This is a genomic window from Nostoc sp. T09, from assembly GCF_002154695.1.
Taxonomy (GTDB): domain Bacteria; phylum Cyanobacteriota; class Cyanobacteriia; order Cyanobacteriales; family Nostocaceae; genus Aulosira.
Genome location: NZ_MTAV01000044.1, coordinates 57,672 through 111,305 on the forward strand (window position 1 = coordinate 57,672; position 53,634 = coordinate 111,305).

37 protein-coding genes (1 of these 37 cut by a window edge) are annotated in these 53,634 nt (G+C 40.6%); 19 read left to right on the forward strand and 18 right to left on the reverse strand.

Going from position 1 to position 53,634, the window contains the following annotated elements; all coding sequences use genetic code 11:
* The 5 genes from BV372_RS11210 to BV372_RS11230 all read right to left on the reverse strand — a co-directional run.
* Positions 1 to 47, reverse strand: partial view of an ADP-ribosylglycohydrolase family protein gene (locus BV372_RS11210; RefSeq protein ID WP_086686578.1) — the 5' end (the start) only. 1,204 nt of this gene lie to the left of the window's left edge; the window shows 47 of its 1,251 coding nt (coding positions 1–47); it begins with the start codon at positions 45 to 47; the stop codon falls past the left edge of the window.
* A gap of 10 nt (positions 48 to 57) precedes the next feature.
* Complete coding sequence (locus BV372_RS11215) at positions 58 to 531, reverse strand: DUF4870 domain-containing protein (RefSeq protein ID WP_086686579.1); 474 nt, start codon at positions 529 to 531, stop codon at positions 58 to 60.
* Positions 532 to 553: 22 nt separating this feature from the next.
* A complete protein-coding gene (locus BV372_RS11220; RefSeq protein WP_086686580.1) occupies positions 554 to 1,021 on the reverse strand; it encodes a DUF4870 domain-containing protein in 468 nt (155 codons plus the stop codon).
* A 73-nt stretch (positions 1,022 to 1,094) separates the two neighbouring features.
* Complete coding sequence (locus tag BV372_RS11225; RefSeq protein ID WP_086686581.1) at positions 1,095 to 2,258, reverse strand: DUF1822 family protein; 1,164 nt, start codon at positions 2,256 to 2,258, stop codon at positions 1,095 to 1,097.
* A 108-nt stretch (positions 2,259 to 2,366) separates the two neighbouring features.
* Positions 2,367 to 3,542, reverse strand: a complete 1,176-nt coding sequence (locus BV372_RS11230) for a sigma-70 family RNA polymerase sigma factor (RefSeq protein ID WP_086686582.1) — start codon at positions 3,540 to 3,542, stop codon at positions 2,367 to 2,369.
* Positions 3,543 to 3,623: 81 nt separating this feature from the next.
* Between BV372_RS11230 and BV372_RS11235 the strand changes: the two genes are divergently transcribed.
* The 3 genes from BV372_RS11235 to BV372_RS11245 all read left to right on the forward strand — a co-directional run bounded on the left by BV372_RS11235 (position 3,624) and on the right by BV372_RS11245 (position 5,562).
* Positions 3,624 to 4,415, forward strand: a complete 792-nt coding sequence (locus tag BV372_RS11235) for a hypothetical protein (RefSeq protein ID WP_086686583.1) — start codon at positions 3,624 to 3,626, stop codon at positions 4,413 to 4,415.
* 132 nt (positions 4,416 to 4,547) lie between these two features.
* Positions 4,548 to 5,024, forward strand: coding sequence for a hypothetical protein (locus tag BV372_RS11240; RefSeq protein WP_086686584.1), 477 nt, complete (start codon positions 4,548 to 4,550; stop codon positions 5,022 to 5,024).
* A 160-nt stretch (positions 5,025 to 5,184) separates the two neighbouring features.
* Positions 5,185 to 5,562 (forward strand): hypothetical protein, encoded by a 378-nt coding sequence (locus tag BV372_RS11245; protein WP_143845062.1) that lies wholly within the window; start codon positions 5,185 to 5,187, stop codon positions 5,560 to 5,562.
* Positions 5,563 to 5,674: 112 nt separating this feature from the next.
* Here the strand turns inward: BV372_RS11245 and BV372_RS11250 are convergent, their stop codons facing one another.
* The 5 genes from BV372_RS11250 to BV372_RS37535 all read right to left on the reverse strand — a co-directional run bounded on the left by BV372_RS11250 (position 5,675) and on the right by BV372_RS37535 (position 10,840).
* Positions 5,675 to 6,157 carry a beta-lactamase hydrolase domain-containing protein gene (locus BV372_RS11250; RefSeq protein ID WP_086686621.1) on the reverse strand — a complete coding sequence of 161 codons (483 nt, stop codon included), beginning with the start codon at positions 6,155 to 6,157 and terminating at the stop codon, positions 5,675 to 5,677.
* A gap of 937 nt (positions 6,158 to 7,094) precedes the next feature.
* Positions 7,095 to 7,352: a hypothetical protein gene (locus BV372_RS11255; RefSeq protein WP_086686586.1), complete on the reverse strand. Its 258-nt coding sequence runs from the start codon at positions 7,350 to 7,352 to the stop codon at positions 7,095 to 7,097.
* 396 nt (positions 7,353 to 7,748) lie between these two features.
* Positions 7,749 to 9,122 carry a GH1 family beta-glucosidase gene (locus BV372_RS11260; protein ID WP_086686587.1) on the reverse strand — a complete coding sequence of 458 codons (1,374 nt, stop codon included), beginning with the start codon at positions 9,120 to 9,122 and terminating at the stop codon, positions 7,749 to 7,751.
* Positions 9,123 to 9,672: 550 nt separating this feature from the next.
* The gene (locus tag BV372_RS11265) at positions 9,673 to 10,299 is read right to left on the reverse strand and encodes a 4Fe-4S single cluster domain-containing protein (protein ID WP_086686588.1); all 627 of its coding nucleotides are present in this window, start codon (positions 10,297 to 10,299) and stop codon (positions 9,673 to 9,675) included.
* A gap of 418 nt (positions 10,300 to 10,717) precedes the next feature.
* Positions 10,718 to 10,840 carry a hypothetical protein gene (locus BV372_RS37535; RefSeq protein ID WP_256973164.1) on the reverse strand — a complete coding sequence of 41 codons (123 nt, stop codon included), beginning with the start codon at positions 10,838 to 10,840 and terminating at the stop codon, positions 10,718 to 10,720.
* Between the two features lie 370 nt (positions 10,841 to 11,210).
* On the opposite strand from BV372_RS37535, the gene BV372_RS11275 reads away from it, so the two are divergent.
* Together BV372_RS11275 and BV372_RS11280 are read left to right on the forward strand one after the other, a co-directional pair.
* The gene (locus BV372_RS11275; RefSeq protein ID WP_086686589.1) at positions 11,211 to 18,131 is read left to right on the forward strand and encodes a PAS domain S-box protein; all 6,921 of its coding nucleotides are present in this window, start codon (positions 11,211 to 11,213) and stop codon (positions 18,129 to 18,131) included.
* Positions 18,132 to 18,355: 224 nt separating this feature from the next.
* A complete protein-coding gene (locus tag BV372_RS11280) occupies positions 18,356 to 18,952 on the forward strand; it encodes a hypothetical protein (RefSeq protein WP_179198051.1) in 597 nt (198 codons plus the stop codon).
* Between the two features lie 20 nt (positions 18,953 to 18,972).
* Here the strand turns inward: BV372_RS11280 and BV372_RS11285 are convergent, their stop codons facing one another.
* Positions 18,973 to 24,447 (reverse strand): translocation/assembly module TamB domain-containing protein, encoded by a 5,475-nt coding sequence (locus BV372_RS11285; protein WP_086686590.1) that lies wholly within the window; start codon positions 24,445 to 24,447, stop codon positions 18,973 to 18,975.
* Positions 24,448 to 25,215: 768 nt separating this feature from the next.
* Between BV372_RS11285 and BV372_RS11290 the strand changes: the two genes are divergently transcribed.
* From BV372_RS11290 to BV372_RS11320, 7 genes are all read left to right on the forward strand, one after another.
* The gene (locus BV372_RS11290) at positions 25,216 to 25,644 is read left to right on the forward strand and encodes a DUF3110 domain-containing protein (RefSeq protein WP_086686591.1); all 429 of its coding nucleotides are present in this window, start codon (positions 25,216 to 25,218) and stop codon (positions 25,642 to 25,644) included.
* A 196-nt stretch (positions 25,645 to 25,840) separates the two neighbouring features.
* The gene (murQ, locus tag BV372_RS11295; RefSeq protein WP_086686592.1) at positions 25,841 to 26,764 is read left to right on the forward strand and encodes an N-acetylmuramic acid 6-phosphate etherase; all 924 of its coding nucleotides are present in this window, start codon (positions 25,841 to 25,843) and stop codon (positions 26,762 to 26,764) included.
* A gap of 710 nt (positions 26,765 to 27,474) precedes the next feature.
* Entirely contained in the window at positions 27,475 to 28,674 is a 1,200-nt protein-coding gene (locus tag BV372_RS11300) for a response regulator (RefSeq protein WP_179198052.1), read from the forward strand.
* A gap of 294 nt (positions 28,675 to 28,968) precedes the next feature.
* Positions 28,969 to 29,334, forward strand: coding sequence for a response regulator transcription factor (locus tag BV372_RS11305; protein WP_086686593.1), 366 nt, complete (start codon positions 28,969 to 28,971; stop codon positions 29,332 to 29,334).
* A gap of 52 nt (positions 29,335 to 29,386) precedes the next feature.
* Positions 29,387 to 29,860 (forward strand): chemotaxis protein CheW, encoded by a 474-nt coding sequence (locus tag BV372_RS11310; RefSeq protein ID WP_086686594.1) that lies wholly within the window; start codon positions 29,387 to 29,389, stop codon positions 29,858 to 29,860.
* Positions 29,861 to 29,935: 75 nt separating this feature from the next.
* Positions 29,936 to 33,253: a GAF domain-containing protein gene (locus BV372_RS11315; RefSeq protein WP_086686595.1), complete on the forward strand. Its 3,318-nt coding sequence runs from the start codon at positions 29,936 to 29,938 to the stop codon at positions 33,251 to 33,253.
* 215 nt (positions 33,254 to 33,468) lie between these two features.
* The gene (locus BV372_RS11320) at positions 33,469 to 37,047 is read left to right on the forward strand and encodes a hybrid sensor histidine kinase/response regulator (protein WP_086686596.1); all 3,579 of its coding nucleotides are present in this window, start codon (positions 33,469 to 33,471) and stop codon (positions 37,045 to 37,047) included.
* A gap of 78 nt (positions 37,048 to 37,125) precedes the next feature.
* On the opposite strand, the gene BV372_RS11325 is transcribed toward BV372_RS11320, so the two are convergent.
* From BV372_RS11325 to BV372_RS11345, 5 genes are all read right to left on the reverse strand, one after another.
* Positions 37,126 to 37,587 carry a hypothetical protein gene (locus BV372_RS11325; protein WP_086686597.1) on the reverse strand — a complete coding sequence of 154 codons (462 nt, stop codon included), beginning with the start codon at positions 37,585 to 37,587 and terminating at the stop codon, positions 37,126 to 37,128.
* A gap of 74 nt (positions 37,588 to 37,661) precedes the next feature.
* A complete protein-coding gene (locus BV372_RS11330; RefSeq protein WP_086686598.1) occupies positions 37,662 to 38,579 on the reverse strand; it encodes an ABC transporter permease in 918 nt (305 codons plus the stop codon).
* Between the two features lie 41 nt (positions 38,580 to 38,620).
* Positions 38,621 to 39,709: a PotD/PotF family extracellular solute-binding protein gene (locus BV372_RS11335; protein ID WP_086686599.1), complete on the reverse strand. Its 1,089-nt coding sequence runs from the start codon at positions 39,707 to 39,709 to the stop codon at positions 38,621 to 38,623.
* Positions 39,710 to 39,722: 13 nt separating this feature from the next.
* Positions 39,723 to 40,115, reverse strand: a complete 393-nt coding sequence (locus BV372_RS11340) for a four helix bundle protein (RefSeq protein WP_086686600.1) — start codon at positions 40,113 to 40,115, stop codon at positions 39,723 to 39,725.
* Between the two features lie 108 nt (positions 40,116 to 40,223).
* Positions 40,224 to 41,351, reverse strand: coding sequence for an ABC transporter ATP-binding protein (locus BV372_RS11345; protein ID WP_086686601.1), 1,128 nt, complete (start codon positions 41,349 to 41,351; stop codon positions 40,224 to 40,226).
* Positions 41,352 to 41,564: 213 nt separating this feature from the next.
* Here BV372_RS11345 and mrdA (BV372_RS11350) point away from each other — a divergent pair, with 213 nt between their 5' ends.
* The 7 genes from mrdA (BV372_RS11350) (at position 41,565) to BV372_RS11380 (ending at position 50,015) form a co-directional block, all read left to right on the forward strand.
* Positions 41,565 to 43,409, forward strand: a complete 1,845-nt coding sequence (gene mrdA, locus BV372_RS11350) for a penicillin-binding protein 2 (protein ID WP_086686602.1) — start codon at positions 41,565 to 41,567, stop codon at positions 43,407 to 43,409.
* Between the two features lie 208 nt (positions 43,410 to 43,617).
* Positions 43,618 to 45,438 (forward strand): penicillin-binding protein 2, encoded by a 1,821-nt coding sequence (gene mrdA, locus BV372_RS11355; protein ID WP_086686603.1) that lies wholly within the window; start codon positions 43,618 to 43,620, stop codon positions 45,436 to 45,438.
* Positions 45,439 to 45,559: 121 nt separating this feature from the next.
* On the forward strand, positions 45,560 to 46,588 hold the full coding sequence (gene purM / locus BV372_RS11360) for a phosphoribosylformylglycinamidine cyclo-ligase (RefSeq protein ID WP_086686604.1): 1,029 nt from the start codon (positions 45,560 to 45,562) through the stop codon (positions 46,586 to 46,588).
* A 337-nt stretch (positions 46,589 to 46,925) separates the two neighbouring features.
* Positions 46,926 to 47,612: a PHP domain-containing protein gene (locus BV372_RS11365; protein WP_086686605.1), complete on the forward strand. Its 687-nt coding sequence runs from the start codon at positions 46,926 to 46,928 to the stop codon at positions 47,610 to 47,612.
* 581 nt (positions 47,613 to 48,193) lie between these two features.
* On the forward strand, positions 48,194 to 48,772 hold the full coding sequence (locus tag BV372_RS11370; RefSeq protein WP_086686606.1) for a hypothetical protein: 579 nt from the start codon (positions 48,194 to 48,196) through the stop codon (positions 48,770 to 48,772).
* Between the two features lie 185 nt (positions 48,773 to 48,957).
* Positions 48,958 to 49,161: a hypothetical protein gene (locus BV372_RS37540; protein WP_086686607.1), complete on the forward strand. Its 204-nt coding sequence runs from the start codon at positions 48,958 to 48,960 to the stop codon at positions 49,159 to 49,161.
* A gap of 410 nt (positions 49,162 to 49,571) precedes the next feature.
* Positions 49,572 to 50,015, forward strand: a complete 444-nt coding sequence (locus BV372_RS11380; RefSeq protein ID WP_086686608.1) for a pentapeptide repeat-containing protein — start codon at positions 49,572 to 49,574, stop codon at positions 50,013 to 50,015.
* 67 nt (positions 50,016 to 50,082) lie between these two features.
* On the opposite strand, the gene BV372_RS11385 is transcribed toward BV372_RS11380, so the two are convergent.
* Both BV372_RS11385 and BV372_RS11390 read right to left on the reverse strand, forming a co-directional pair.
* Positions 50,083 to 51,423 (reverse strand): TldD/PmbA family protein, encoded by a 1,341-nt coding sequence (locus tag BV372_RS11385; RefSeq protein ID WP_086686609.1) that lies wholly within the window; start codon positions 51,421 to 51,423, stop codon positions 50,083 to 50,085.
* Positions 51,424 to 51,681: 258 nt separating this feature from the next.
* Positions 51,682 to 53,154, reverse strand: coding sequence for a TldD/PmbA family protein (locus BV372_RS11390; RefSeq protein WP_086686610.1), 1,473 nt, complete (start codon positions 53,152 to 53,154; stop codon positions 51,682 to 51,684).
* Positions 53,155 to 53,634: the final 480 nt, after the last annotated feature.

Here is a 53,634-nt window from a genome sequence, read left to right on the forward strand (position 1 = left end):
AGAGAGCATTGCGCGCGGTGCAATCGAGCATCGTTGGTTTTGGTCATATTAGCTGATTTACTTCAAAAATTTTATTGTCAACGGATAGTGATATGACTTCCCTATATACGTCGTGATTGCAGCAGATATACTACAGACAAACTGCAATAATCCTAGTAAAATTGCCGGAAAACTAAACATTTGAAAATAATTATAAACCCGGCGATTCAATTCACTATTCTCCGCTAATATCTCACTTAAGGAACTACCACAGTCTGTTGCCATAAATAAAACAATAATCATCCAAATAATCATATATATTGTTGTGGATATTTGAAAGTTTATAGAATTTTTACCGTTAATATCAATTAATAAATGCTCTGCTTTTTTATTTTCCCAAATAATTAATGGCATAAAAATATTTAACAAAGGAATAAATAAATTTTTATTCAATAACAATGCTAATAAAAAGTTGATTGGTAGCCATAATGTAGACCCTAGATGACATAACATAACCCAAATTCTTATTTTTTGATCGGGATTTTTAGTCATTGAAGAATTGTTATCTAATTAATTATCTTAAAAATCTAATTGTCCAAGGATAACGATAATGTTCACCTTTGTAAGCTTTTAATGCAGCAAAATTAACTAAAAATAATTGCAAGACTATCATTGATAAAGTTAACAATAACCATACCAATAATAAACTATCTAAAAGTGTCTTAACTTCTTTTCCTGTACTATTAGTAGTTAGAGCAATACCACAGATAGTAAGCATCAGCAATAAGGATACGATTATAACAATCAAAATATAGAAAGTTAGAGATATTTGAAAATTTAAAGATTCTTTACCTTGGAAATCAATCCAAGGAGATTTGGCTTTCTTTAATCGCCAAACGATCAGCGGTCCTAAAATATTTAACGGTAAATACATAGGAATTCCGAGAAATACTAAAAAAAACAATAGCATCCAAGCTAATAAAGCCGAGAGATGGCAAGTCATCGCCCAGATACGCATTTGTTTTTTTGGTTTTTCTCTCATGGCTTTTTATTTATCCGTGGATTGAGGAAATAATCCCCCATCCTAGTATCTATAAAAAAAGCCAAACTAAAGTTTAAAATTTGAGTATTTCGCGGTCATAATTTTCTGGGAGGGGTTCTATTTCCCAAACTATACCTTCACCAGGTTCTAAAGCAACTTCTACGAAAAGTTGTTCTGTGGCAGTTGTGGCGATATCTTCATTATTAGGGAAAGGCTGTAAATCTTCGGTGAGTAGTCGCAGTTTAAAACCACCCGGTATGGCTGCACCTACTGTGGCGTTACGCAATTCAAACCGCCAGATAGGTGCATCGGGTTCGCCTTGTAGTATGACTAATAGTTCGTATGTTTGGCCAGCGATCGCAAGCCGGCGAGACAGAATAGAATCTGGTTGTGTTTCTTCTACACCTTTTCCACCGACAAAACTCAATTGCATATTCAAGCGTCCCCAACCAATAGTTTCTGCTGCTTGGGAAACGCCGCTTTCCAACCATTGCAGCACTGACCATTGTTCTGGTAAACCTAAACGTTGTTGATATAAGCTTTGTCGCCAACCTCCATGTTCAATTAACCCACCCCAAAGTTGAAAAGGGATAGCTAACCGAGGTGTCAGTACTTCCGACTTTCCCAGGCGAGCAATTAGGTTTTGGGCTTGTTGTTGTGGTAGGCTCGGCAGGGGTGAAATAGCGCTACGTGTAGTTGTTTGTGGGCAAAGTTCTTGAGTGACCGCCAATACACTAATATCATTAATAATTTCAGTAGCATCTAAAGAATAAGTGCGATCGCCTGCATCATAATTGCCATTATTCTTCAATTGTTCATGAGTACAGTAACCCCAAACCCTAACGTAGCCTTCATCTGGTTCTACTTGCACAGCCAAATAATAATCACCAGCCCAACTAGGCAAATCCACCCATTCTTGCGGAACTCGCAATTCACTTAAATCAATATTTTCACTAGGAACCAAAATAAATCGAGTGGCGTCTACTACGACTGCGGTTCCATTTACCAGTTCCCAAAAACTAGGTAAAGCAGTGGTAGTTGGCCAGACCTTTGCCTGTGGCGTCAAATCCTCTTGCAACCAAGGCAAGATAGCACTCAGGCAAAGTTCATTAATATAACCTTGATAGCGAGAAGTGGGGTTAGAAAAAGATGGACTCTGGAGATCCGCCTGATTTTGGGCTTTAACTGGGATTTCTAAAATTAAATCAGTGGGATTGGCAAAAGTGAATGCAGTCATGGCGGTTCCTCTGGGGTAGTCTTTGGCTAGGATTTGTCATTGGTCATTTCATTGGTCATTTGTCATTGGTCATTTGCTTCCTCATCCCCCTTATCCCCACTCCCCGCGTTATTCAGGAGATACACCGTAATAGCTTTGCAACCATTCCTCCATTACGGTACTCATACTTTTGAGTAGGTCTGGAGTGATGGAAATATGCAGCCTGTCTCGACTCCAATTAGCCAAAGATTTCAGCAAATTTTCCCTGGCTTTTGTTAGTCGGCGTGATACAGTATACTGCTTGATTTCTAGCTGTTTGGCGATTTTATCTTGATTTAGTCCTTGAGCGTAGTACAGTTGCACAATCTGTTGTGCTTCTGGTTCTAATTGGGCGATCGCAGTGACTAAAACCTGATTAATTTCCGTCTGTTGAGAAGTCCTAGTTTGTTCTTCTTCTTGGGCAATAATTTCTTGAATTAAGGATGGTTGTTGATTTCCTGGCAGATTATCAATTAATTCCCAGGAATTATCTCCGCCTTGGGTGATATTGAGAGATTCGGGAGTCGGATAAAGATATTTACGAGTAGCTTTCGCAGTAGTTAGCAACCACTTCTCAAGGGTTGAGATGCCGATCTGCTGGTTACTTTGAGAATTGTAAGCTTTGGCGATCGCTTCCCATATTTGGTTATCTGGTCGAGAAAGCTTGCGCGAAGTTCCGGCTGTGGTGGGAACATAAAAGGTTTTAAAACAGTTCCAAGCAAGGATATAAGCATGAATATCTTCTTGAGATAAACCTGCATTTTGCAAAGCTTCCTGCAATCGCTTTTGCGAGACTTTACGTAATAGTCCCCAATCTGTACAGATATCAACTTCGCGACGTTGGCGCAAAGTTTCACGGATTGCACTTGCAAAGATGGGGCCGGCGTAGTTTTTCAGGGTATAACCTTGACTGGGGTTGAAACCTTTAAGGACGCGATCAATTTGAGCGATCGCCACCTGAAAACAGTCTGATAATTGATACTGAGTAGTGGCGAAACCATTCACAGTTTTTTGGGACACCCAATAGCAGGATTCTTGCAAGTAAGCAGTCAGATGTTGCTTTGCTAGAGATTGAGATTCAAGAAGCTGCCAGAACTTATACCAATACAGCGCCCAAAAGTATTCTGAAGTTTCTTGCGGTGTGCGTTTTACACAACCTTGCATACTACTACGCAATCTTGATTCTGTCGCCCAATGACTGAAGCGATCGGCATCGAATTGCACAAAAGTTGAAAAAATTTCAATGATGCTTTGCCGAGGGTGCATAAAAAACTCGAAGCCTACCTAGAGAAGTAGTGAAGGCGTTTAAGAGTGCCTCCACAAACTTTACTACACCAAATGAGAATCATGTTGCGACTTTCAATGAAATCTTTAGCACTTGGTACTATGGTAGCCCTATCTACGGCGACTACTGCTTTTGCTCAAGTCCCTGTACTACAAAATCTACATCTAACTCAAGTACCAAGCTTTAGTTGTGCTCCTCATACTCAAACTTACATTGTTAAGCCTTTAGATAGCCGTCAAGGTCGAGGTATTCGCTGCGTCAAATTGAGTGAAGGTAGACCAGGAACCACGATTCCTAAATTAGCATGGTACGGCGAAGGTAATTGGGGTGGTGCTAGCTATCGCCACGTGGGACAAGCGATTTATCGAGGTTCTAATCTTGTTGGTTTTGCCTCCGATATTCACGGAAACGGTGAAGATATTCACAATAACTTTCCTGGAAATCTGAGGGTACAAATCCTCAATGCTTCAACTATTCGTGTTACTGGTGCATGGAATGAAGAATGGCAATTAGTCCAATCTACTAACTATAAGTCTTTACCCAGACCGAAAACTTGCGGTAGCTATTTTGATGAATACAAAGTTTCTGATTTAACAGGAAATCGCAACGGTGAAGGCTTGCGTTGCGTTCTTCGTGTTGGATCAAGCAATACAACTTGGTTTGGTAACGGTAATTGGGGAGGTTCTACTTATTCCCACATAGGCACTCGTTCATTTAATGGTTACGGTGCTGGTGATATTTGTGGGAATGGTTTCGGCCCAATTTGTAACACCTTTGGTTGGGGTTCTTTGAAGTTAAATCCTGTAACTGGTGGTTTTGATGTCACAGGTGCTTGGAGTGAAAAGTGGCGTTAGGAAATTGGAAATTTTAACCACCGATATATTTCTGAGATATTGCTGATAAATATCAAGGTTCTCTTGGTTAATTAGTTCAATTAAGAAACCGCAAAATCAAAACACAATTACTAATAATGGAGTACTAATAATATGTTGAAATCTTCTTTAATGGTTGCTGCTTCTACTGTAGCTTTAGCCGCTGCTTTAGTTAGTCCGGCATTGGCTGCACCTGCTGATTTCGTTGGTACTTGGGTCAATAAAGATACTAACACTCGTGGTGTAACTCGCTTAGTCGTTACCTCAGCAGGTGGAAATAAATTAAACATTCAAGTGTTTGGTAAATGTCATCCGACAGACTGCGATTGGGGAACTACACCAGTCACAACCTATGGTCTTAATGTCCAAGATACAAACCATACCTATGGAACAGCCAACTACAACAAAGGGTTTTCCAACACTTTATTAACCTTAGATCATGCTGGCTCTCAAATAATGTTGCAAGGCTTCACTCAATTTCTAGATAACAGTAGTCGGCAAAATTATTATTCTCGCGATTACTTTCAAAAATCTACTAAAGTGAGAGTTCCACTGGAGTTGCCAACATCTCCCACCACCCCAATTAGATAGTTCCTGATTGATGATTGCTAACCACAGATATTCATCGGTGTCCGTTGTTTATCTGTGGTTTTATTTGGAGAAATTTTATTTTCATGCATAAACTACCTCTGTCATACCTATGTAGTTAATGAAGGAAGAAAACCCAAAGACAATTAATGATGGAGTATTTATGTTTAAACCTTCTTTAACTTTGGCAGTACTTGGTACAGTTTTAACTGTAAATGCAGTTAGTCCTGCTTTTGCTGGAGGACCACAACCAATTGCGCCTAATGCAATTCAACTAAATAACATTTCTGGTGTTGCTAATTCCGATCCAGATGATTGGTGTGGAACGCGCGTTCCTGGTTTTCCACCCCGTCCACATTCTCACTCGGAGATTCTGGTACGAAACAGGGGTATTCTAGCTATCGGTCCTAAGCAAGACGATCCATCTGGTGCTTCTAAATTAAATTCTCAGTTAAATTCAACTGGCGTAGGTAATCCAGGAATTTTGAGCGCTTTAAATCCTCAGCCTTTACCACCAAAAAGTTGTGCAAACTTAAGGTAATTTGATCTGCAAAAATTGCCATACCTATACTACCCCAACCTACTAAAACAACGGCAGGTTGGGATAATTCACGTATTGTTGATAGTTAAAGCTTGGTCAGCGATCGCAACTTTTAAATGCTTAATGCATAAGGTACAGCTACCTTTGTATGTTTATCAAGATAGTTGACGAATAATTGCTTTAATCGGGGACTGACACCAGCGTGTTCAAAGAACCCAAAGCCGAGATTTCTAGCTTTGGTTAAAGTTTGCTCTGGTGTCAATCCCTCTTGGATGGCTACACTCAACAATGCGATTCCCGTTGAACGCATGGCTGCGGCACAATGTATAAGCGTTGGTTGAGGAAGTTGGTCTAGTGTAGTGAGGATTTTAGTAATCAGCTCCTCATTTAAATGTTCTAGCTTCAGGGGAACATTCGCATAATACAGCCCCAAAGCTTCAACCATCTGTTGCTCATCTTTAACAAATCCTAGTTCATCAGGCGATCGCAAATTCAAAACCGACTTAAAACCTTCTTGCTTAGCTTGTTGAATCTGTTGTTTTATGACTTGTCCTGTTGTTGTCAAGTTTTCATTAATCCGTATAGCGTTAATCACATTCACTCCTTTGGGCTGTAAATAGTATTTTTGCAAGATGAAGAGTAAGGATTAAACAAAGAATCCCCCTTCCCAGATTTTTGCCAGCAATTTAATATCTACTGTTGAATTGGTTTTGAGTAGCCATGCAAACAAGCACAACCAAATCCAGCACATATCAAAAGCTTCCAATTAAGAGCTTTGAAATTTGCCTTCTCCGGTTATTATTGTTGCTGCGTAAAGTACTATAACTCTACCGACAAACCGTATTTTTAGCATTATACACTTTCCCGATAGATTTGCGAGTGTTTAATATAGAAATTTTTTTACAAGAGTAAATGCCCTCGCAGTCAGTACTAGAGCATTACCACAGTGTTTTAGCCATCAAAAAATAAAAACTCCAGATTTGCTGATGGCGAATCTGGAGTCAGGAATCAAAGGGAAATAATGCATGACTCTTTACCCAGCTATAATCACCCCTATATCGTGGGGTTTCATCTACGTTAGGTACATTATTTCCTGATTCATTTGTAAAGGAAATTTGTTACTTAAAAGACAATATGAAATACTTGTTCAATGTTATTAGTGCAGTAACTTGAGTAAATATTGCTGTTGCCGAATCGGAAGAGATACTGCGCTCAAGATTTTGTAGAGTTATCTAGTACAGCACGGCGTAAATAAACAGACCATTAACAATGCTGCAAAAGCCCGGAATACAATTCTTTTGGCTTTTGACTTCCGCGCAGCGGTACTAGCGCTTTACGAATAAATTCCCAAAAATACTTACCGTACAGAGTTAAGACAATATAAGCGAGTAAATAAGCTCTAATAAATAGCTAATTAAAGTCCTGGTAGTAATTTATAAAAAGTTAAGATAAATTTACATACCAGGCTGAGTTAGATTCTTGTATACAAAACTCAGGCTATGTTGGAGAAGATTAATATTAAAACAGTTTGTTTAGGGTTTTAGAAGCCATGACTTTAATGCAGACTTAGCTATTTTTGTACTGATAAAGGTGATGACCATAATTGTGGCACCAGTTCTATAAGGATGCTCACCGCGCTCATATTCACGGTAATCTTTCTCACTTTGATAAGCTTGATAATTGCAATCATTTCGTGAGATACATGTAGCAGCAACCGTATTTTGAGCAATAGCTAAAGTTAATACAGTTGCTATTAAGCATGAGTGAAACAGTGAAGTCGAACGATTCATAACAGAGGAACTTAGGAACTAGACAGTAATTTCTACACACCTTAAACAATCAATTTCTGAAATTTACTGCGCTTTGCGTATCAGTTTCAGTTGTTTTTGGATCTGATTCAATGCCCTGTCCCCTTGTGGAGCCATTCCGCTATTGGGTTTCAGATCAAGTCGGGATAATCATTTATTATTCAAAACTTTCCGTGTGAATCTTAATGATCAATCTTCTCGCAAACCTGATATCGCCCCACTCTGCACAAGTCGGAAAACCCACTAGAAGAAGTGGTGTGGTGGCATAGCGCAGCAAGTTTTAGACGGGGATTTATACCCCGTCTGTTGCCCATTACCTGTTCCCTGTTTCTTTTGAATAAATATGATGAATGCTTTTGGTTGTGCGCATTTTTAGGACTAAACAACCCGGTTTTGATGGATACACTCTGCATACCATTCAAAGCTGGCTTTGGGAATGCGTTGTTGTGTGCTGTAATTTACATAAACAATTCCAAAAGGTCGAGAATATCCCCAAGCCCACTCGAAGTTATCTATGAAAGTCCAAAGAAAATATCCTTTCAAAAGATAGCCTTCATCAATAGCACGATAAGCTGACTTTAAATACTGCCGTAGGTACATAATGCGGTCAGTATCAATCATTTCACCGTTAGCATTTAATTCATCTTCTGCTGCACAACCATTTTCGGTAATCATCACAGGTAAATCATGACGCCCCAAAGTCTCGCTGACATGACGAATTCCCCAATAGATACTCTCAGGAACAATATTTAACCACGGCATATACATTCGCGGGTAGCCTTTGGGAAGGTTGAGCAACTCATAACCTTTTTCGTTATCAACAGCACGCACATAAGTACCGCTGTAAATATTGAGACCAACAGCATCTAAAGGCTGATGAATTATTTCTAAATCCCCAGGCTTGATGTCAGGGGCATTTTCTCCTAATTCCTCAAGCATTGCTGGGCTGTAGGCACCAGTGAGGGCGGGGATAAGAATACCCCCATTTAACCTAAAAGTGTGAAAGGCCTTTTTGGCAGCTGCTATATTCTCAGGAGACTCGTTGATCGGAACCGTGACGCCGATGCTATCTACTAAAGCAACCTTGCAAGCACCAGGTGAAGCGGCGCGGATAGCTTGACACCCTAATCCGTGGGCAAGTAAGGCGTGATGAGAAGTCTGCCAAACTTCTTTTTGACTGCTGAGGAGTTTTCCTGGCGCGTGTGCAGGTTCTAGCTCAACACCATAACTTGCGTGAGTGAAGTAGTAAATTTCATTGAGTGTCATCCAATGGGTAATGCGATCGCCCAAGCGGCTAACAACTGCGGTAACATAATCAGCAAAATCAAAAGCCATCTGCCGACTTTGCCAAGAGCCATATAAATCTTCTAATGCTTGGGGGCTATCCCAGTGATATAAGGTAGCGTGAGGGGTAATATTATACTTTTGCAGACAATCTACCAGACGCTTGTAAAAATCTACACCTTCTTCATTGACTGTGCCGCGACCATCGGGAATAATGCGGGGCCATGCAATACTAAAACGATAGTGCTTGATGCCCAATTTTGCCATCAGTTGCACATCTGTTTCATAAAGGTGATAGTGGTCGCAAGTAATGGTAGCAGTATCATTACCTAAAATCTTTCCGGGTGTAGCGGTAAAGGTATCCCATACACTGGGTTTACGCCCTCCCTCATTAACTGCTCCTTCGATTTGAAAAGAAGCAGTAGCAACGCCCCAATAAAAATCCTCAGGAAATTGATAGATAGTCATTTTTAATACTTTTCTCTTGGATGAGATACAGGAATTTTAGTATTAGGCTAAACTTCCCTCAGCAAATCTATTTTGATAGACACAAAAGCCTATTATCACAACCGAAACTATTGTTGAGTAAATAATTGTGTACTCGTGTATTTTATTGATGCCTGCAAGCGTTCCGTAAGGTTGCCGCAGGCATCGCTAATTATTTTGGATCTACAACCTGCTACGCGATCGCCAAAACAGCTATTGCTTAGACATGGTTACAGATTTTGAAGTTAACAATTAAAACCTTTAATTGGTAACAGTTGTAGCTTATTAGTACGTTTGTATGGGGACAGTCCAGTTTAATCAGCCAAATACGTCGTTCATCTGTATCTGTAGCATCCAATATAGCTGTTCGCGTAGCGTCCCGTTAGGGAAGGCTAATGGCAGACGCTCAAAACAAGAATACGTACTAAGTAGAGCAAAGGGTAAAGGAAAAAGCTAGTTACATAAGCTGACTACCCTGCGATCGCCATTAAAAATTGAAAGTTGTTCGAGTGATGACACAGATGGAATTTAATTACTCTGTCTCTTCCCACAAACTTTGATAGCCAGTCACAATCCTGCTTCCATCCTTGAGAACATGAATTTCTATCTGATCGCTAGCCCAAGTAATTTTGTCTTGGAAAGCGGGATTAAAAAGATGAACTCGTTGATTGCTAGAAGAGACAGGGGAATTAGGTGAATGAATAGCCAGAGACTCCACAAAAGGCCCATCAATTAAAATATCTAGTTGTTCTAACAACTCTTGCGCACCTGGGGGAGCTGATTCAGATTGTAGTAGCTTCAGAGTGAACCCAGTAAAAGACATTACATTCAAACCAGCAGCTTTCAGCTTGCGAGCTAGAGATGCCAATGCTGGTGCTTGCCAAAAGGGTTCGCCACCAGAGAAAGTAACACCTGTGTTGCGAGGGTTCTTGAGAATATTTTCGGCAAGGGTATCAACAGCAATCAATTGATTGATCTCAAATGGCCAGGATGCAGGATTAAAACAGCTAGGACACTCTCTAAGACAACCTTGCACCCAGACAACAGCACGACAACCAGGCCCATTGACTTCAGATTCATCAACATAACCCATGATGTTTAGATGCTCAGGGGGAATTTCTATAAGTGCTAGCGATGGTTTGCTTGACTTTGTTTCCATCTTTTTCCTCCTTTGAAGCGTTACCTGTCAACCGTTAAGATAGCGAAGCCATTGCCGGGTAATTTATTGGAATTTTAATGGCATCGTGAATTTGAGTAACTAGTAGGTTTTGAAAGAAGTAAGGGGAGTAGTGCCTGCGATCGCCTTACCAAAACACGACGACGGGAAGGAATATTGACTTGAAGGATTTAGATATAATCCTTTGCCATGTTTGGTGTCCAAGGCTACAAAACAATTGTTTGCATAGCCAAAGTTCCTAATATTCCTGCCGAAATTGTTAGATTCCCGCTAGAATACCTGGCAGATTAATTGTCGCCACAGGGCGGTTAATTTGCTGCAATTGATTTGACGAAATTGCATCGAGTTTAGCAGCAACTGTATCTGCTAGTTTTAAAGCGTTGCGGACTGTGGAATCACGCTACAAGATGCTATTGGTCAAAACTACCGTTGCTCGCTTGGTGACTTTCTTCACTGCCAAGCGATGTCTAGCGACAAGCCACTTCGTGTCTACGCCCAAATCGCCAAGATTGCACTGAATCATAGACCGCAGCACACAGTGGTCTTTGTCTATATAGTATTGCGCTCATACTTGCCCCTTCACGGAAACAACCATACACTGGTATCAAAAATCTAGAGCCAGAATTTGAGGAACTTGTGAGGTCAGCAAAAAAGCATAAATTATAAAGCAATCCCTGTCTAAGACAAATCAGATTAGTCAGCAATAGGTAAAAAAACATTTATCTTGCTGTACATACTTGTTGTGATTCTTGCTTAGCTGTCTGGAAAATCAAGCAGACAGCAGAATGTGAGCCACTGTAATGGGTTACTGGTTATTAAGGAGGTAAATAACCTCCGTTGTCGCAACTACCTGCAACTGGCTTTAGTGTTAGCAAGCCTTCTCCCGTGAGGAGATGCCAAAGGCGAACAAGGAAATAAAATCAAAAATTGATATGGCAATTAATGCTCAGCAAATCAAAATTTTATTGGTAGACGCTCGTCCAGAAAATTTGCAATTTTTATCAGATATTCTCATCTGCCAAGGTTATCAAGTGCAAAGAGCAGTTTCTGGAAAAGTGGCAATAAATGAGGCGATCGCTTCTCCTCCAGATTTGATTATGCTTGACATTTTGCTACCGGACATTGATGGATATGAAGTTTGGCAACATCTTCAATCTAATACAACAACACAGGATATACCGTTAATTTTTCTTGGCGCTCAAGAAAAATTGCTACATACAGAGACTGTTGATTATATTCCTAAACCATTGCAGAAAGAAGAAATATTATTAAAAATACACAAGCAACTTACTATTCAAAAACTCAAAAAAAAGTTAAAAGAACAAAATCACCAATTGCTTCGCGAGACGCAACATCGTCAACGCTTAACGCTAGAGTTAAACAATCAACAACAACATAAAGCCTCTGTTTTAAATGCTATTAAAGTAGGAGTTTGCCTAACAGATGAAAATGGATATTTTGTAGAGGTTAATCCTGCTTATTGCCAAATGTATGGATTTACCTATGAGGAACTGATTGGGCAACAATTTACCTTACATTATCCAAATTTAACTGCTGGTGAAAAATCTAATTTAATTCAGCAATATAGAAATTTTATCTCCAATGGCATTCAGCCAGAAAACAGGGAGTTTAGTATTACACGTAAAGATGGTTCGCGCTTACCTGTAGAGATGAGCCAGGTAATTTATCAAAAGGATAATGGCAAGTTTTTTGTCGTTACAACTCTCATCGATATCAGCAACCATCAAATTGTAGAAGCAACGCAAAAATCTCGTGAGCGCTATCTAGCATCTCTTGTACAAGTTCAACGCACTTTATCTAATTTTGATGGCAGCCACAAATATTACACACAAATAGTGCAAATCTTGGGGCCAACATCAAAAGCAAGTCGTGTATATATTTATGAAAATCACCGTGCATTAGAAGGCGAGTTGGTGATGAGTCAATGTGCGGAATGGTGTGCTCCTGGAATTCCGCCAAAAATTCCCAACCCTGCCCACAGAAGCTTGTCCTATGAAGATTTTTACCCGCGTTGGGTAAACTTATTATCGCAAGGCGAGATCGTTTCCGAGATAGTAACGGAATGCCCAGAATTAGAACGCGAAATTTTAGAAAGACAAGGAATCTTCTCCGTTCTAATTTTCCCCATAATTGTCAAAGGAGAGTTTTTTGGCTTCATCGGCTTTGATAACTGTGTGGAAGTCAGGAATTGGGAAGCGTCTGAAATCTCACTTTTACAAGCCGCCGCCGCCGCTATTGCGATCGCTTATGAACGCAAACAAACAGAGGATAAGTTACAAACACAACTGCTCCAACTCCAGCAAGAAATTCGTGTTAGTGAAGCTTCCCGAAAAGCTCGCCTCTTTGCCCTCAAAGCCAGCGAAGGTAAATATCGCCAACTAGTTGAGACATCCCAAGACATGATTTGGTCAGTGGATGCAGATGGCGTGATTACCTTTGTTAATCCTGCTGTCAAACAGTTTTATGGTTACGAACCCCAAGAAATGATTGGGCGTAACTTTACAGATTTCATATTGCCAAATCAAGTTTCACTGATTAAGAAATTGTCTGCTCGGTTGCTGAAGGGAGAATCTGTTTTTCAGCATGAAATTACTTGTAGTGCTAAAGATGGTAGTACTCTTTATCTCATGATCAATGCGATCGCTGTACGCAATGAGAATAATTTAGTTGTAGGGGTCACAGGTACAGCTAGTAATATTACTAAGCGCAAACGTGCCGAGCAAGCATTGCAAGCAAGCGCCATCAATCTCCGCCAGCATAATTTGGTGTTAACAGAACTAGCCAAAAATCAAGTTCTTTATCAAGGCGACTTGAAAGCCGCTGTCAGTGAAATCACAGAAGTAGGTGCAAAAAATATCAAAGTCGAACGAGCTAGCGTCTGGCTGTATGCAGAAAACGACACTATTTTGCAGTGTCTCGATCTATTTGAGCAGAGTCAACAGCAACATAGCCAAGGTTATTCACTGGTAGTAGCAGATTATCCAGCTTATTTTCAAGCTTTGCACTCAGACCAAATTATCGTTGCCCATCACGCCTGTACAGATCCCAGAACCAAAGAATTTTTAGATTCTTACTTAACTCCATTTAACATCACTTCTATGCTTGATACACCAATCAGGTTGGGAGGCAAGACTGTAGGAGTTTTATGCTTAGAGGCAGTAGCAATTGCTCATCATTGGACATTGGAAGACCAAAATTTTGCTCGCTCTTTAGGCAATTTAGTATCTTTAGCCCTAGAAGCACGGGAACGCAGACGTGCAGAAGCAGCACAACGCATTTCGGAAGAAAAGTTAGGCTCGGCTTTTAGATCATCTCCTGACCCGATTAGCCTCAGTACTTTTCCAGATATGCGCTATATCGAAGTTAACGATAGTTTCTGTACATTTTTTGGTTATTCTCGGTCTCAGGTGATCGGTCACACCAACCAAGAATTGCAAATTTGGGTAAATCAAGAAGAATATGCTTTCCTCCCCCAAATGCTGCAACAGACAAAAGTTATTCGCAATCATGAGGTTGATGTCCGCACAGTAACAGGGGAAGTCAAGACAACTTTGTTGAGTGCGGAAATGAGCGAAATTGATGGGCAAAAGTACATCCTGGGCACAGCTAAAGACATTACTGAGCGTAAGCAGGCAGAAAATGAAAGCCGTTTGTTGCTGTTGACAACCCAAGCCATTACTCGCGCCATTGATGTCAACAGTGCCTTAGCACTCGTCCTGCGCTTAATCTGCCACAATATCAGTTGGGATTTTGGGGAAGCATGGATACCTAGTGATGATGGGGCTGTTTTGGAACATAGCCTTGGCTGGTACGGAGACCATAACAGTTTAGAAGAATTTTGGTTAGAGAGTAAAACTCTAAAATTAACTCTGGGTGAGGGTTTGCCAGGGCGAGTTTGGCAGAACAAGCAGCCAGAATGGATTGAAGATGTTTCTTATGTTGCACAACCTATTTTTTTGCGATCGCCACAAGCACTAAAAGTAGGATTAAAAGCCGTCTTTGGGGTGCCAATTCTGGCAGGCAACAAAGTATTAGCTGTTTTAGTATTTTTTAAAAGCAGCTCAGTGTCGGTGGATAAGCGGTTGTTATTACTAGTAGGTGCGGTAGCTGCCCAGCTAGGTGGGCTAATTCAACGCAAACTAGTAGAAGCAGCCCACAGAAAGAGCGAAGAACGTTTACAGCTAGCTTTAGAAGCTAGCGATTTAGGATTGTGGGATTGGGATTTTACCAGTGGCAAAATCTACCGTGACTGGCGCTGGAAGAAGATGCTCGGCTATGCAGAACAAGAAATTGAGGCGAATCTGCAAGCTTTTGAGCAATTAGTGCATCCAGAAGATTTACCCTTAGTTAGATCGTTACTAGAAGATCATTTCCAAGGTGCTACTGCTGTATATGAAGTAGAATTTCGGATGCGCTGCGCCTCAGGTAATTGGAAGTGGATTCAGAGCCGCGGTCAGATTTTTGAGCGTGACGAACAGGGTGTACCACTACGAATGACAGGTACTCACAAAGATATTACTGAACGCAAAACCTTAGAACGAGAAATAGCGCTGCGAGAAGCTCGCCTTAATGCCTTTTTCTCTGGTGCTCCTGTAGGGATGGATATTCTAGATAAGCAACTGCGGTTTGTGCAAATCAACGAATTACTCGCGGATATTCATGGAAAACCCCAAAAAGACCATATTGGCAAGACTATCCACGAGATTGTTCCCCAAATGGCATCTTTAGTTGCACCGTTCTACAAACAAGTGCTATTAACTGGTCAACCGATACTCAACCTAGAAGTTAGCATTCCATCGCCCCAGCAGCCGAATACTGTCCGTCACTTTTTGATTTCTTATTTTCCGATACCTGGTGAAGACGATCGCCCCTCTGGTGTGGGCACGGTGATGGTAGAAATCAGCGCCCGCAAATATGCAGAACAAGAACTGCGCTTGGCAAACGAACGCTTGCAATATCTGCTGACTTCTAGCCCTGTAGTCATTTATAGCAGCAAAACTTCAGGGGATTTTGGCAATACATTTATGAGTGAGAACGTGAAAAAAATGCTTGGCTACGAAGCGCGGGAATTTCTGGAAAATCCCAATTTTTGGTTGCGTCACGTCCACCCAGAAGATGTCGAGTATATTTTAAGAAAATTTTCCCAGCTTTTTGCACAGGAATATAACTCTTACGAATACCGCTTTTTGCACGCTGACGGGACTTATCATTGGTTATACGAGCAGGTAAGGTTAATCCGTGACGAAGTTGGGAAGCCGATAGAGTTTGTTGGTTATTGGGCAGATGTCAATGCTCGAAAGCTGGCAGAATTAGCTTTGCAAGAAAGCCAGCAACGGTATCAACTTTTAGCAGAAGCTTCCCCAGCTTGTATATTCCATACTGATGTGGATGGTAATTTCTTATATTTAAATCAACGCTGGAGTGAGATTACGGGACTCTCCTTAGCAGAATCTCTTAGGCAAGCTTGGACAAAAGCTATACATCCAGATGACCGCCCACAGGTTTTGGCTACCTGGAATGAAGCCAGAGCAACTAAATCTCCGTATAAGAGCGAACATCGCTTTCTAAGTTCTAATGGTACGATTGTCTGGGTACTGAGTCAGTCTTTGCCAGAAATTGGAGATGATGGAGAAATTAAAGGCTACATCGGCACAGTTACAGATATTACCGAGAGAAAACTAGCAGAAGAAGCCTTGCAGGAGAGCGCAGAAAGGGAAAGAGCGATCGCTCAAGTAATTCAAAGAATGCGCCAGACATTGGATTTAGAAACGATATTTGCTGCCACAACCCAAGAATTACGGCAAGTGCTAGATTGCGATCGCGTCGTTGTCTATCGTTGCAATCCGGAAGGCGATGGTGAGTTTGTTTCGGAAGCGGTGGGGACTGGTTGGATTTCTTTAATCGAAGCACACCTAAATAACCCCAGCCTCAAGGTAGAAAATGACCGTGGCATGATGACACTGTTAAATAGTGCAGACACGTTAGCAGATACTTTACAAGATACAGATCTGCAAACCAACCAAGGCATTATCTACGAATGTGTACCAGATATTAACAAAGCTGGGTTTCAAGCTGATGCTATCAGGTTATTGGAGCGCTTTCAGGCAAAAGCCTATATTACCGTGCCCATATTATGCGGTCAGCAACTTTGGGGATTATTAACAAGTTATCAAAATTCTGGACCCCGCCAATGGAAAATAGAAGAAATCAATATTGCAGTTCAAATTGGCAATCAACTAGGAGTTGCTTTACAGCAAGCACAATTGCTAGCACAAACTCAAAGTCAATCACAAGAATTGCAAGCAGCGGTAAATGCTGCTGATGCAGCTAATCGTGCCAAAAGTGAATTTTTGGCCAACATGAGCCATGAATTGCGTACTCCACTCAACGCCATTCTGGGTTTCACCCAAATCATGAGCCGTGAAAATTCTTTATCTAGCGAACATCAGCAACACCTAGCAATAATTAATCGTGCTGGCGAGCATCTGCTTAACTTAATCAATGACATTTTAGAAATGTCCAAAATCGAAGTTGGCAGAACTACCTTGAATGTCAATAGTTTTGATTTAATTAATCTATTAAAAAGCTTAGAAGAAATGTTGCGTTTTCGTGCTGCTTCTAAGAACCTACAGTTGATATTTGAATATGCCTCTGATATTCCTCTCTATGTGCAAACTGATGAAAGTAAACTACTGCAAGTTTTACTGAATCTCTTAGGTAATGCCATCAAGTTTACTAATAAAGGAAGCGTGACACTGCGGGTGAGCAAGGGAGCTGCGGAGGAAAATTATTCTCGGATTTTCTTTGAAGTGCAAGACACTGGCTTTGGTATTGCTTCCCAAGAAATTAACTTGTTGTTTGAAGCTTTTGGACAAACTGAAACTGGCAGAAAATCGCAACAGGGAACAGGGCTAGGTTTAGCAATTAGCCGCAAATATGTACAGCTGATGGGTGGCGATATTACTGTTAATAGCACTTTGGGTGAAGGCAGTAGATTTGCTTTTGATATTCAAGTTAACCCAGCCTCAGCTAGTGAAATTCAAATTCAGCAAAGTAAATCTTTAGTAATTGGTTTAGCACCCCCTCAAAGAGAATATCGGATCTTAGTAGTTGACGATGCCGCAGAAAGCCGTCTTGTAGTAGTACAATTACTGGCATCTATTGGCTTTGTAGTACGAGAAGCTACTAACGGGCAAGAAGCGATCGCTCAATGGCAAGAATGGCAACCACATTTAATTTTCATGGATATGCGAATGCCCGTTATGGATGGCTATGAAGCCACAAGAGTGATTAAAAATAGAGAATCTCAACAACCAATATCCAATACCCGTACCATCATTATTGCCTTGACTGCTAACGCTTTTGAAGAGCAAAGAGCAGCAATAATTAAAGCTGGTTGTGACGATTTAATTAACAAACCATTCCGCGAGGAATTATTATTAGAAAAACTTAGCGAATATTTAGAAGTAAAATATGTTTATCAAGAAGATAAAAATCATTTATCGCAGGTAATTCAAACAATAACAGAACAAATTTTAACGCCTACTGATGTACTACCTTTGTTATCTCAAATTTCACCTGAATGGTTAACTCAGCTATACCATGCTGCGGCTCAATGCAGTGACGAGATGCTCCTAGATTTGCTTAGTCAAATTTCTCTAGATAATGCTGTATTAAAAAAATTTCTGACTGATTTAGCGCATAACTTTCAATTTGAGAGAATTATGGAATTAATTGAGCAAGTGAATCTGGAATATGGGCAATTACAGCTTTTTAGCAATTTGGGAGATTGAAGCGCCTTTCACGAAAGTTTGGAATACAACTACCCATTCCAAACGTTGGCCTAGCTGACTGTAATTGCTGCTGCTCTTGAACAAATGTTAACGTCCAATTAGCTTGGGCGATCGCTTTGCTCGCTAAAATCATAGCCTTCAGTAATTTCCCTCAAGCCAATATAGCGGATATATTATATACTCATTGACTTGGGTAATCACCCTGAGTCAAGAGGTCAAGGTAAATGACTAGTAAACAGTTCGCGATCGGCACAGTTGCATTATTTATTACCATTGGAATTACCCACTGTCTTGGCTCTGCGAAAGTAAAAGCTTCCTGTCCTACTCCACTATTAGATGGTGATTTTGAAGCACAAACCAGCCCAACTGTCAGCAGTCCTTGGGTTTCTGAAGGCAAAGTTGGCATTGATAGAGGGATGGGAAACAGCAATTCTGCCCAAAACAACGTTTGGATGCGAAATGTTTCTGGATGGAATGGTATTAGTCAACGCATCAAGCTTCAACCTAACACTGAGTATGAGTTAAAAGCCTACATCAGGACATCCGAAAATGTCACAGATGGTTCTTTTGGAGTCCGAGATGCTAACCAAAAAGCGTTTATAGAACTTAAGTTTGGCAGATTAGGTCAATATGTCCCTTTAACGCTGCGGTTCGTCACAGGTAATGAACCTGAGTACCACATCTTCACCGGATTCTGGGCTGTAGGTCAAGATAGCTGGGTTCAGGTAGACAACTATACCTTGACAGGTAGTAGATGCAAACAAGAGGAACAGGGGAAAGAGGGACAAGAGGGGCAAGAAAGAAATAATAATAATCCTTAACTATTGACACTTGACTTTTTTTAAAACCGCCGATCGTACTCCACTACTGCGCGACTATCATCAAATAAATTCGTGGAAGCGCGGAGGCGAATTGTATCGGTAATGCGATAATTGAGACCCCATTGTAATGGGTCATTTGCTGTTAAAATTTTGATGCCGGAAACAGAAATCTTAGAAGAAATATCCACCCCAGCTTCTAGCGCTAATTCTAAAGTTGAATTGCTCTTTCCTGCTTCGGGATTATCAGAGATGACAGTTGGAAATAGACGTAGTTCACTTAAACCAAAAGCATTACCAATTTGGTTAAAAGCTCCCTGAAAATTGTTGAATACAGCTGAGCCTGCTATATTAATCAGCCCTAAAGTGCTGTCGCCACGTCCTTGAGTATCTACAAACCCACCACCCAAAAGCGCTACAAGTTCTGTTTCGCTGCGTGAGGGACTGCTTGTTAGTTGCAGGTTATCGTTGAGTTTGCTTGCAGGTCCTTTAACTTTTGCTTCAACTCGCACAGTTTCTAAGCTTGATAAACCTGTGGTATTTAGCTTGCTAATATCACCAGTTAAATTTCCATCCAATACTTTGGCAAATAGCAGAATATCTAAATTCGGGTCGCGGGGTTGGTCCTTTCTAAAAGTTGCGCTGTGTTCATAACCACGAGCTAAATTAAATTGGGTAGTAAATAAATTGACTCCTCCTTTATTTAGGCGAATCTTACCATCTGGTACTGGCTGATTTAAGGGACCATTAACTGCGAGGCTACCTGTTGCTTGGAAATTGATAATTGGTGGCCGGGAAATTTGTACGTTTTTACCTAGTAATAGTTCTAGGTTATTCAATCTTGCAGTTGTATTTTTTGTTTCAGTCTTGTCTTGCTTGTTAGCTTCGCTTGGTAAAAGACCTTGAGTTTTATCAGTAGAGTTAGCACTGTTGGTAGATTCTGCTAGTAACACTTGACCATCAAACAACTCTACTTTTCCGCCAATGACTGGGGTAAGAGCAGAACCTGTAATCTGCAAATTACCACTAGCGCCTCCTTGGTACAGTCCTTTGAGCCTCAATGTTAGCTGATCGAGGTTAACGGTAAGAGGATTAGTAATGTTCGCTTCCTGATTATTGAAAATGGGAATTTCTCCAGCCGCCTCTACTTTACCTCGGCTAAATCTACCCTGAAGATTCTCTACTAATATGCGATCGAAATCGAAAGTTACTTTGCCTGTAACACGTCTCACCTTTCCTGGCAAAGCTTGGGCTGAAAAAGTGGCATCATTAACACTAGCAACTCCAACTACTTGTGGCTGCTGTCTCGTTCCGCGCACTGTCAGGTCTACTTCCCCTTCACCTTTCTCAAACATGACCTGGTTAGTTAACACGTTTAGGAGTGCAAGTCCCTCATTTTTTACTTTGACATCCAAGCTGATTTGATCGCTATCTGGTGTTGCAGAAGCAAAAGGCAACTTATAGGGTATGCTGCCATTAATGTTAACGGGTTCTGGCCCGGCAACTATGACATTACTGCCAAAATTTAAACGCGCATTATCATAACTAAAACTGGCTGTAGCTGATTCTACTTTCTTCTGATTGATTGTTCCTTCTGTGACTTGTAATTCACCTCTAGCTTTGGGATTGCCTATACTACCTGCTAAAGCTACTGAAGTGTTGAGATTACCTGTAACTCCAATTGGCAGTTTAACAAAATTACTCAGTGCCTGTAATGGGAAATTTTTGACCTGCAAATTACCGGATTGCTCGTTACCGCCAATGTTACCTTTGAAAGCGAACAGCCTTTCTTTAGACTCAATCCGTAAAGGTAACAACGTCAAAACCCCGTTTTCAAATCTACCGTTGGCAATCAGTTGCTCGGCACTATAAAAACGACCTGGTTCGTTCTTTTCTGCATCTTTACCCCAAGTCCAATTTTGACCATTCAAATTAAACTGCGCTGCTATTCCATTAGCTGTAGCAGTATCTAGAGCAACTTCCCCGTTGAAAGTTCCTTGTAAGTCTGCTAAATCTGGCATTGGATTGGCGTCACGCCGCTGTTGTTGTTGTTCTGCCAATAAAGCATCAACTTGATAAAAACGCTCGATTTGGCTTGATAATGGCTGATTAGATAATCCTTGAGGGGCAGTGACCAAATCCGCCGCCGTACCGTAGGTTGGTGCTTGCAGACCATTGCGGAGATCTTGTACCTCAAATACCTGTATTGCTGCCAAGACATCTTGGACATTACCCTCATTGATGTTGAGCTTACCTTGAACTTGAGGAGTTTTAGCAGCGGTACTGAGGTTACCTGTAAAGGCGTAGCGACTTTTACCTTTGACAAATGCACTATCTGTGATGCTTGCTGTGCCATTGCCATAACGGAATTGAGCAGTTAAAAGTTCCCCCTTGATGCGTCCGATCGCCGGATTAGCGATCGCCACATTGCCGCTTGCTGCTAATGTATCCTGATTCACCAGCAAATTCCCTGTTAAGGCTCCAGCCAAGGCACTATTCCCAAGGCGAGTGTTAGCAGGCAAAGATAAATTTAATACCTGTAAGGGGAAGTTATCTAATTTTAAAGCTAAATTATCGCCTTGAGCTTGCCCACTAGCTGATGCTTGCTGCCAGTTGACTAAGAAAGAGTTGGGGCGATTGTTGGCATTGAGGTTGAATGAAATGCGATCGCTTTTCCCGGCTAAGTCTAAATTAGTACCTCGCCCTTGCACCGACTGAATATTTCCAGTTAAAACTGGCTCAAAGGCAAAGTTCTTCACTGCTAAATTCCGTAACCTCAGTTGCCCTTGGATATTGGGCACAGGTAAGTTGCCAGTTACTTGCCCAGCAAAATCTGCTTTCCCCGCTAAATTGATTGCATTTGGTAGCTTAATCGGCAACTGTTGCAAGTCGTAATCTTGCGCTTGGACATTGAGATTTAAATCTGTAATTTGTGGTATGCCTGCTCCTTGAGCATTGGCTAATATATAACCACTGGCATTTAAATTAGGTGCTGTTGCTCGTTCGATGTTCAGCTTTTGGCCATCCCAGGCGATCGCTGCACTTAGAGGTTGCCCAATTGCCGCAATACCTTGAGAAAACTGGACCTGTCCAGCAGCGCGTACATCAGCTAATTTGGTTGATTGTACCGTGCCGGCTACTTGCAGCTGACCACCAAACTGACCCCGCAACTGCTGATTTAACTGATTTAATTTCACCCCAGAAGCCGCAACAACAGCCTGATAGCGCCCGTTAGCTAGTTGGATATTCGAGGCTGTAATTGTGCCATCAGCAACATTCACCCGTGCCTGACCAGTAGCTACAATAGTTTCTGGTTTAAAGGAATCAACTGACCCTGCAACGTCGAAATCACCATTCAAATTGCCCCGAAATTGCTTAATTGTTGGTGCTAACTCCTGCACAGCCAGATCATTTGCCCTCAGTTGCGCTAAATACACACCATTAGCCAGTTGAATATTTTTCGCTGTGACAGTACCACCAGCCACTGCCAAGCTGCCTTCGCCAGTACCACGCAGAGTCTTGAGGCTAAAATTATCTCTGCTGCCTGCTATTTGGAACGTACCTGCCAATGGCCCAGTGAACGTTGGGGGAACATTCTTTAATACCCGTCCCAACCGCACGCCATTAGCGACTAATTGAGCCGCAAAGTTTTGGTCTTGTAGTTGAATCTTAGAAACTGCAACTGTACCTCCACCTATTTGCACACCCGCACCCTCACTACGGATTGAGGCAATTTTAAATGGTGATGTTGTCCCGGAAAGCAACAAGCGGCCGTTAAATTCTGCCCCAGCTAAAGAGACATTTTGCAGTTTATTTTTATCAACAAAAGGTTCTACCTGTACACCAGAGGCTTGGGCTACAGCTTGCCAACTTTGATTGGCGTAACTACCAGATGCTTTTACTTTACCGCCATTGAGATTAACAGCAACATCACGGAAGAAGACAGTGCGATCTGGGGCAATGGTGACTATACCAGTTGCGGGATAGGTTGCTTTTGGAGCTTGCCATTGCACAACAGTTTGAATGTTACCAGCAACACCAGTTAACTGACCTGTACCAGAGACAGCACCGATTTGAAATGAGGGTGTAGTGTTATAAATTTGCGCGATCGCATCCCCTGGAACATTCTCACCAGTAAAATTAAAATCGAGTTGCGGCGTTTTACCAAGTTTGATCGCACCAGCACCCGTAACCTTTCCGCCAACTGTCGGTGTGCCTTGAATATCCTTCAGGCTGATTAAAGAATTGCCTGTAGAAAACTCAAACTTGCTACTAACAGTCTTAAAATCTACTTTATCAATCTGAGCAGGTTTAATTGTGGCAACTGTGCCTGTAAGAATTGGTTTGTTAGGTGCTCCAATCAGCTGTAAGTCTGCTTTGACTTCGCCCGTCGCAGGCATAGGTAATTTTACCTTGAGAGTCTCCAAGGCTGTGGCTACATTTACCTGATTGACTCGCCCTATCAATTTATAGCCTGCTTCTCTATCGATAATACCTGTAGCTAACAGGGGGATTTTGCCATAATTACTAGCTACCTTGTCTAACTGTATTTCTGTTCCTTTGAAGCTGATGTTTCCTTGGGAATTATTCAACAGTTGTGGTAAACGAGGTACTTGAATTGCTACTCCTTGTAAAAAAGCACTGCCATACAATAAGGTCTGCTGCTGTGGTATCAGTTGAATTTGCAAATCCCCATTGACTCGACCCGCTTGTAAAGTTAGTGGTAACTTAATAATGCGAGTAATATCAGCAGCCAGCAAGTCTTGCCCTCGTAGCTGTAAATTAGCGGCTTGTGTTTTAAGGCGTGTATCTCCTTTAATAGCAAGACTACCACCACTATCTGCTTGACCTGCAACATCAAACCTCATCAGCTGGTTGTTTTCCAAAAGCTGGGCAGTGCCGTTGAGTTGCGAAAATCCCACAGGCAAGTTGGGGAGTTGAGGCGTTGTGGGTTTTTGTTGTCCTGCTGTTTTAGGAAAAGGCATCAAAACCAGTTTGCCATTGCGTAACCGAATTTTATCCAAATCGGTTTTAATGGGTCCGCCTTTACCACCAATGGCAATGCTAGTAGTCAGCCAGCGTCCTTGTTCATCTTTTTCAATATAAACATCCGGATTGACTAAGGTAACATCAAGCTTGAGGTTGCGGCTCAAGATTAACTGTAATGGGTCAAAACCTACTTCCACAGCCTCAACTGCCACTCGGTCTGGATCTGTCGCGGTTGCTGGAATCTCCGAAGCTCCAAACCTTACTCCCGCCAAAGAAAATTCTGTAACTCCGCCAAGTTTTACCGGACGATTGAGTGTCGTAGTGAGATTTTTTTCTGCTAATGGCGCTAAATCTTTTTGTACAAAATCCCATAACCGCCAAATACCGCCTGCAATTGCTAGCAGTAAGAGTCCGCCCAAAGCAATGCCACCGCGACTCAACACCAGCAACCAGAAACGTTTAGGGTTTGGGGAATTGGAGTGATTAACTTGATTGGGGCACTTAGTCATTTGCTTTCACTCTTTGTTTGGCGACTGTAGTTGACTCACATCTGGCACTAACTAGTACTAGATTGATCTGCCAGATCCAGGATACGTTAACTAAAATAGAAGACCCGATCGCTTGAGTCGAGGAAACTGCTTCATTTAATAGCTATTTAATGATATTGGCACTATCAGGAATATCAGAACGAGTAAAATACCCACACTGTATTATCAGCTCGGTGTGGGCTTCTGGTATTCCTGAGTATTTGTTTTCAAAGCACAACAGCCTAGCTTGAGCCTCCGGCCTAGCTTACAAACGAAATATTTTTTGCTCCATTTAAAACAGCATCAACACTCCATTGATCATTTCCACACTGAAAGTGTTCATCAGAGCGTAGTCAAAATATGCAAACATAGATGACAGGTTTAACTAATGTCGGCAAAATTACAATCTTGCCTAGAATGCCCTCGTAGTTGAGGAAAGTCCGTAACTGATATAAAGACATCATCATTCTAGACGACACAATCCATATAAAGTTCCGAGATTCTTCTCAAAAACTCAACTATCTTTATACCTTCACGAATCTATAGCAGTTTTTAATTGTTTGTTAGTAGTCAGTAGTTACTGGTTAGTAGCAAAAACAACTGACAAATGATGGCGGCGGGACGGCTATCCCTCCCAACTCCAGAAACATTGGGTTTGACGCTGCCTTTTTGTGAAAATTAGGAGTGAGTCTTTCCTTGAGGCACAACCTAGAACTTTAATAGGAATAGACACCAAAAACATAAAGATAGATGATTACACCGATGCGTGTTTTTGTGCTAATTTTTAATGCTCGAACGGAGAATGAGGGCATTCATACCGTGCGGATAGGCGATCGCAATAAAATTCTGATGTTTGAGTCAGAAGATGACGCAACGCGCTTTGCCTTGATGTTAGAAGCTCAGGATTTCCCCGTACCAACAGTAGAAGCGCTCGATGCTGAGGAGATTAAGGAATTTTGTGACAGCGCTGATTATGATTGGGAAATTGTCCCCGAAAACAGTAATTTAGTCATCACTCCCCCAGAACTAAATGTGGAAGAAACCGACTGGCAACCTGATGCTCAACAAGAGGATACTGATGAGGAAAGCTTCCGCCCTAATCCGGCAGACCAAGCAGAACCAGGCTTATCTGATACTGAACTAGAAAAGATGCGTCGCAAACTTGAAGGTTTATTGTAATTAGTCATAAGTCATTAGTCATTGGTCTTTGGTTATTGGTAACTGATATGATGTCCGCTCAATTGACCAAAATTCCTTAGCACTTCACCCTGTCAGCTGGCGGTGGGGGTGGGATGCTTTGATTATGGCCAATTCGACGGACATGATATGACAACTGACTAATGACTAATAACAAATGACAGAGGACAAAAAATAAATGACAAATTTGCAGGAACGCGGCTATCTTTTAACCGAGCAAGTAAACTCTAATAGTCTTAACTTAGACCAGATCAGTTCTCTGGAATTGGTGGATTTGTTTAATAGCGAAGACCAAAAGGCCGTTGCAGCAGTAGCCGCGGCCAAAACTCAGTTAGCCCATGCGATTGATTACACAGCAGAGCGTTTGCGTCAGGGAGGACGCCTATTTTATATTGGTGCGGGAACAAGTGGGAGATTGGGGGTATTAGACGCTGCTGAATGCCCACCTACCTTTTGTACACCACCAGAGTTGGTACAGGGGATTATTGCTGGTGGTGCTGGCGCACTAGTACGTAGTTCTGAAGATTTAGAAGACCGTGCTCAAGATGGAGAAGCGGCGATCGCTCAACGACAAATTACACAATTAGATGTAGTAGTGGGAATTACTGCTGGCGGGACAACGCCTTTTGTCCACGGGGCGCTGAACGCCGCCCGCCAACGAGGAGCTATCACGATTTTTATGGCTTGTGTGCCTGCTGAACAGGTGAGTTTTGATGCTGATGTTGATATTCGGCTATTAACTGGTCCCGAAATCCTCGCTGGTTCAACTCGCCTAAAAGCTGGGACAGCCACAAAGCTAGCTTTAAATATTCTTTCTACCGGCGTGATGGTCAAGCTAGGTAAAGTTTACGGCAACCGCATGGTAGATGTCGCTGTCACCAATCAAAAATTACGCGATCGCGCTTTGCGAATTTTGCAAGACCTTACAGACTTAAGTCGGGAAGATGCCAGTTTATTACTAGAACGTAGCGGCAACTGGGTGAAATTAGCCCTTTTAATGCACTGGACTGGGTTAGAAAAACAAGCAGGCGATCGGCTATTGTCAGAACATCAGGGTAATTTAAAGGCAGCTATTGCCAGCTACAACATCGCAAAAACCTGAAAATGAATTTTGAGAAAATTTTACTTTGCCCACCAATACCAAATCCTTTGCCAGCAACCAAGGTAAGGTCAATTTCTGAGAAATAATTAACTCGAAATAATCTAGTTTGGGAGCTAGCTAGAATTACTGACGGGGCAACTACCCCGTCAGCTTGTTACTGTTAAACCAGCAACAGCTAATATCAAGTCCATCTAAATTTTAGATAAATTTATATAGAAAGATAATTTTTTCCAAAAATATTTGTTATTAGCTGTAAAATAATGTTTCAAAAATAAACAACTCAATCAAAGCTGACAAGATAAATTTTAATTTATCAAAATAATTGCAAATTGTTTTTTAAATATAGATTCCGTATAAATCCTGAGTATAATCAGACTTAAAAATGAATAAGATAATATATCACACATGCATACAGGATTATTCTGGATAATATAGGTTCTTACTGATTAGTTAATCATGCTAAAGCATAGAGTTAAATGAAGGGTAATCATTTTCTATATCGCTCCCTTCATTGCACTATTTTTGCCATGCTGTTGCATTTATGATAATCAGTCTTGACTTTATTAGCATTATATCTAATGTATACAGAATAAATGGGAAAAATCCGGTTACTTTTAATGAGTAAATGGGAAATCATTAAGATATTTGCTGGCTATTAAATCGGTAGTGTAGAGTTGCTATGGGCTGACTTGTTAGTAAAAGGACAATGTATGACCCACCAAGAACTAATGATATCAAATAACTTATTAAATGAATTTAAAACTTGTAATCAGCTTCAATACAATGGGCAGTTAAATATTAAAAGTTCAAAAGGGCACCAATGGATTTTTTATTATCGACTGGGAAGAATAGTTTGGGCAGCAGGAGGAATTCATCCTTTCCGGCGTTGGCGCAGACAGATGGCTCAATATTGTCCGCAAATTGATGTAGATAAGATACGTTTAAGTCCTGACGATATATCAAACGATTATTGGGATTATCGTCTCCTGGAAATCTTATATAAAAAACAAAAAATTCAGCGAGAACAAATACACTCTATTGTAGACAACACGATAGCAGAATTATTCTTTGATCTAGCTCAGGAGTCAGATTTTACTTCTGTAACTTGTCATCGCAGCCAACAAGTGATCTTAGAAATGCCAATGAGCTTCACGAGTGCAGATATTTCTTTGAAGCAGATGCAAGAGTCGTGGAAGATTTGGTCGGAGGCTGGTTTGACAAATTTATATCCTGATTTAGCACCAGTTCTGCGGAAACCAGAACAACTCCAGAATTTGGTAAGTTCTTCTGTCTACAACAACTTTATAACTTTGATTAATGGCAAACACACTCTGCGAGATTTAGCTGTAAAAATGAAACAAAGTGTGATGCCTGTTGCTCGTTCATTACTGCCATATATCCTCAAAGGCATTATTGAACTAGTAGAAGTACCCGACTTACCCTTAACAGTCATTGAAGCCCAAAAAAATCCTACAGCTACACCACCAAAGAAACTAACTGCTCCATTGATAGCTTGTGTAGATGACAGTCCTCAAGTCTGTAAAATTCTGGAGGAGATTATTACTGCACATGGGCTAAGATTCATCAAAATTCAAGATGCTGTGCAAGCTCTACCAACTCTGATTCAGGATAAGCCAGACTTAATTTTTTTGGATTTGATGATGCCTATTGCCAGTGGTTACGAAATTTGCACTCAGCTGCGGCGAATTTCTAGCTTTGCTAACACACCAGTGATTATCTTAACAGGCAATGATGGTCTTTTAGATAGAGTTCGCGCTAAAGTAGCTGGTTCTACAGATTTTCTCACTAAACCTGTAGCGAGCGATAAGGTAATGGGTATAGTGCGTAAGTATTTACCTATCCCCGCTTCATCTACCAAGACAAACACCTCTAAAACTGACAGATTGTAATTATATTTCTCCTTGGTGATGAGACTGTTCCTGATGGAATTTGGTTTGAAAACAAACTATCAAATTATCGGCAAATTCTCAGTTTAGAGAGATAAATAACAAAACCTCAACAAGTAGGTATTTATGAATAAAGTTTCAATTACTTTTTAATTCATAGATATTTGTCAATGTCAATTTAAAAAATGTTTTTTAAGTGCTTTCTCTGAGGTTAATAAGTAAAAAATGGCTCAGTATTATAACAAAACCAAATTCTGTTTTGGTGAAAATTATCTAGAAATTTAATTGGTAATTATCATGAACACTGTTCTAGTTGTTGAAGATGGTTTGACTGATATGGAAATTATCAGCAGTTACTTACAACAGGCAGGATACTACGTGATGAGCGCTAAAAGTAGTGAGGAAGCTCAAGACAAAATAGACACAACTAAGCCCGATGTAATATTTCTTGACGTAATTTTACCTGGTAAAAGTGGCTATGAAATTTGTCGAGAACTGAAAACTAATCCTAATACTAGTAAAATTCCTGTTGTTTTTTGCTCAACGAAAAACAGTGATGTGGATAAGATTTGGGGTAATATGCTTGGCGCAGAAGCATATCTATCAAAACCTATCAATAGAGAAGAATTGGTAGGCACTTTACAGAGATTAATCAATCATTAAATCTTGATTTAGGTGCAAACACATAATCATTTACGAAAAAGGACAAAAAACTTTGGAGACTAAGCAAAAGTTTTTAAGTTTTAATTTAGGAACCAATGACTTAGCTGTAATTCCGTTACAGCACATTGCAGAAGTACTACAAGTATCATTAACAGAAATCTGTGGTGTGCCTCAGATGCCCAATTGCGTCTTGGGTATCTACAACTGGCGTGGAGAAATGCTTTGGTTAGTTGATTTAGAAGAGATGCTAGGCTATCCGCAGTTGTTACAAAGCCCCAATTTAGTTTCAAAAATGATGGCAATAGTGCTAGAAAATGAGGGTAAATATTTGGGGTTATTAGTACATCAACTTACAGACATTGAGTGGTTAAATACTGAGCAAATGAAAGCCCCCTCTGCTGAACTATTTTATCCAGTCATATCACCTTTTCTAAATGGATACTTTATAAAGCCTGACACAGGAATTGTGTTTAATTTAGATGCCTTGGCGATTATCCAAGCGCCTATGTGGGGCAATCATAATTAAAAATTTTCAATAAATGGAAATTCAATATCGGAAAGTATCAGATTATTAATAATAACAATTATTGGGGTTTTTAAAATGACATTATTGTATAACAATGGTCAAGAAAATAGTAATATTGTTACCGATTTAGAAAAGTTAGAAAATCAGAACGGTAGCACTAATATAGCAAATCTAGCTAGTGATGAATTATCTATATTAAATGCCATAGCTGAGGAATTTAAAAGTTGGCGGCAGCAGTTGCAAAGTATTACTAGTCAGATACGCCAAGCTCCAGATATTGATACTTTACTCAAAGTTACCGTAGCACAAATCAGGGAGAAAATTGCAGGCGATCGCGCCTTGATTTATCAGTTTACTAGCTCTGATGCTGGGACTGTTTTAGCAGAATCTAGAAGCCTAGGCTGGACACCGACTCTAGGCGAAAATCTTCCAGGCATTACTTTTGGCTTGTATAGCGGTTCAGATTATTTAGAACCTGTAGCTATTGATGATATTAATCAAATACAACTTACCCCTTATCAGAAACAACTACTAGAAAAATTTCAAGTTAAAGCTAGTTTGAGCCTACCAATTGTAGTAGAGGGTAAAGTTTGGGGCTTACTAGTAGTAAATAATTGTGTTTCAGCACGACATTGGCAAGAAGTAGAAATCACTCTACTGTCCCAAATTTCCACAGAACTTACCTACAGATTACACAACTTTACAACCCAAACAGCGCTGCAACAGGAAACGCTGGCGAAGAAATCGGTAGCCAAAGTTATCGAGAAAATTCTCCACATATCATCTGTCGAGAAAATATTTCAAACAACTACTCACGAAATCCGCCAACTACTGAAATGCGATCGCGTCGGGGTATATCGCTTCAATCCCGATTGGAGTGGGCAGTTTGTGGCTGAGTCGGTGGGTAATAGTTGGGTAAAAATGGTGGGACCCGATTTGAAAATGGTCTGGGAAGATACCCACTTACAAGAAACACAGGGAGGTCGTTATGCCAAGGGTGAAACCTTTGTAGTCAAGGACATTTATAAAGCAGGTCATGCTCAATGTCACATTGATATTTTAGAGCAGTTTGAAATGAAAGCTTACATAATTGCACCTATATTTTCTGGGGAACAATTATGGGGTTTGTTAGCAGCTTATCAAAATTCTGGACCTCGTGATTGGCAAACTTGGGAAGCTAACGTTTTGACTCAGATTGGTTCACAATTTGGTGTAGCTATCTCACAAGCAGAATATCTAGAACAAGTACGTGCAAAAACTGAGCAACTAACTCAAATAGTTGAACAGGAAAAAACTTTAACTAAGATTGTCAACCGTATCCGCCAATCTTTAGATGCCGAAAGTGTCTTCAAAATAACCACTCAAGAAGTACGCCAATCTCTGCGATGCGATCGCGTCGGTGTTTATCGCTTTAATCCTGACTGGAGTGGCGAGTTTATCGCTGAGTCGGTAGGTAATAGTTGGGTAAAACTGGTAGGGCCTGATATTAAAACTGTTTGGGAAGATACACACTTGCAGGCGACTCAGGGAGGCAGGTATGCCAGAGGAGAAAACTTTGTCGTTAATGACATGTATCAAGTGGGTTTGACTTCTTGCCACATTGAAATTTTAGAGCAGTTTGAAGCTAAAGCTTTTGTGATAATTCCTATCTTCTCTGGAGAAAAATTGTGGGGATTATTGGCAGCTTATCAAAACTCTAGAACTCGTGAGTGGCAAAGTTGGGAAGTAAACTTTTTAGCTCAAATTGGTTTGCAATTTAGTCTAGCTAAATCGCAGATAGAATATCTTGACCAGGTGCGGGTTAAATCGGAAAAACTAGCTCACATAGCCGAACAAGAAAAAGCCTTCACCAAACTAGTCAATCGCATCCGCCAATGCTTGGATGTAGAAGAAATCTTTAAAACATCTACTCAAGAAATCAGGCAATTACTGCGATGCGATCGCGTGGGTGTATTCCGCTTTAACCCTGACTGGAGTGGCGAATTTGTGGCTGAGTCAGTGGGTCACAATTGGGTAAAACTCGTAGGTCCGGATATCAAAACTGTTTGGGAAGATACCCACTTACAAGAAACTCAAGGAGGTCGTTATGCCAAAGGTGAAAACTTTGTTGTTCATGATATCTATCAGGTAGGTCATGCTCCTTGCCATATCGAGATTTTAGAACAATTTGAAGTTAAAGCTTATATTATAGTTCCAGTATTTTTTGGAGAAAAACTTTGGGGATTGCTGGCCGCTTATCAAAATTCCAGCACTCGTGATTGGGAAGAATCGCAAGTCAGTTTACTCGCCCGCATTGGCGATCAGTTAGGGTTAGCGTTACAACAAACTGAGTATTTGCAACAAGCACAGGCACAGTCAGCACAATTAGCAGCAGCCGCCGCACGAGAAAAGGCAGCTAAGGAGTTACTGCAACAGCGATCTATTCAACTCTTAACAGCCCTGAGACCGGCCCTAAATGGTAACTTGACGGTACGTGCACCAATTACAGAAGATGAGCTAGGTACAATTGCTGACGCTTACAATAATACCCTGCAAGCACTTCGGCAAATTGTCATTCAGGTACAAGCCGCTGCCCAACAAGTTGTGCAAACTTCTGGTAGTAGTGAAGCATCATTAGCAGGACTAACCAACCTGGCAAAACAACAGTCCGAAGATATGACCGCAGCCTTAGACGAAATTCAACAGATGGTTGACTCTACACAAGCTGTGGTAGCTAATGCTGAGTTAGTGCGGGTAGCAGTAAAACAAGCCAACCAAACTGTAGAGTCTGGTGACACTGCTATGAACCTAACTGTACAAGCTATTCAAGGAATCCGCGAAACCGTTGCGCAAACTAGTAAAAAGATTAAACGCCTTAGTGAATCTTCGCAAAAAATCTCAAAAGTGGTGAATTTAATTAGTAATTTTGCCACACAAACAAACGTACTAGCTCTCAACGCAGCCATTGAAGCCACCCGTGCGGGTGAATATGGCAAAGGTTTTGCAGTAGTAGCTGATGAAGTCCGTTCTTTATCTCGCCAGTCAGCAGCGGCTACTATTGAAATTGAGAAATTAGTCCAAGAGATTCAAGCAGAAACAGGCGAAGTAGCGGTAGCTATGGAAACAGGCATCCAACAGGTGGTAGAAGGTACAAATCTTGTGGGTGATGCCAGACAAAATTTGAACGAAATTGTGAGTGCAACTGCGGAAATTAGTCAGTTAATCCAGCGGATTACCGAAGCAACCCAAAAACAAATGGACCAGTCTGTTAAGGTAACTGCAAGTATGAAAGATGTAGCAGAAATTTCTCACAAAACTGTTGATGAATCCCATGAAATGGCTGTTGTCTTTCAAGAGTTATCAGGCATGGCAAAAGAACTATTAGCAACTGCAAGCAAGTTTAAGGTTAATTGATAGAGCATCGCGCCCTTTGAATCATCCAAGGGCGCAGCTTTTTGGGGATAAATAAGCGCTAAGAGGCTGAAGGTGCTTACCTCTTATTGCCAATCCCTTGTTGCAAATCTGGGAAATTCTGTCCAATAGCTACCGCTCAAATTTATGTTAAATAACCACCATAATCCGCAAGGATAAACCTCTAAATTGAAAATCCTAATTTAACATCAAAAATTATGACTACAGACATTGATATTCGCGAACAGGGTTATATTTATTTTCTGGCTGAAGCTCCAGAATTAATAGAAATTATAGAGCAAGAACTGTTTAGCTTATCAGAAGAATTTAGTACAGCTAAAGTGCATAAGTTAATGCGGGCAACTCATACGATTAAAGGAGGAGCCGCTAATGTTGGACTAGAAGTAATTCACACGATCGCCCATTCTCTAGAAGATGTCTTTAATGCCCTATATAACCCAAAGGTTGTCATTGATGAACAATTACAAACTCTGATCATACAAGCTTACGAATGCCTTAGTTTAGCACTAACCGCAGAACTTACAGGCAGTGCTGTGAATGGTGAAGAAATCCTCCAACGAGCAGCTTCAGTGTTTGCTCAGTTACAAGAAAAACTGGGTGATGCTTTTGGTGCAGAGGCTCATATTCCTACTTCGGAAGAATTGGGATTCGATCTTGTTCAGTCTATCTTTGAAGTGGGAGTACAGCAACGCTTAGAAAGTATAGCTGATGCTCTCAATAGCACAATAGATCCGACAGAATTCTCGCAGTTGCTAAACTCTCAGGCTGAAGTATTTGTTGGGTTGGCAGAATCTTTGAATCTACCAGGATTTGGGGCGATCGCCCAAACAATTCTAGCTGCACTCAAAGCTAACCCCAAGCAGGCACATCAGATTGGGAAACTTGCTCTCGCCAATTTACAGCAGGCACAAGCATCTGTATTGGCAGGCGATCGCATTTCTGGTGGCGAACCCGATCCAGCTTTACACCATTTAACACAAATAGTAACAGATGAGTCAGAACCTACCACAAAACCATCTGTCACTACTGCTGCTTTGCGAAATGAAATCAAGGAATTATATAAATTTTTAACAACATCTGGTAATACTAAAAATCAGCCATTAAAACCAGCGAAAGCTAAGTTTTATATCAAAGTGATTCGCTATATTTTCGGATGGTTCAATCACCAAATGGAAATTAGCAAAGAAGAACTCAATTTGGCTCTCCTTGTTGCTGCTGAAGGAGAAAATTCAGCCACTTATATTGAAAATTGGTTAAGTAAATTTTTAGAGTTTGTACAAGATACAGAAGATAGCCAAAGCCTTTGTATATATCGTAAAGGTGTAATATTGACAATTATCCTGGCTGTCGTTAAATTTCATTACATAAATGACCAAGTAAATAAAGATGCTCTCGTCATCCCAACACTGCAACAGCAAATTGGTAAATTAGCTAAAGAGTATAAAAAATTTCCTGCTGTTACATCTCAGGAAAAAAATTGGATTGATAATCAAAAATTTAAAAACCTGTTAGTTTTTCAAGAAAAATCTATTCCAGAAACAGATCATCTATTAGAGACAATTTGGGGAGGAGAAGCTAATTTCAACCATATCCATGAGATTGTTGAAACTCAATCTGAAGAACAAAACGATGAATCATTAGTTTTCAAGGAGTTAGTAGGTATAGATATTGCTAACTCTACTATTCAAAGCGAAGGAGAAATTAAAGATAAATTACCTACTTCCGCTCAGAAAACTTCTCGCCATCACTCGTTTGTACGAGTAGATACTGAGGGATTACAACGCCTTAATTACTTAGCAGGTGAACTACTGATTAAGCAAAAACAGCGGATATTACAAGATGAACAACTTAAAGAAATAATTGAGCATTTGTTTCAACGTATCGGTAAACAACAAACAATTTTAAATCAATTAGGTGATTTACCGTCCCAGATGCAAAATAATGCTTTCCAACATAATCGAAATTTTGCGTCTGTGAAATTTGATGCTTTAGAAATGGATGCATATACAGAATTTCAGATGAAGTTGCACGAAGCAATGGAAGAGAATCTGCAACTACAAGAAATCACTGAATCCCTAGATTTATTGCTAACTCAGGCTATTCAAATTAGTGATAAGAAACAGAGATTAACCCTGAATATTATTGATAATTTAGTAGAAGCAAGGATGTCACCTTTAGGAAACATTCTGAATCGTTTCCCTCAAATGGTCAAAAAAATGGGAAATGTTTATGCCAAATTTGTAGATTTGAGGCTCACAGGTACAGAAGTACTGGTAGACAAAGCGATCGCGGAAAAACTTTACGAACCTCTGTTGCATTTAGTACGTAATGCATTTGATCATGGTATTGAAACGCCTCAAGTACGCCAATCTCTGGGTAAACCAGAACAAGCTTTAATCGAAATTCGTGCCTATAATCAGGGTAGTCAAACTATTATTGAAGTTCGGGATGATGGTCAGGGTTTGAATTTAGATAAAATTCGCAAAAGAGCTGTTGAGCTAAATCTTATACCAGCACAAGAGCAAGTTAGAGGCGATGGTTATAACGCAACTGAATCAGAGCTTTTAGAACTGATGTTTTCACCTGGATTCACTACCGTCGAGCAGGTAAGCGAAATTTCTGGACGTGGTATAGGTTTAGATATTGTACGTTCTCAAATACAATCTCTAAATGGCTCTTTTTCAGTTAAATCATTGCCTAACCAAGGCACAACATTTGTATTAAAAATTCCTTTTTCTATGACTACCGACAAATTAATGTTAGTGCAAGCAGGTGGTGTTTTCTATGCTTTGCTCTTAGATAATGTTGAAAAAATATTGATTCCCTCAGAACAGCAAATCAAAGAATTTGAAGGTAAAAAAGTATTATATTATAACACTGCGGAAGATGAACGTATGGTCAGCTTACGTCCAATTTCTGAGTTAATGTATTATAGTGGATCATTTTTCAATAGTATTAATTTAAATAATCTATCAACTGCCTATGACGCAGGAATTACCAAGCATCCTGTCTTATTACTACGGCGTAATCAAGAAATTTTTGGTTTAGAAGTGGACCAAATTATCGGTGAACAAGAACTAGTAATTAGACCTTTGGGAAATGCGATCGCTCCACCAAAATATATTTATGGTTGCAGTAGTTTAGCTAGTGGTAATCTCATATTAGTTATCGATCCTACTCTGTTGCTAGACTCTTACGAGATGCAAGCAACATTGGAGAACACTGCACCATCAACAGCTTATTTGGCAAATACAAAAGCTTTCACTCTGCCGGGTTCAATTTCTAACTCTACGCCTCTACTAGCTCCTTCTTCTACCACAGAGACTACACAACTTCAGCTAAGTCAGTCTCTATCGCTAAATAAAAAGTCATCAAAAGTACTTTTAGTAGTAGATGATGCAATTAGTCTTCGCCAAACTCTTTCTCTGACTCTACAAAAATCTGGGTATCAAGTATTACAGGCACAAAACGGTGTAGAAGCTCTAGAGCAATTGCAGATGCATCCTGAAATTCAAGTGGTAATTTCCGATTTAGAAATGCCACGCATGAATGGCTTTGAATTTTTATCTAATGTCCGTCACAACCCAAGTTTTACTGAAATACCTATAGTAATTCTCTCTTCTCGCAGTGCTGAAAAACATCGCCAGCTTGCTCAAGCTTTGGGTGCAACAGCTTACTTAACTAAACCTTATCTAGAGGATAAATTACTCTCTATTGTCGGTGATTTAATCAACAAGCGCAGCGATCAATATACTAATTTGGTTATGAGTCGTTAGCTATTTAAGTAAAGCAGTGTAAATAATTAAAAGTTTCTAGTGAGGGCTTTAGCGAATCTGACTAAAGTTCTTACTACATTAGCCAATCTCAATATTTTTTATCCTATATCTCTCTAAACTTTCATCCCAAATTAACCGAAAACGGTTTTCTTTTAACCATTCCTTAACTACTGCGGGATTTTCAAGCGGACTGAAACCAGCAGGTAATGGTAGAAGTCTACTCAAAACCCCAGCAAGATGATTTGCTGGTACTCTTCCAGCTGGAATGTTATCTAAAATATCTTCAGCAACATCCAAGTTTCCAAATGTAAAAAGTCCGATACTAATTATAAATAAACCATTTCTTTTATCCTTTAAAACTAACTCTAGTGCACCTTCATTAAGTAGGTTTAATAGCCTAATTTTTGCATTTTCATATTCACATTCAAGATATTTACGGAAGGCTGTATCACTGTCAGAATCGGGGCTAGCTTGATATTTTTGGAATTCTGAAAGAATTGATTTCCGAAAGCGTCTTGCTGGGGAAGTATTTTCTGCCATTTTTACTTAATCTCCAGTTGTTAGGATAGATTATGTAAGTAAATACATCACTTTACACTTCCTTCGAGTTCTGATTAACGCTTAGGCGTAGCCTCGCCAAACTTAATTATCAGGGCGATCGCAACACTAACTAGCAAAATTAATGTCATACTCAAAGCTGAACCAAACCCCCAATTTTGGGTAGCACCAAGAAACTGGTTATATACTAATCTTGCAGCTGTCATACTAGAGGCACCACCTAGTAATTCTGGATTCACAAAATCTCCTAATCCTGTAATGAATACCAGCATAGAACCGGCAGTAAGCCCTGGCAAGATTTGCGGTACTGTCACTTTCCAAAAAGTCTGTCTAGGATTTGCTCCTAAATCTGCTGCTGCTTCTAGTAAGCGTATATCTAACTTTTCTAGAGAGGCATATAAAATTAAAACCATGTAGGGAAGTAAGCTATAGCTCATAGCAATTAAGACAGAAGGTGTCCTATTCAGTAATTCTAAAGGATGGAAATGTAAACTTTTTAATAAAGTATTTAATAAACCACTAGGACGCAGAATGGTAATCCAAGCATAGGAGCGCAGTAAAGAAGAAGTCCACAAAGGTAAAATAAAGCTTAATAACAATAAATTTCGCCAGCGTTTTGGTGCTATTTGAGCAATCCAATAAGCAACAGGAAAACCAAGAATTAAACAAATGATTGTGGTACTGCTTGCCAAACCAAGTGAACGCAGAATTACTTGAACATAAAGTGGATCAAATATCCGCATATAGTTTTGTAATCCACTAGGATTGACTAAATCCCCTGGTCGGATATCTGGCACTAAACTCAACTCGAAAATTATTAATGTGGGTAATACCAGTAACAGTAATAACCAAATACCAGAGGGTGCCAGTAATACTAAGGGTTGGAACCAATTTGAATTTGAATACTGCCATTTCTGGACTTTTGCAATATAAGTTCGTGAAGAGATTTGAGTTTCAGAATGTTGATTAGACATAATTTTATTTAGATATTTAAACTTTAAAATATTTTAATTTTTTAACTGCTAGTTAATTGAGTCCAATAGCGTTCATAAATCTCATCAAATTTTCCTAAAGGACGAATACGTTCACATTTTTCTATAATTGACTCTGGAGGAAATAAACTGATATTTTGCTGGAAGTTGATTGGCAATTGCTCGAAGCCGGAGAGATTAGGAGTTGCAATATTAAGACGTAGGCTAATTTGGGCAGCTACTTCTGGCTGTAAAATAAAGTTAATCCAAGCATAGGCTCCATCTGTATTTGGGGCTGTTTTAGGAATTACGAGCGTATCAGTCCATAATGAAGAACCACTACGAGGAATTACATACTTCAATTTAGGGTTTTCTCTGCTGACTCGGATTGCATCTGCCGAATAACACATTGCCAATAATAAATCTCCAGCCAGAATTTGATTTTGCCAAGCTTCGGTGTCAAAGGCAGTGATTCCGGGTTTAAGTTCTTTCAATTTTTCATAAGCTTGTTTAATTTGAGTTTCGTCCTGTGAATTGTAGGAGTAACCTAGCATCCGCAACACTGCACCCATAACCTCACGGACATCATTCAGCAAAGTCATCCGTTTTTTAAGTTTCTCTTGATTTTGCCAAAGATAATCCCAATCTTCTGGTGCATCTTTGAGGATTTCGGAATTATAAACTATACCTGTTGTGCCCCAATTAAAGGGAATACTGTAGCGGTTTTTGATGTCATAAGTTGGATTTTGAAAACGTGGAAATAAATTCTCTAATCCGATTAAGCGCTCATGATTTATTTCTATGAGTAAATCTTTCTCTACCATCTTTTGCACCATATAGTCAGATGGGTAGATAATGCTGTAATTACTACCGCCTCCAGCTTGCAATTTAGCTAGCATGACATCATTGGAGTCATATACATCTGCTAGGACTTTCATCCCAGTTTGAGTACTAAAAGTTTTTAGTAATTGATTGTCTGTATATTGCGTCCAGGTATAGATATACAGTTGATCGCGTTGACCAGAAATTTTATTAGCATTAGCTCTTACATCAGCCAACCTCCAACCACACCCAGCTAATGACAAGCTAGAAAGTGCTGTTATTCCTTGTAAAAATTTTCGTCTGTTAGTCATTTGTCATTTGTCGTTAGTCATTAGTCATTTGTGATTTGTCATTTGGTAGATTACCAATTGAGTTGAGATATGAGTTTAATTTTGGTGCTAGTTCATTAATGATTATTAGTATTGAATTTATCTGTTCAGTAGTTAAAAGATTACGAGTGTAAGCTCGTCTTAGCCAATGTTGAGTTTCATTTAATGAGCCTCGCGCTATCTTGACAAAACGTTTATTTTCTTGATAACTACCTCTGCCAAAGCCTTCTGCTATATTTGCTCCTATGCTATCTGCGGAACGTACAATCTGTTTACCAATTGTATCCTTGGCAAAGAAATGCCATCCGTCAACTATTTTCCAAATGTCATCTGCTAATTGTTCTGATAATTGATAAACTTGTAACTCCTGGAAACGCTTAGTCGACATTTATTAGTTGCTAATAGTTTATATATTTTCCAGCAATTATGATTGATATTTATTTTTTGTCATTAGCTAAACACAAATGACAAATGACAAATGACCAATGACAAAAGCCTATTGACTAATAGCCAAACAATCACTTTCTGTCCACCAAGCATAGATGGGTGTATCAGCATCTGGTAAGCTACCAAAGGTGTTAGGCTGCAAAACATTAATGCTGATGCCGTTGATTAATTCCACAACATAATTGACGTGAGTCCCTAAATACATGATGTTGACAAGCCTTCCTTCAAAACAGTTACTTGGCAAACTAGGCGGATAAAGCGAAAGTTGAATTTTTTCTGGGCGGACGCTGACTACTACTGGTTGCGATAGATCAGCAGGTGTTTCTTCATAACGAGTGACAACAATTGTCAGTCCGGTTTTTGTCTCAATTTGGACTGTAGAGGCTTCTACCGCCACAATTTCACCGCTAAATAAATTAGTATCACCAATAAAATCAGCAACGAAGGAAGTACGAGGAAATTCGTAAATTTGGCTGGGAGTACCAACTTGCTCAATTTTGCCTTGATTGATCACAGCAATGCGATCGCTTAAGGATAGCGCCTCTTCTTGGTCGTGAGTCACCATGATAAAGGTCAATCCCAATTCTTTATGTAAATTTAATAACTCGACCTGCATTTCCTTACGCAGCTTTAAATCTAATGCTCCCAATGGTTCATCGAGTAAAACGACGGATGGTCGATTGACTAAAGCTCTGGCTAAGGCTACCCGTTGCTGTTGTCCACCAGAAAGTTGATTGGGAAAGCGCGATCGCAAACTTTCCATTTTCACCAGCTTTAAAGCTTCTTTGACTTTGCGATCGATTTCTGGTTTGCGAATTTTTTTCAACCGTAGTCCAAAGGCAATGTTATCCCAGACATTCAGGTGATTAAACAATGCGTAACTTTGAAATACTGTATTGACAGGTCGGCGATAAGGCGGGACATTGGTCATAGACTGACCCTGAATCAATACCTTACCAGCATCAGCTTGTTCAAACCCAGCAATTAAACGTAATATAGTTGTCTTGCCACAACCAGAAGGACCCAGGATACTAAAGAATTCTCCTTGTCTAACGTCCAAGTCTACTCCATTGACTGCTGGTTCTTGGTTAAAAAACTTGAACACGTTACGCAGCTCAACATCAAGCGGCTGCAAAGCCATCATCTCCCCCTGATTCTGCGTTACAGTTTGAGCCATAATCCTCAGTAAAATGCCATGAGCTTACGTGATTGTGCACATTCAGGTAGTCTATTAAGCAGCCTACCTATGGCACTTTGGTTCATTGTATCCGTCAAAAACAATTGATCGGGAAGATATTCTCGCAATTATTTAACGATTCATACTGAGTAGTGGTCTATGGGATCGTGTATACAAGTAATACTAAAATTTCCACATCTTTAATCTTGTTTTATGGCTTTATTACCATCGGCTCTACCAGGTAGCAAAAAAGACACACGTACAGTTGGTCGTGGTTTTCAGTCAATATTTTTAATCGGATTTACATTATTGATGACGGCTGGTATTGATGCTCGTCTAGCTTATTTACAAATTGTGGAAGGGCCAAAACTGCGGCAAAGAGCAGAGTCCAACCGCATTCGCATGATTGCTAAACAACCAGAACGAGGCAATATTTTCGACCGCAATGGCAAACTTTTAGCCAGTACTCGCTATCCTCATTCTGTATATTTGTGGCCGATGGCTCATACTAAGCCTTCATGGTCGGTTGTCGCACCGCGTTTGGAGAAAATTCTCAACATTACGCAAGATGAGATGGAAAAGAAACTAAAACAGGCAGGTGCTAATTCTTCTTCACTCATCAGGATTGCTCGGGATCTGAGCGAGGCACAAATTACTGCATTGAAAGAGTATGCTAACGAACTTCCTGAAGTCGAAATTAATACAGAAGCTGTTCGCTACTACCCTCACGGCGCAGCATTAGCTCATGTACTAGGCTATACCAGGGAATTAACTGCGGAACAGTTAAAAGACAGAAAGGTGGAAGGCTACAGGCTGGGAGATGTAATTGGTCAAATGGGCGTAGAAAAAGCCTATGAGAAAGCACTCAGAGGCGAATGGGGTGGTCAGCAGGTAGAAGTAGATGGTGCTGGTCGTCCTATCCGGGTTTTGGGAGAAAAGCAAGCCAAAGCTGGTAACGATTTGCACTTGACTATAGATTTAAATTTGCAAAAAGCAGCAGACCAAGCTTTAGGGAAATATCAAGGTGCGGTTGTGGCAATTGACCCGAATAATGGTGCGGTCTTAGCAATGGCCTCTCACCCGACATTTGACCCGAATATTTTCTCTAAACAAAAACTCTCTCAGAAAGATTGGGAAACAGTACAAGGTAAAGATCATCCCTTAGTCAATCGCTCTCTGAGTGCCTTTCCACCGGCTAGTACATTCAAAATTATTACCGCGTCAGCTGGTTTAGAAACAGGTAAATTTTCGCCAGACAGCGTATTACAAACCTTCGGCTCGCTAACCGTGGGTGGAGTAACTTTTGGTGAATGGAATCACGCTGGATTCGGTCCTTTGGGATTTCCAAGAGCACTCGCCATGAGTAGTGATACCTTCTTTTATCAAGTTGGTAGAAAAGTTGGGGGACCGGATCTGATTGCATGGAGCCGCAAATATGGGTTTGGTCAAAAAACTGGGATTGAGTTTGCCAACGAAGAATCAAAAGGTCTAGTTCCCGATGAGAATTGGAAGCAGAAAACCTGGAAAATTCCTTGGACTGTAGGTGACACTATTAATATGTCAATTGGTCAAGGTGCTTTGCAGGTGACACCTCTGCAATCAGCAATTATGTTTTCTGTACCTGCTAATGGTGGATATCGAGTGAAGCCCCATTTGCTCAAAGACCATGAAGAAGCAAAAAGCTGGCGAGTCTCATTAAATATGAAGCCGACAACCATCAACGTTCTCCGGGACGGATTGCGGAAGGTGGTAAGTGAGGGTACAGGGAAACGCTTGGATGTGCCAACGATTGCCCCAGCATCAGGAAAAAGTGGTACTGCTGAAGCCGGTGTTGGTCGTCCAAATCACACTTGGTTTGGTGCTTATGCACCCAGCGATAAGCCAGAAATTGTTGTGGTGGGGTTTGGTGAAAACTCTGGCGATCATGGTGGTACTGTTTGTGGACCGATGGCTTTACAAGTGCTAGAAGCTTATTTTCAGCATAAGTATCCAGGCAAGTATCAAAAACCTGAGTCTGAAGGTAAGAATCAGAATGGTGGAGGTAGCACTGGAGATTAATATATCAATGGTCAATGGTCATTAGTTTAGCAATTCTAGGCTTTTGACTTTGGACTTTTGACCCTTGACTATGGACTATAAAGGCTGAAGTGCATAAGTCGTCGTTCATCCTTTATACTTTTGCCAGTGAAATAGTATTTAATGCTGGGTAAAAGCTCAGCATCAATGTATACACATTAATATTAATTTTGCAGTAATTATTCGTCCTATGGCCTTATTGCAACCAACTCCACTTGGGAAACAAAAAAATACACGTACAGTTGGCAGAAGCTTTCAGCCTATATTTCTGATTATATTTACTCTATTGATGACAAGTGCCATAGGTGCGCGTTTGGCATACCTACAAATTGTTGAAGGTTCAATTCACCGCAAGCGAGCCGAGTCCAACCGCATTAGAATGATCCCCAAACAGCCAGAAAGGGGTAATATTTTTGACCGCAATGGCAAACTTTTAGCTAGTACTCGCTATCCTCGTTCTGTATATTTGTGGCCAATGGCTCATACCAAACCTGCATGGCCAGTTGTGGGTGCGCGTCTCTCCAAAATTCTCGAAATTCCGCAAGCAGACATTGAAAAAAAACTTGAAGAAGCAGGTAGGAATTCTTCATCGCTGATTAGGATTGCGCGTGACCTAGATGAAGCCGAGATTACAGCATTAAAGGAGTATCATAACGAACTAACTGATGTAGAAATCCATCTGGATGCTGTGCGTTATTATCCTCACGGAAAGCAACTGGCTCATGTACTGGGTTATACTCGTGAGCTGACTGCTGAACAGTTAAAAGACAAGAAGCAAGATGGCTATCGTTTGGGAGATGTAATCGGTCAGATGGGGGTGGAAAAGGCCTATGAGAAAACACTCAGAGGCGAGTGGGGGGGTCAACAGGTAGAAGTTGATGGTGCTGGACGACCACTGCGGGTTTTGGGAGAAAAACAGGCAAAAGCTGGTAACGATTTGCACTTGACCATAGATTTGGATATGCAACGAACAGCGGAAAAAGCTTTGGGCGATCGCAATGGTGCGATCGTGGCAATTGATCCCAAGAATGGTGCTGTCTTAGCAATGGTGTCTCACCCCACCTTCGATCCCAATATTTTCTCCAAGCAGAAACTTTCGCAAAAAGATTGGGAAACGGTGCAAGGAGCAGAACATCCCTTGGTCAATCGCGCGCTCAGCGCCTTTCCACCTGCCAGTACCTTTAAAATTGTCACCACAACAGCTGGTTTGGAATCGGGTAAATTTTCTCCTAACACAGTGCTACAAACCTACGGTTCCTTAAATATTGGCGGCACTACTTTTGGTGAATGGAACCATGCAGGTTTTGGACCTTTGGGTTTTGTTGGGGCATTACAGTGGAGTAGTGATACCTTCTTCTATCAAATTGGTAGGGGAGTTGGTGGCCCCACTTTAATTGAGTGGACTCGTAAGTATGGATTTGGGCAAAAAACTGGTTTTGAGTTTGCTTCCGAAGAAACAAAAGGTTTAGTTCCCGATCAGACATGGAAGCAGAAAGTGTGGAAGATGCCTTGGACTGTAGGCGACAGTATTAACATGTCAATAGGTCAAGGTGCTTTACAAACCACTCCCCTACAAGTCGCGATCATGTTTGCTGTGCCTGCTAATGGGGGTTATCGAGTCCAGCCGCATTTACTCAAAGATCATGAAGAGGCAAAAAATTGGCGTTCATCGTTAGATATGCAGCCGACAACCATTAAGGTTCTCCGGGAAGGGCTGCGGAAGGTGGTAGCAGAAGGTACAGGTAAAGCTTTGAATCAACCAACAGTTCCCCCTGTAGCTGGTAAGAGTGGCACAGCCGAAGCCTGGAAACGTGGTGTGAAACAAAATCACGCTTGGTTTGGTGCTTATGCCCCAGCCGATAAGCCAGAGTTATTGATAGTAGCTTTTGCTGAACATTCCGGTGGTGGTGGTGGTAGCATTGCTGCCCCAATAATTTTAGAAATAATGGAGGAATATTTCCAACGGAAATATCCAGGTAAGTATCAGAAATCAGCAAAACCAAAAACTTAAGACTTATAGTGGTTTTTAACTCAATCACAGAGAAATTGTGCATAGCCAAAGCTGTACCACAATATAAAGATGTATGATGATGGTCTGAGTTTGTAACAGATTGATAACAGTGCAGTCAGGAATGGATTATCGCGATGCAGGGGTTGATGTTGAGGCTGGTCGAGCCTTTGTAGATCAAATTCGCAATTTGGTTCACAGCACCTTTAGGCCGGAAGTCATTGGTGGACTGGGTGGTTTTGGTGGTTGCTTCCAACTTCCAGGCGGTTTTCGGGAACCAGTATTAGTTTCCGGGACAGATGGCGTAGGTACAAAGCTAAAAATCGCTCAAATTCTTAACCGCCATGATACCGTGGGCATTGATTTGGTGGCGATGTGTGTCAATGATGTGCTGACATCTGGGGCAGAACCGCTGTTTTTTTTAGATTATTTGGCAACAGGTAAGCTGGAGAAAGAGCAACTAACTGAGGTTGTTGCAGGTATAGCCTCTGGGTGTAAGCAGGCTGGTTGTGCTTTGCTAGGTGGAGAAACAGCAGAAATGCCTGGTTTCTACCAAGTGGGTGAGTATGACTTGGCTGGTTTTTCTGTGGGAATTGTCGAAAAAAGCCAGATGCTAGATGGTTCCCAAGTACAGATAGGAGATGTAGCGATCGCTCTTGCAAGTGCTGGGATACACAGTAATGGCTTGAGTTTAGTGCGGAAGATTGTGAGTGAACGCGGATTCGCTTGGAGTGAACGCCCAGAATTATTAGGTGGCGAAACTATCGGCAAAACTTTCCTCCAACCGACGCGAATTTACGTCAAACCCGTGCTAGCTGCACGTCAAGCAGGGTTAGAAATTCACGCTATGGCCCACATCACAGGTGGTGGTTTGCCAGAAAATTTGCCCAGATGCTTAGGAACAGATCAAGCAATTCAAGTTGACCCCAATAGTTGGGCAATCCCCCCTGTATTTCAATGGTTGGCTGAAGCTGGAGGAGTAAGTGCCCAAGCAATGTACAACACCTTCAATATGGGTATTGGCTTTGTGCTGCTGGTTCCACCCACTCACGTAGAACAGGCAATTACCTACTTTCAATCACAAGATATTCCAGCTTTTGCGATCGGTGAAGTAATTACTGGTTCTAATTCATTAGTGGGATTGCTTACATAAATGAATAAATTAATACAGTAAAATAAACGGTATTAAAGATTTGTATTGAGGAGCGCTCTACTAAGCCTGATGATAGTAGGTATATGCGATGAAGATTGCCATTATCTGCAATGAGATTTTGGCAGTATTTGTTACCTATTCTGATTATTCCCATCGAAAATACTCATGGCCGTCAGCGTTGAGATTTGCTAACGTAGTCTTAACATATTGAAAAATTTGCGGTCAAATTCGAGAAAATACCTACCAGCACTAGCTTACAGTGTTGGTGGTTTCTTATCTGTAAATGTGTGGCGTGTTGGAATGTTTAGAACAACGTATTTTTATCTCAGAGGGGGTTATGGTTGTAAACTTTGCTCGGACTTGTGCTTCGACGGAAATTTTAAAGCAAGTATTTCAGAATATTGATGCCCAAAGTTGCCCAAGGTTATTTAACTTTCATATGCACACTGTCCACTCTGATGGCAGATTGCAACCACAAGCCTTAATAGAACAAGCGATCGCCATTGGGCTACAAGGGCTGGCAATCACCGACCATCATACTATTGGTGGCTATCAAGCGGCAAAAGCTTGGTTAGAAGACTGGAGGTGGAATAATCCTGGTGCAACTATTCCCCATCTATGGAGTGGTGTGGAAATTAATGCCAACCTTTTGGATATTGAAGTTCATATTTTGGCTTACTCTTTCCAGCCAGAACACACTAGCATGAAACCCTATTTGCAAAGAAAAGCTACTACAGGCACAGAATATCAAGCAAATAAGGTGATTGCTGCTATTCATGAAGCAGGGGGACTAGCTGTACTCGCTCATCCAGCGCGTTACAAGCGATCGCATTTAGATTTGATTCCCGCTGCTGCTGAAAAGGGAATTGATGGCGTTGAAACTTTCTACGCTTACAACAACCCCAACCCTTGGAAACCAAGTTCTTCGGAATCACAACAAGTGCAACAGTTGGCTGGTGAATACGGTCTTTTCAATACCTGTGGCACAGATACCCACGGTTTAAGCCTACTCCAACGTTTGTAATGATGCAGGCATATTTTCTTAATACTCCTGGTTCTTCCAGCCAGGGGGTTAATATTATTTTGGATTTTAGATTAAAAGTCTTTACGTAAAGCTTTTCCAGTAAATTTTAACAATACTATCTGATACAAATTGATCTCGCTATAGCAATCCTAAAATTATTTATAAAAATATCTACTGTCTATTCTTCACGATTGCTGAAATTGAGATAGTAACCAAGCAATAACTTGACTTTGATTCATTTGACGAGTACGACGAAAATATTCCTTTAAAAGAGAATTTTCTAATCCTGGTAATACCTGCGATTGAGTAATTTTTCGACTACCACTGTTAGCAACAGCAAAAGCAATTGATTGTGAGATTTGTCAAGCTCTTGATTTGGCAGCAACACCACCCCAGCAACGACAACACAATCAAACGTCAAAGCCCCGTTGGGCAAGGTTTTCAACGTAGACGAGGTTTATTTGGCACTTTCTATCTTCTAATATCGTCAATATATTTAAATCTGGATCTAGCCTTCATTTTAATCAACTCTACCTGCTCAGTTTGTTGAAATTAGCAGAATAAATATAGATAAATAAATTATGCTACTCAAAAATCTTTTACTGGGAGCCGCCTTAACAGGCGTAACTTTTGCTGCTCATCCCAATTTAGTACAGGCTCAAGTTTGCCCCCAAAATGGCGTAGTTCCTGCTGCTATAAAACCCAGAATTATTCGTCAAGAACGATTTGGCTATCGCTTTAATATTCCCAATAACTACAGAACTTTGACAGTCCGTAACAATGGAATTCTCGTGTTTGATCCTAACAGTTTTACACTGGCACAATGTTTAATCAAAAACAAAGCACCTACAGAATATCCTAAGAGTATCTCTATTTATACAACATCGATTAATTCTAAAAATCGTAGTTTAACTGAGATTGTTAAGCAAAACGACCCCACAGCCGAGAAGTTTACTAATACTAAAGTTGCTAATCAAGCTGCTATTAGTTACATTTCTAATACTTTAGGGGTAGAGAAAAAGGTTGCGTTCTTTAGTCGCGATCGCAAATATATCATTACTGTGTCGGCTCCTTTTAATTTTAACCAGGGGCGTCCCACAACCATTTTTAATCAAGGGGTATTTGAGCGGGTTCTCTCAAGCTTTACTTTTATAAATTGAAATCTAGACGCAGGCTACTCCGCATCCAATACGGTTCGGTTAAGGCAAAAACTAGATAAACTGAGAGTTATTACCCAAATGTACTGAGCTTGAATGTAACTTAAAGAATTCTCACTGATAGTTGAATCAGGTATGTTACTCAAAGCTTTAGAAACAGCTATCCCTCATAGGCAATCTCTCAAGCGATGCCTAAGGCGGACTACGCCTACGCAGATACACATAGTAATGAAGAACGGAAACGAGCTTTACCTTCGCATAAGTGTGATCTGTCTGGTGATTGCAATGAGCTTGTGGTCAAAAGCTTCAATCAAGATAGACCTGAAAAATTGTGGTGCGATCGCTATTTTACTCAATCACAGGCGATCGCTAGTCCTGGCAAAACTGAGTGATTCCTACATTGCTGCTTTATAAGCAATAGCATTCTGTGTTACATACCAACTCTATGAAATACTTTTAAAGTAAAGTGTATATTTTGTTTTGAAGGCAGAGTAAATACATAGACAGCAATTTCTAACCCTAACCTCAAGTACTTGTAAAATATCGAAAGTGTGGTTTTCCTGCTCTAACTCAGGTATTAATACTTAAATATAAATTAAGTAATAAATTACTCCCATTGCATGAAGAAATAAATCCAGAATGTGAGACAATAAAATTGTAGAAGTTAAGTATGCTACCAATCAAACCTTACATTTGCGTAGACTAACTAAAGTCATTTGCCAAAAGCTTAGAAGTAGTTAACTAGGTCTACCACTGTTCCAATGATTGATTAGCTTCTGGATAATCATGGGAGGAAAAAATTATGAGACAGGCATTGTTGACCGCAGTAGCTTTAATCAGCACCCTATCTCTAGCTGCTCCAATTCCCACTCAAGCATCTCAAAACCAAGCCCAAGTAAAGCGCCTTCTAGAAACCGGAGTATGTTCTGGATGTGATTTAAGAGGTGTAAATCTTAGCGGTGCTCACTTAATTGGTGCGGATTTAAGAAATGCCAATCTAAGAGGTGCTAATTTAAGAGGCGCTAATTTAGAAGGTGCTGATTTAGAAGGCGCTAATCTGGAGGCTGCTAATCTAACAAAAGCCTTCGCTAGTGGTACTACCTTCAATAACGCTAACCTAACTAATGCCAACTTAACCGAAGCTCATCTACATAACGCTCAAGTAGATGGTGCTGTCATGATTGGCACTAATATCACAGGCGCTGATGGATTTGATATCAATCTTGGTATTGGCGGTGGCGAATGATAGCCAAAAGTTAGAAATTAGAAGTTTACTGGAAAAAACTCTAATTTCTAACTCATAACTTTAAGTTTTACTCTCCGGTAATAGAGAGTTCATTAACCCAGATTCGGGGGCAAACTCCTCCTGGTGTTAACTCAACTTCTTTTTCTACACAAATAATCGACTTAAGAAGTTCCAAGAAATCGCCAGCAACAGTGGCTGACTCAATACTTGTCTTCACACCTTTGTTGATTAGCCAACCATCAAAGGGTAGAGAGAAAGAACCCTGTAAAGATTTAACTCCTGCATGGAGAGCTTGTAAATCATCAATTAAAATCACATTTTCCGCAGTTTCCAAGCTTAATTCTTGCTCTGGAGCTGCGGCTCTAAATACATGAAAAAAGTTAGGGCTAACGCTAACTTTTGCGCCAATACTGGCATTACCTGTCGGCTGGGCATTCATTCTTTTAGCAGTACCCGCGCTGTGCAGAAAGCCTGTTAAAATGCCCTTTTCAATTAGAGAAACTTGACGTGTAGGAGTTCCTTCACCATCAAAACTTTCTGCACCTACGTTAGCTGGATGTAGTGCATCATCAACTACCGAAAGTAGAGGGGAAGCAATCTGCTTACCTAAATCATCAGGAGTAGATAAGCTTTGATTGTCCAAAATACTTTGGGCATTGTACAAGTTAGAAAAAGCACCCAACAAACTTAAGAAAGCTTCTGGAGAGAAAACAACTAAATATTTACCAGACTTGACTTTTTCATAGTTCAGGTGACTGATAGTTTTCTCAGCACTTTCTTGAATACAACCATCAATGTCTAAATTATCTACACCACGGTTGATTCTAAAAGCACCCGCACTGCGCGGTTTTTTCCCTTCTTCTTCTGTTTTGCTATAAAGATATACCGATGCTAAAGAGTGAGATTCAGTTCTGGTCGCGCCCTCACTATTGAGATAGAATCGGTCAATATCTCTTTGCGCCAAGCCGTTATAAGGAACTCCTTTAATTGCTGGGTGCGCTGACAATAATTCTTTTTCAGCTACCACTAATTTTTCTATTAGTTCAGCAACAGGTGCTTGGGGTGCTTTATCGTGAGGTGTATTGGCGATAGGAACAGTAGCCTCTGGGCTAAAATCAGGGACATTTTCTTTAACACCAAAGAAACTAGCTTCGTAAGCTGTTTTTAAAGCTAATTCCAATCCCTTAGGATCTACATCTGTCGTGCTGGTGACACCCATTGTATTGTCTTCATTCCAGACACGAACAGTAACACCAGAGCGATTAGAGGCTTTAACTTGTTTTGGCTCACCTTGATCTACTTGTACGCTAGTTTCATCTACAGTTGAGCCATAAATGTCAAATTTTTTGATGCCAAGTTTTTCAGCATTTTCCTTGGCATAATTTGCAATCTCATTGATAGTTGGCATAGTCAATAGTCAATTTTAGATTTTGGATTTCTAACCGCCGATAAACGCAGATGAACGCAGATAGATAATATTTTTATCTGTGTTTATCTGTGTTCATCTGTGGTTCTAATAAATGGGAATTACTGCTATCTCATGCAAGACTACCTAAACATTCTTTAACGAACCGCATAGACGCGGAGCGGCTTCCCGCAGGGTAGGACGCAAAAAGCACTAAGGAAGAAATAAAAAAGTAATCTTGTAGCGATAAAGTAGTAAATATTAGCGTCCGCCTACAGTAATAGAATCAACCTTAATATGAGGTTGTCCGACTGTAGTGTAGATACTGCCACTAACAGAACCACAAAAACCAGGTGCAAGTTCTAAATCTTGAGAACACATGGAAATTTTATTCATAATTTCCTTAGCTTCACCAATTAGAATCGCTCCTTTTAAAGGTTTGGTGATTTTGCCATTTTCAATCAAATAAGCTTCATCAACACCAAAGTTAAATTGACCTGTAGCACCTACGCTACCACCACCCATTTTTTTACAGTAAATGCCTTTATCAATTGAGGCAAATAAATCATCAACATTGTATTCGCCAGTAGCGATATAAGTATTACGCATCCGACTAGCAGCGGCAAAGGTATAATTTTGGCGGCGTCCGCTTCCAGTTCTGGGGTGTCCAGTACGCCAAGAGCCAGTTCTGTCTGCTAAGAAGTTCTTGAGAACGCCCTTTTCAATTAATAGAGTTCTTTGAGCAGGCATACCTTCGTCATCCATGTCAATTGTTCCGAAGGCATTTTCGGCTCGCCCTTCATCCCAAGCTGTGAGGCTTTCGTGGGCAATTTTCTCACCTTTTTTATCAGCAAAGGGAGAAGTATTACGTTCAATTTGAGTAGTTTCTAATAAGTGTCCGCAAGCTTCATGGAAGATTACTCCGCCAAAGTGATTGGCCATAATAATCGGGTAAGTGCCTGATTCTACATAATCTGCGTAGAGCATCTTACCAGCCGATTCGGATATTTGCTCGGCAGCTTGTTGGTAATCCCAAGTTCTCAGGAAGTTGGCATCACTGGTATTACCAGCACGTTCACCAATGGAGGCGCGATTGGCTCCATCTGCACAGAGAAGGTTAAATCCTACTGATTGAGTGAGGCGAATGTCACGGGCAAAAGTACCATCACTGGCTGCAACTAATACTTCTTGCCAATCGCGGAAATAAGTAGCGCGGCGGGATTGCACATGGCTAGCTTTTCTCTGCAATTGGGCAGTACCATCAAGTAGAACTTCTCCCATTTCTCGGATAGAGCTACACAGAGGTAACCAGCCATCTTTACCTCTTTTTGTGGCGTAGTCTCTGAGTAACTCTAGGTTGATTTCTGGGATAAAAGCATTGGGTGCGGGTAATTGCAATCCTAAGATAGAAAGACCTTTTTCTAAGGCTGCTTTTAAACCGGAAAACGAAAGATTATTGGTGCTGACGTAGCAATCAGCTTTGCCACGAAATACTCGAACTCCCGCACCTGTAGCGAGACTTGGTGAAATACTGGTAATAGAGTCATCTTCAGCAAGGCAACTAATATAATTGCGACGCTCTAGATAAAATTCGATGAAGTCAGCACCAGCGGCGCGTCCTAATCCCAAAAGGGTAGCCAAAGGGGCTTCCCAAGTGTCATCGAATCGTTCCGATGTAGAAGAGTATTGTAAATTAGGGAGTTGGTTCGAGAGAAGTAGCGTACTTGTAAGCATGGATAGCCTCGTCTGCTGGCGTATTCAGAGATTTGACCGAAAATTCCTAGTGTGTTTAGTCTAACAAATCAGTGAAAGCCGCAGTCGGCAGTTAGGCTGTAGAGGTTTCCTCACCTGGGAAACCCAATCTGACCCAAACTTTTGCCTACAACTAAGGTGAAAGGGAGAAAGTAAGATATTTTAATGTTTAGTAAATTATTTGACCAGCGTTGAGGTAACATAAGCGTTTCTGTTAATATCTGGCGCTTCCTACAAGTAGCTATTAGTCTCTCTAATTCTCTAGTCTATAATTTGTACTTATATTTTTTAGCATCTATAGTGTACTGTCTTATTGTTTTTTTAAGGAGAATCTAGTGGTAACACATAGCCAAATTCTTCATCAAATAGATATTAAAAAGCTTAAAAATGTAGTTAACGTATCTATTAACCCAAGTTGCGGGTTATCGAATGATGTGTGCTTGTCACCCCTCAACAATTTAT

Coding starts and splice junctions, on each gene's coding strand:
- BV372_RS11215 (WP_086686579.1), bottom strand. CDS start 531: ATGACTAAAAATCCCGATCAAAAAATAAGAATTTGGGTTATGTTATGT.
- BV372_RS11220 (WP_086686580.1), bottom strand. CDS start 1,021: ATGAGAGAAAAACCAAAAAAACAAATGCGTATCTGGGCGATGACTTGC.
- BV372_RS11225 (WP_086686581.1), bottom strand. CDS start 2,258: ATGACTGCATTCACTTTTGCCAATCCCACTGATTTAATTTTAGAAATC.
- BV372_RS11230 (WP_086686582.1), bottom strand. CDS start 3,542: ATGCACCCTCGGCAAAGCATCATTGAAATTTTTTCAACTTTTGTGCAA.
- BV372_RS11235 (WP_086686583.1), top strand. CDS start 3,624: ATGTTGCGACTTTCAATGAAATCTTTAGCACTTGGTACTATGGTAGCC.
- BV372_RS11240 (WP_086686584.1), top strand. CDS start 4,548: ATGTTGAAATCTTCTTTAATGGTTGCTGCTTCTACTGTAGCTTTAGCC.
- BV372_RS11245 (WP_143845062.1), top strand. CDS start 5,185: ATGTTTAAACCTTCTTTAACTTTGGCAGTACTTGGTACAGTTTTAACT.
- BV372_RS11255 (WP_086686586.1), bottom strand. CDS start 7,352: ATGAATCGTTCGACTTCACTGTTTCACTCATGCTTAATAGCAACTGTA.
- BV372_RS11260 (WP_086686587.1), bottom strand. CDS start 9,122: ATGACTATCTATCAATTTCCTGAGGATTTTTATTGGGGCGTTGCTACT.
- BV372_RS11265 (WP_086686588.1), bottom strand. CDS start 10,299: ATGGAAACAAAGTCAAGCAAACCATCGCTAGCACTTATAGAAATTCCC.
- BV372_RS37535 (WP_256973164.1), bottom strand. CDS start 10,840: ATGATTCAGTGCAATCTTGGCGATTTGGGCGTAGACACGAAGTGGCTT.
- BV372_RS11275 (WP_086686589.1), top strand. CDS start 11,211: ATGCCAAAGGCGAACAAGGAAATAAAATCAAAAATTGATATGGCAATT.
- BV372_RS11280 (WP_179198051.1), top strand. CDS start 18,356: ATGACTAGTAAACAGTTCGCGATCGGCACAGTTGCATTATTTATTACC.
- BV372_RS11285 (WP_086686590.1), bottom strand. CDS start 24,447: ATGACTAAGTGCCCCAATCAAGTTAATCACTCCAATTCCCCAAACCCT.
- BV372_RS11290 (WP_086686591.1), top strand. CDS start 25,216: ATGATTACACCGATGCGTGTTTTTGTGCTAATTTTTAATGCTCGAACG.
- murQ (WP_086686592.1), top strand. CDS start 25,841: ATGACAAATTTGCAGGAACGCGGCTATCTTTTAACCGAGCAAGTAAAC.
- BV372_RS11300 (WP_179198052.1), top strand. CDS start 27,475: ATGACCCACCAAGAACTAATGATATCAAATAACTTATTAAATGAATTT.
- BV372_RS11305 (WP_086686593.1), top strand. CDS start 28,969: ATGAACACTGTTCTAGTTGTTGAAGATGGTTTGACTGATATGGAAATT.
- BV372_RS11315 (WP_086686595.1), top strand. CDS start 29,936: ATGACATTATTGTATAACAATGGTCAAGAAAATAGTAATATTGTTACC.
- BV372_RS11320 (WP_086686596.1), top strand. CDS start 33,469: ATGACTACAGACATTGATATTCGCGAACAGGGTTATATTTATTTTCTG.
- BV372_RS11325 (WP_086686597.1), bottom strand. CDS start 37,587: ATGGCAGAAAATACTTCCCCAGCAAGACGCTTTCGGAAATCAATTCTT.
- BV372_RS11330 (WP_086686598.1), bottom strand. CDS start 38,579: ATGTCTAATCAACATTCTGAAACTCAAATCTCTTCACGAACTTATATT.
- BV372_RS11335 (WP_086686599.1), bottom strand. CDS start 39,709: ATGACTAACAGACGAAAATTTTTACAAGGAATAACAGCACTTTCTAGC.
- BV372_RS11340 (WP_086686600.1), bottom strand. CDS start 40,115: ATGTCGACTAAGCGTTTCCAGGAGTTACAAGTTTATCAATTATCAGAA.
- BV372_RS11345 (WP_086686601.1), bottom strand. CDS start 41,351: ATGGCTCAAACTGTAACGCAGAATCAGGGGGAGATGATGGCTTTGCAG.
- mrdA (WP_086686602.1), top strand. CDS start 41,565: ATGGCTTTATTACCATCGGCTCTACCAGGTAGCAAAAAAGACACACGT.
- mrdA (WP_086686603.1), top strand. CDS start 43,618: ATGGCCTTATTGCAACCAACTCCACTTGGGAAACAAAAAAATACACGT.
- purM (WP_086686604.1), top strand. CDS start 45,560: ATGGATTATCGCGATGCAGGGGTTGATGTTGAGGCTGGTCGAGCCTTT.
- BV372_RS11365 (WP_086686605.1), top strand. CDS start 46,926: ATGGTTGTAAACTTTGCTCGGACTTGTGCTTCGACGGAAATTTTAAAG.
- BV372_RS11370 (WP_086686606.1), top strand. CDS start 48,194: ATGCTACTCAAAAATCTTTTACTGGGAGCCGCCTTAACAGGCGTAACT.
- BV372_RS37540 (WP_086686607.1), top strand. CDS start 48,958: ATGCCTAAGGCGGACTACGCCTACGCAGATACACATAGTAATGAAGAA.
- BV372_RS11380 (WP_086686608.1), top strand. CDS start 49,572: ATGAGACAGGCATTGTTGACCGCAGTAGCTTTAATCAGCACCCTATCT.
- BV372_RS11385 (WP_086686609.1), bottom strand. CDS start 51,423: ATGCCAACTATCAATGAGATTGCAAATTATGCCAAGGAAAATGCTGAA.
- BV372_RS11390 (WP_086686610.1), bottom strand. CDS start 53,154: ATGCTTACAAGTACGCTACTTCTCTCGAACCAACTCCCTAATTTACAA.